The sequence below is a fragment of the Streptomyces sp. NPDC055749 genome (genome assembly GCF_053617235.1).
In genome coordinates this window covers 1-57671 of record NZ_JBSHFH010000022.1, presented here as the reverse complement: position 1 = coordinate 57671, position 57671 = coordinate 1, and the positions used below count along the sequence as shown (strand labels likewise).

The 57671-nt window shown below is 70.2% G+C and carries 50 protein-coding genes and 1 riboswitch (1 of these 51 running past the window's edge); of the genes, 35 read left to right on the top strand and 15 right to left on the bottom strand.

Annotated features, from left to right (window positions below; genetic code table 11):
- The 3 genes from ACWGO0_RS18605 to galE all read right to left on the bottom strand — a co-directional run.
- On the bottom strand, positions 1-1104 hold the 5' portion of the coding sequence (locus ACWGO0_RS18605) for a GNAT family N-acetyltransferase (protein ID WP_453535565.1). It extends 165 nt beyond the left edge of the window; the window shows 1104 of its 1269 coding nt (coding positions 1-1104); the start codon lies at positions 1102-1104; its stop codon lies off the left edge, out of view.
- A 216-nt stretch (positions 1105-1320) separates the two neighbouring features.
- Positions 1321-2262: a cation diffusion facilitator family transporter gene (locus tag ACWGO0_RS18600; RefSeq protein ID WP_453535562.1), complete on the bottom strand. Its 942-nt coding sequence runs from the start codon at positions 2260-2262 to the stop codon at positions 1321-1323.
- Positions 2263-2428: 166 nt separating this feature from the next.
- Positions 2429-3412 (bottom strand): UDP-glucose 4-epimerase GalE, encoded by a 984-nt coding sequence (gene galE, locus ACWGO0_RS18595; protein WP_453535559.1) that lies wholly within the window; start codon positions 3410-3412, stop codon positions 2429-2431.
- A 284-nt stretch (positions 3413-3696) separates the two neighbouring features.
- Here galE and ACWGO0_RS18590 point away from each other — a divergent pair, with 284 nt between their 5' ends.
- From ACWGO0_RS18590 to ACWGO0_RS18505, 18 genes are all read left to right on the top strand, one after another.
- Complete coding sequence (locus ACWGO0_RS18590; RefSeq protein ID WP_453535750.1) at positions 3697-5472, top strand: DUF5941 domain-containing protein; 1776 nt, start codon at positions 3697-3699, stop codon at positions 5470-5472.
- On the top strand, positions 5469-6206 hold the full coding sequence (locus tag ACWGO0_RS18585) for a phosphocholine cytidylyltransferase family protein (RefSeq protein ID WP_453535556.1): 738 nt from the start codon (positions 5469-5471) through the stop codon (positions 6204-6206). The genes ACWGO0_RS18590 and ACWGO0_RS18585 overlap by 4 nt, the downstream gene beginning before the upstream one ends.
- The gene (locus ACWGO0_RS18580; protein ID WP_453535553.1) at positions 6194-7255 is read left to right on the top strand and encodes an iron-containing alcohol dehydrogenase family protein; all 1062 of its coding nucleotides are present in this window, start codon (positions 6194-6196) and stop codon (positions 7253-7255) included. Before ACWGO0_RS18585 ends, ACWGO0_RS18580 begins: the two co-directional genes overlap by 13 nt.
- Positions 7233-8012 (top strand): CDP-alcohol phosphatidyltransferase family protein, encoded by a 780-nt coding sequence (locus ACWGO0_RS18575; protein WP_453535550.1) that lies wholly within the window; start codon positions 7233-7235, stop codon positions 8010-8012. The genes ACWGO0_RS18580 and ACWGO0_RS18575 overlap by 23 nt, the downstream gene beginning before the upstream one ends.
- Before the next feature lie 20 nt (positions 8013-8032).
- The gene (locus tag ACWGO0_RS18570; protein WP_453535747.1) at positions 8033-8905 is read left to right on the top strand and encodes a glycosyltransferase family 2 protein; all 873 of its coding nucleotides are present in this window, start codon (positions 8033-8035) and stop codon (positions 8903-8905) included.
- A 104-nt stretch (positions 8906-9009) separates the two neighbouring features.
- Complete coding sequence (locus tag ACWGO0_RS18565) at positions 9010-9939, top strand: ABC transporter permease (RefSeq protein WP_453535547.1); 930 nt, start codon at positions 9010-9012, stop codon at positions 9937-9939.
- Positions 9932-10717, top strand: coding sequence for an ABC transporter ATP-binding protein (locus ACWGO0_RS18560; protein WP_453535545.1), 786 nt, complete (start codon positions 9932-9934; stop codon positions 10715-10717). The genes ACWGO0_RS18565 and ACWGO0_RS18560 overlap by 8 nt, the downstream gene beginning before the upstream one ends.
- Positions 10718-11104: 387 nt before the next feature.
- A complete protein-coding gene (gene hpnC / locus ACWGO0_RS18555) occupies positions 11105-12025 on the top strand; it encodes a squalene synthase HpnC (protein ID WP_453535543.1) in 921 nt (306 codons plus the stop codon).
- Positions 12022-12975, top strand: a complete 954-nt coding sequence (gene hpnD, locus ACWGO0_RS18550; protein ID WP_453535540.1) for a presqualene diphosphate synthase HpnD — start codon at positions 12022-12024, stop codon at positions 12973-12975. Before hpnC ends, hpnD begins: the two co-directional genes overlap by 4 nt.
- A 127-nt stretch (positions 12976-13102) precedes the next feature.
- Positions 13103-14491: a hydroxysqualene dehydroxylase HpnE gene (gene hpnE, locus ACWGO0_RS18545; protein WP_453535537.1), complete on the top strand. Its 1389-nt coding sequence runs from the start codon at positions 13103-13105 to the stop codon at positions 14489-14491.
- A complete protein-coding gene (locus ACWGO0_RS18540; protein WP_453535534.1) occupies positions 14488-15591 on the top strand; it encodes a polyprenyl synthetase family protein in 1104 nt (367 codons plus the stop codon). Before hpnE ends, ACWGO0_RS18540 begins: the two co-directional genes overlap by 4 nt.
- 107 nt (positions 15592-15698) lie before the next feature.
- On the top strand, positions 15699-17699 hold the full coding sequence (gene shc / locus ACWGO0_RS18535; protein ID WP_453535531.1) for a squalene--hopene cyclase: 2001 nt from the start codon (positions 15699-15701) through the stop codon (positions 17697-17699).
- A complete protein-coding gene (locus ACWGO0_RS18530; RefSeq protein ID WP_453535528.1) occupies positions 17699-18352 on the top strand; it encodes a phosphorylase family protein in 654 nt (217 codons plus the stop codon). The genes shc and ACWGO0_RS18530 overlap by 1 nt, the downstream gene beginning before the upstream one ends.
- 6 nt (positions 18353-18358) lie before the next feature.
- Positions 18359-19378: an adenosyl-hopene transferase HpnH gene (hpnH, locus tag ACWGO0_RS18525; protein WP_453535525.1), complete on the top strand. Its 1020-nt coding sequence runs from the start codon at positions 18359-18361 to the stop codon at positions 19376-19378.
- A 57-nt stretch (positions 19379-19435) separates the two neighbouring features.
- Positions 19436-21346, top strand: a complete 1911-nt coding sequence (gene dxs, locus ACWGO0_RS18520; RefSeq protein WP_453535522.1) for a 1-deoxy-D-xylulose-5-phosphate synthase — start codon at positions 19436-19438, stop codon at positions 21344-21346.
- Positions 21343-22740 (top strand): aspartate aminotransferase family protein, encoded by a 1398-nt coding sequence (locus ACWGO0_RS18515; protein WP_453535519.1) that lies wholly within the window; start codon positions 21343-21345, stop codon positions 22738-22740. Before dxs ends, ACWGO0_RS18515 begins: the two co-directional genes overlap by 4 nt.
- A 76-nt stretch (positions 22741-22816) precedes the next feature.
- Positions 22817-23425, top strand: a complete 609-nt coding sequence (locus ACWGO0_RS18510; protein ID WP_453535516.1) for a helix-turn-helix domain-containing protein — start codon at positions 22817-22819, stop codon at positions 23423-23425.
- 67 nt (positions 23426-23492) lie between these two features.
- Positions 23493-23666: a DUF6126 family protein gene (locus tag ACWGO0_RS18505; protein WP_453535513.1), complete on the top strand. Its 174-nt coding sequence runs from the start codon at positions 23493-23495 to the stop codon at positions 23664-23666.
- A 14-nt stretch (positions 23667-23680) separates the two neighbouring features.
- Here the strand turns inward: ACWGO0_RS18505 and ACWGO0_RS18500 are convergent, their stop codons facing one another.
- A complete protein-coding gene (locus tag ACWGO0_RS18500; protein ID WP_453535510.1) occupies positions 23681-24493 on the bottom strand; it encodes a tyrosine-protein phosphatase in 813 nt (270 codons plus the stop codon).
- Positions 24494-24928: 435 nt separating this feature from the next.
- Positions 24929-25084: riboswitch (cyclic di-AMP (ydaO/yuaA leader) on the top strand.
- Between the two features lie 5 nt (positions 25085-25089).
- Between ACWGO0_RS18500 and ACWGO0_RS18495 the strand changes: the two genes are divergently transcribed.
- Together ACWGO0_RS18495 and ACWGO0_RS18490 are read left to right on the top strand one after the other, a co-directional pair.
- Entirely contained in the window at positions 25090-26064 is a 975-nt protein-coding gene (locus tag ACWGO0_RS18495) for a M23 family metallopeptidase (protein WP_453535507.1), read from the top strand.
- Between the two features lie 164 nt (positions 26065-26228).
- Positions 26229-27050, top strand: coding sequence for an SGNH/GDSL hydrolase family protein (locus ACWGO0_RS18490; protein ID WP_453535504.1), 822 nt, complete (start codon positions 26229-26231; stop codon positions 27048-27050).
- Here the strand turns inward: ACWGO0_RS18490 and ACWGO0_RS18485 are convergent.
- The 5 genes from ACWGO0_RS18485 to ACWGO0_RS18465 are packed head-to-tail and all read right to left on the bottom strand — an operon-like array spanning position 27047 to position 32266.
- On the bottom strand, positions 27047-27919 hold the full coding sequence (locus tag ACWGO0_RS18485; RefSeq protein WP_453535501.1) for an STM4011 family radical SAM protein: 873 nt from the start codon (positions 27917-27919) through the stop codon (positions 27047-27049). The genes ACWGO0_RS18490 and ACWGO0_RS18485 overlap by 4 nt on opposite strands.
- An 8-nt stretch (positions 27920-27927) precedes the next feature.
- Positions 27928-29301 carry an STM4012 family radical SAM protein gene (locus tag ACWGO0_RS18480; protein ID WP_453535498.1) on the bottom strand — a complete coding sequence of 458 codons (1374 nt, stop codon included), beginning with the start codon at positions 29299-29301 and terminating at the stop codon, positions 27928-27930.
- Complete coding sequence (locus ACWGO0_RS18475) at positions 29298-30110, bottom strand: STM4013/SEN3800 family hydrolase (RefSeq protein ID WP_453535744.1); 813 nt, start codon at positions 30108-30110, stop codon at positions 29298-29300. The genes ACWGO0_RS18480 and ACWGO0_RS18475 overlap by 4 nt, the downstream gene beginning before the upstream one ends.
- 34 nt (positions 30111-30144) lie before the next feature.
- The gene (locus ACWGO0_RS18470) at positions 30145-31290 is read right to left on the bottom strand and encodes an STM4014 family protein (protein ID WP_453535495.1); all 1146 of its coding nucleotides are present in this window, start codon (positions 31288-31290) and stop codon (positions 30145-30147) included.
- 25 nt (positions 31291-31315) lie between these two features.
- On the bottom strand, positions 31316-32266 hold the full coding sequence (locus tag ACWGO0_RS18465) for an STM4015 family protein (protein WP_453535492.1): 951 nt from the start codon (positions 32264-32266) through the stop codon (positions 31316-31318).
- A gap of 176 nt (positions 32267-32442) precedes the next feature.
- On the opposite strand from ACWGO0_RS18465, the gene ACWGO0_RS18460 reads away from it, so the two are divergent.
- Positions 32443-32769 (top strand): hypothetical protein, encoded by a 327-nt coding sequence (locus ACWGO0_RS18460; RefSeq protein WP_453535489.1) that lies wholly within the window; start codon positions 32443-32445, stop codon positions 32767-32769.
- A 74-nt stretch (positions 32770-32843) separates the two neighbouring features.
- Entirely contained in the window at positions 32844-33845 is a 1002-nt protein-coding gene (locus ACWGO0_RS18455) for a DUF6745 domain-containing protein (protein WP_453535486.1), read from the top strand.
- Between the two features lie 68 nt (positions 33846-33913).
- Here the strand turns inward: ACWGO0_RS18455 and ACWGO0_RS18450 are convergent, their stop codons facing one another.
- Positions 33914-34525 carry a TetR/AcrR family transcriptional regulator gene (locus ACWGO0_RS18450; protein ID WP_453535483.1) on the bottom strand — a complete coding sequence of 204 codons (612 nt, stop codon included), beginning with the start codon at positions 34523-34525 and terminating at the stop codon, positions 33914-33916.
- 140 nt (positions 34526-34665) lie between these two features.
- Between ACWGO0_RS18450 and ACWGO0_RS18445 the strand changes: the two genes are divergently transcribed.
- From ACWGO0_RS18445 to ACWGO0_RS18415, 7 genes are all read left to right on the top strand, one after another.
- Positions 34666-35106, top strand: coding sequence for a PPOX class F420-dependent oxidoreductase (locus ACWGO0_RS18445; RefSeq protein ID WP_453535480.1), 441 nt, complete (start codon positions 34666-34668; stop codon positions 35104-35106).
- Positions 35107-35232: 126 nt separating this feature from the next.
- On the top strand, positions 35233-36474 hold the full coding sequence (locus tag ACWGO0_RS18440; protein ID WP_453535477.1) for an MBL fold metallo-hydrolase: 1242 nt from the start codon (positions 35233-35235) through the stop codon (positions 36472-36474).
- 303 nt (positions 36475-36777) lie between these two features.
- Entirely contained in the window at positions 36778-38724 is a 1947-nt protein-coding gene (locus ACWGO0_RS18435; protein ID WP_453535474.1) for an ATP-binding protein, read from the top strand.
- Between the two features lie 7 nt (positions 38725-38731).
- Positions 38732-39166: a roadblock/LC7 domain-containing protein gene (locus tag ACWGO0_RS18430; protein WP_453535471.1), complete on the top strand. Its 435-nt coding sequence runs from the start codon at positions 38732-38734 to the stop codon at positions 39164-39166.
- A 2-nt stretch (positions 39167-39168) separates the two neighbouring features.
- Positions 39169-39540, top strand: a complete 372-nt coding sequence (locus ACWGO0_RS18425) for a DUF742 domain-containing protein (RefSeq protein ID WP_453535741.1) — start codon at positions 39169-39171, stop codon at positions 39538-39540.
- On the top strand, positions 39518-40150 hold the full coding sequence (locus tag ACWGO0_RS18420; RefSeq protein WP_453535467.1) for a GTP-binding protein: 633 nt from the start codon (positions 39518-39520) through the stop codon (positions 40148-40150). The genes ACWGO0_RS18425 and ACWGO0_RS18420 overlap by 23 nt, the downstream gene beginning before the upstream one ends.
- A complete protein-coding gene (locus ACWGO0_RS18415) occupies positions 40147-40728 on the top strand; it encodes a GAF domain-containing protein (RefSeq protein WP_453535464.1) in 582 nt (193 codons plus the stop codon). The genes ACWGO0_RS18420 and ACWGO0_RS18415 overlap by 4 nt, the downstream gene beginning before the upstream one ends.
- 6 nt (positions 40729-40734) lie before the next feature.
- Here the strand turns inward: ACWGO0_RS18415 and ACWGO0_RS18410 are convergent, their stop codons facing one another.
- The 5 genes from ACWGO0_RS18410 to ACWGO0_RS18390 form a co-directional block, all read right to left on the bottom strand.
- Positions 40735-42660 (bottom strand): DUF2264 domain-containing protein, encoded by a 1926-nt coding sequence (locus ACWGO0_RS18410; RefSeq protein ID WP_453535461.1) that lies wholly within the window; start codon positions 42658-42660, stop codon positions 40735-40737.
- Positions 42661-42682: 22 nt separating this feature from the next.
- The gene (locus ACWGO0_RS18405; protein WP_453535458.1) at positions 42683-45085 is read right to left on the bottom strand and encodes a polysaccharide lyase 8 family protein; all 2403 of its coding nucleotides are present in this window, start codon (positions 45083-45085) and stop codon (positions 42683-42685) included.
- 19 nt (positions 45086-45104) lie between these two features.
- A complete protein-coding gene (locus ACWGO0_RS18400; protein WP_453535456.1) occupies positions 45105-46463 on the bottom strand; it encodes a M60 family metallopeptidase in 1359 nt (452 codons plus the stop codon).
- A 168-nt stretch (positions 46464-46631) separates the two neighbouring features.
- Positions 46632-47723, bottom strand: coding sequence for a LacI family DNA-binding transcriptional regulator (locus tag ACWGO0_RS18395; protein ID WP_453535453.1), 1092 nt, complete (start codon positions 47721-47723; stop codon positions 46632-46634).
- A gap of 62 nt (positions 47724-47785) precedes the next feature.
- Positions 47786-48772 (bottom strand): hydroxyacid dehydrogenase, encoded by a 987-nt coding sequence (locus ACWGO0_RS18390; RefSeq protein ID WP_453535450.1) that lies wholly within the window; start codon positions 48770-48772, stop codon positions 47786-47788.
- Positions 48773-49180: 408 nt separating this feature from the next.
- Here ACWGO0_RS18390 and ACWGO0_RS18385 point away from each other — a divergent pair, with 408 nt between their 5' ends.
- The 6 genes from ACWGO0_RS18385 to ACWGO0_RS18360 all read left to right on the top strand — a co-directional run bounded on the left by ACWGO0_RS18385 (position 49181) and on the right by ACWGO0_RS18360 (position 57631).
- Positions 49181-50059, top strand: coding sequence for an ABC transporter permease (locus ACWGO0_RS18385; protein ID WP_453535738.1), 879 nt, complete (start codon positions 49181-49183; stop codon positions 50057-50059).
- Between the two features lie 106 nt (positions 50060-50165).
- Positions 50166-51026 carry a carbohydrate ABC transporter permease gene (locus ACWGO0_RS18380; protein ID WP_453535735.1) on the top strand — a complete coding sequence of 287 codons (861 nt, stop codon included), beginning with the start codon at positions 50166-50168 and terminating at the stop codon, positions 51024-51026.
- Between the two features lie 47 nt (positions 51027-51073).
- A complete protein-coding gene (locus tag ACWGO0_RS18375; protein WP_453535447.1) occupies positions 51074-52747 on the top strand; it encodes an extracellular solute-binding protein in 1674 nt (557 codons plus the stop codon).
- The gene (locus ACWGO0_RS18370) at positions 52744-54210 is read left to right on the top strand and encodes a M1 family metallopeptidase (RefSeq protein ID WP_453535444.1); all 1467 of its coding nucleotides are present in this window, start codon (positions 52744-52746) and stop codon (positions 54208-54210) included. The genes ACWGO0_RS18375 and ACWGO0_RS18370 overlap by 4 nt, the downstream gene beginning before the upstream one ends.
- The gene (locus ACWGO0_RS18365; RefSeq protein WP_453535441.1) at positions 54207-56417 is read left to right on the top strand and encodes a right-handed parallel beta-helix repeat-containing protein; all 2211 of its coding nucleotides are present in this window, start codon (positions 54207-54209) and stop codon (positions 56415-56417) included. The genes ACWGO0_RS18370 and ACWGO0_RS18365 overlap by 4 nt, the downstream gene beginning before the upstream one ends.
- Positions 56418-56443: 26 nt before the next feature.
- Entirely contained in the window at positions 56444-57631 is a 1188-nt protein-coding gene (locus tag ACWGO0_RS18360; RefSeq protein WP_453535438.1) for a Gfo/Idh/MocA family protein, read from the top strand.
- The last annotated feature ends 40 nt before the right edge of the window (positions 57632-57671 follow it).

Below are 57671 nucleotides of genomic sequence, written 5' to 3'. Positions count from 1 at the left end.
GAGCACCAGGACCAACGGCTCACCCCGCAGCCGGGCCGCGTCCAGCACGGCCCGCACCACCGCCCGGCCCGCGCCCTGCCGCTGGTGGGCGGGGGCGGTTGCCACCGGGGCCAGCGCGAGCGCCGGGGCGCCCCCGACCAGGCACCGGGTCAGCAGGGCGTACGCGGCCACGGAACCGTCCGGCGCCTCCGCGACGTACGAGAGACCCGGCAGCCACGCCCCCGGATCCTCGCGCAGCGCGTCGACGAGACCGGCCTCGTCGGGCGTCGGGAACGCCGCCGCGTTCACGGCGTGCACGGCGGCCCGGTCGTCCGCCGTCTCCGGCCGGGTCGGCCAGCGCGGATCGGCGGGGCGCAGCACGTAGCCGGCATAGCCGTACTCCGCGCCGTGCTCGCGCCGCATGGCCAGCTCCTCACGGGTGGACGCGAGCGCCCACTCCATACCCGGAGCCGAGGGATCGGCGGCGGCCACGTGCTCGGCGAGAGGGACGTAGTACTCGTCCCAGTCGCTCTCGGGCTGCACCAGCACCCCGAGCACCCGGTAGTCCGCCGCGACGGCCGCGGCCGTGTTCGCGGCCACCGGGCGCAGCGAACCGTGCCGCTCCCAGAAGGCGCGGGCCTCGTCGGTGGGTGAGTCCGTCGTCCAGACGCACTCGGTGATCACCAGCGAGCCGCCAGGGGCGAGCAGCCGCTGCCAGTCGCGCAGAGCGGTGTCGAAGCCGATGTTGTACGCGGATCCCTCGGCCCAGACCAGATCGAACGATCCGGCCGGGAAGTCGGGACCGGTGAGGTCGGCCATATCGGCCTTGACCGTGCGGATGCGGTCGCCGAGACCCCGGGACTCGGCGGCCTCGCGCAGTTCGTCGAGGAACGGCTCGTGCAGATCGACGGCGGTCACCTCGGCGCCCGCCTCCGCAGCGAGCAGCAGAGCGGCCCGGCCGGGGCCGCAGCCCAGGTCGAGGACGCGCGGACGGACCGGCTGCGGTCCCGCGAGGGCGAGCAGCTGCCGGGTGGTGGCATCGGAGCCGGGGTTCTGCCGGGGAAGGTGGTGGTGCAGGGAGAAGAACGCCTCGTAACGCGACGAGGCGTCGGAGTGGTCGGTCAACGTGGGAAACCCTTGGGTGAGAGGGCTCCGGCCAACGCCGCGACGGCGAGTCGGGCTACTGGCCGAGAACCCGGGAGATGAGGAGGGACCGATTGCTGCGCCGGGCAGCCGTCGCCGTAACCGTCATCAATCTCAGCTCCTCTTTCGCACAGGGTGTCGCACCACAGGAAGACCCGCAGAACTCGGGAAACCCTAACACCGGGCCGCCCGCAGCCGTCAGAGACAGAGCTTCGCCTCGTGCTCGGCATGCCCGGCCGGCTCCAGCTGGAACGTGCAGTGCTCCACGTCGAAGTGATCGCCGAGGCAGCCCTGGAGCTCGTGGAGCAGCTTCTCGTGCCCTATCGAGTCCAGCACCTCCTGGCGCACCACCACGTGCGCGGAGAGGACGGGCATCCCCGAGGTGATCGTCCACGCGTGCAGATCGTGGACGTCCAGCACCCCCGGCAGCGCCGTGATGTGCGCCCGGACCTCGCCCATGTCGACACCCTTGGGCGCCGCCTCCAGCAGCACGTTGAGGGTCTCCCGCAGCAGTTTCACCGTACGGGGGACGATCATGAGGCCGATCACCAGTGAGGCGATCGGGTCGGCCGCCTGCCAGCCGGTGGTCATGATGATGCCCGCCGACACCAGCACGGTGACGGAGCCGAGGGTGTCCGCCAGGACCTCCAGATAGGCGCCCCGCACATTGAGGCTGTCCTTCTGCCCGCGCATCAGCAGGGACAGGGAGACCAGATTGGCGACCATGCCCACGGCGGCGAAGGCGATGGCGAGTCCGCCCTTGGTCTCGGCCGGAGTGATGAAACGGTCGACCGCCTCGAAGACCAGATAGCCGCCGACGCCCAGCAGCAGCAGACAGTTGGCCAGCGCGGCGAGGATCTCGGCGCGGGCGAAGCCGAAGGTCCGGTTGAGCCCGGCCGGCTTGTTTGCGAAATGGATGGCGAGCAGGGCCATGCCGAGCCCCAGCGCGTCGGTCGCCATATGGGCCGCGTCCGCGATCAGGGCCAGCGAGTCGGAGAGCAGACCGCCGACGATCTCCATGACCATGACGCCGAGCGTGATGCCCAGGGCGATCCGCAGCCGTCCCTTGTACGCGGCAGCCGCCGTGCCCGTCGGGGGCGGCCCGCCGTGCGTATGCCCGTGATCGTGGCCAGCCCCCATGAAAAACGCCTCCGGTCCGGTGGAACGACGCGGGCGCGGTCCGCCCGATGAGGTCAGTCAACTACGGGTGGGGGGTATAGGGCAACACGGCACTGAACACCGTTGTCATATGCTCTGACCTGCGGAAACGTTCGCAGGTCAGAGCCGTGCGGTGATCGCGTACGGATCAGAGCGCGCGCGCCTCGGGATGGCGCAGGCACCAGCCCTCCCAGGCGGACTCGACCATCTCGCGCACCCCGCGACGGGCGCTCCACCCCAGCTCCTGCGACATCCGGGCGGCCGAGGCCACGGCCTTCGCCGCGTCACCGGCCCGGCGCGGTTCGACGACGGGGTTCAGCGGCCGGCCGGTTACCTCGCCCACCAGATCGGCCAGCTCGCGCACCGAGACGCCTTCGCCCCGGCCCACGTTCACCGTCAGATCACCCGCGCCGGTCCGCCCGTCCAGCTTCCTGGCCACGGCGAGGTGCGCGTCGGCGAGGTCGGCGACATGGATGTAGTCCCGCACACAGGTGCCGTCCGGCGTCGGATAGTCGTCGCCGAAGATCCGGGGGGCCTCACCGCGTGTGAGCCGGTCGAAGAACATCGGAATGACATTGAAGACACCGGTGTCCGCCAGCTCCGGCTGTGCGGCGCCCGCCACGTTGAAGTAGCGCAGACAGGCGGTCGAGAGGTTGTGCGCCCGTCCCGTCGCGCGCACCAGCCACTCGCCGGTGAGCTTTGTCTCGCCGTAGGGGTTGATGGGCGCGCACGGGGTGTCCTCGGTGATGAGCTCCACATCGGGCACGCCGTAGACGGCGGCCGACGAGGAGAAGAGGAAGCGCCGCACACCGGCGGCGACGACGGCTTCGAGCAGCACCGTCAGCCCGGCGACGTTCTCCCGGTAGTAGAGCAGCGGCTGCTCCACGGACTCACCGACCTGCTTCTTCGCCGCGAGATGCACCACACCGGTCACGGCGTGCTCGGCGAGCACCCGGTCGAGCAGCGCACGGTCCGATGCCGAGCCCCGCACCAGCGGAATGTCCTCGGGCAGCCGCCCCGGCATGCCCGTGGAGATGTCGTCGAGTACGACGACCCGCTCCCCGGCCGAGGCCATGGCCTTCGCCACATGCGCCCCGATGTAACCCGCTCCGCCTGTAATCAGCCACGTCATGGCGTCAGCTTAGGCGGTGCCTCCACCACGGTTTGTGGGCCGAGGTGTTGATCGACGATGATGATCGCGAACGGCGCCGGATAGTGCCCGACCGTCCCGAACGGAGCATAAACGGGCGGTGAACTCGGCCTTCCGTTCATCCGATAGCCTCAGCCGACGTGCCGCGGGCCCACCTCCGGGCCGCACTGTCGCGCGCCGTTTCCGCCAGCGCCAAGGAGTGAGTTCGTCTGTCGACCGCCATCCTCACCGGTGCACCGGTACCCGGATCGTCGCTCGAGGACGATCTGCGGTCCCTGGGCTTTGACGTACGGGCGGCCAACGACGCCACCGAGGCCGCCGAACTGCTCGCCGCGGTGCCCGCCGGCGGGCGCGTCGCACTGGTCGACCCCCGCTTCGTCGGCCACGTCCACGCACTGCGGCTCGGACTGACCGACCCCCGATTCCCAGCCGCCACCGTCCCCGGCGCGCTCACCGCGCAGCCCGAGGCCCGGGCGGCACTGGTGCGCGCCCTGGACAGGGCCGTGGCCGCGGTCGGCGCGGGAAGCCCCGTCGGGCCCCTGCCCGCCGACCCGGGCGCCGAGGACCGTACGGTCCCTGGCCGCCTCGCCGTCGCACTGGAAACCGAAGGCACCCCGGTGCAGCGCCCCGAGCTGGGTTCGCTCACCGCCACCGTCCCCACAGGACCCGAAGCACGCGCCGCCGCCCGGACGGCCGTCGCCGCCGTCGACGACGAGGCGGTACGGCTGCGCAATGCGGTGAAGGCCCACGACGGCTTCACCACCACCTACTTCATCAGCCCGTACTCCCGCTACATCGCCCGCTGGTGCGCACGGCGCGGGTTCACCCCGAACCAGGTCACCACCGCCTCGCTGATCACCGCGCTCATCGCGGCCGGCAGCGCGGCGACCGGCACCCGCGGCGGCTATGTCGCCGCCGGAGTGCTGTTGCTCCTCTCCTTCGTCCTGGACTGCACCGACGGGCAGCTCGCCCGCTACTCGCTGCAGTACTCGACGATGGGCGCCTGGCTGGACGCCACGTTCGACCGGGCCAAGGAGTACGCGTACTACGCGGGCCTCGCCCTCGGCGCGGCCCGCGGCGGCGACGACGTATGGGTACTGGCGCTCGGCGCGATGGTGCTCCAGGCGTGCCGCCACATCGTCGACTTCTCGTTCAACGAGGCCAACCACGACGCGGTCTCCAACACGAGTCCGACAGCGGCCCTCTCCGACCGGCTCGACAGCGTCGGCTGGACGGTCTGGCTGCGGCGGATGATAGTGCTGCCGATCGGCGAGCGCTGGGCCATGATCGCCGTACTGACCGCGGTGACCAGCCCCCGGATCGTCTTCTACGCCCTGCTCGTCGGCTGCTCCCTGGCCGCCTGCTACACCACGGCGGGCCGCCTCCTGCGCTCGCTGACCCGCAAGGCGCGGCGCACCGACCGTGCCGCCCAGGCCCTCGCGGACCTCGCCGACTCGGGACCGCTCGCCCGGGCCGTCGCCGCCGTCGGCCCACGGCTGCGCGGCGGATTCACCGCCCCGCTCGTGGCGCTCACGGGCACTCTGGCGGTCATCGCGGCGGCCCTCTTCCTGCCCTACGGCAGCTGGCTGACCGTGGCCGCCGCCGCGCTCTACGCGGTCCTCTCCGGCTTCGCCGTATCGCGCCCGCTCAAGGGCGCCCTCGACTGGCTCGTACCCCCGCTCTTCAGGGCGGCGGAGTACTGCACGGTCCTCGTTCTGGCCGCCCGCAGTGACGTGCCGCACGCCGTTCCCGCGGCTTTCGGGCTGGTCTCGGCCGTCGCCTACCATCACTACGACACGGTGTACCGCATTCGCGGCGGCACCGGCGCGCCGCCCCAGTGGCTGGTGCGGACGATCGGTGGACACGAGGGCCGGACCGTTGTGGTGGCCGTGTTCGCCGCCGTACTGACTCAATCCTCAGATTTCACCACGGCTCTCACCGCGCTCGCGGTGGCCGTGGCTCTGGTGGTGCTCGTGGAGTCCATCCGCTTCTGGGTGTCCTCCTCGGCCCCCGCCGTACACGACGAAGGAGAACTCGCATGATCGGCCTCGTACTGGCAGCCGGTGCAGGACGACGTCTGCGCCCGTACACGGACACGCTGCCCAAGGCGCTCGTCCCTGTCGACGGTGACAAGACGGTCCTCGACCTCACGCTCGCCAACTTCGCCGAGGTCGGACTCACCGAGGTCGCGATCGTGGTCGGCTACCGCAAGGAAGCCGTCTACGCCCGCCAGGCGGAGCTCGAGGCGAAGTACGGCGTGAAGCTCACCCTGATCGACAACGACAAGGCCGAGGAGTGGAACAACGCCTACTCCCTGTGGTGCGCGCGTGAGGTCCTGAAGCGGGGCGTCATCCTCGCCAACGGCGACACCGTGCACCCGGTCTCCGTCGAGAAGACCCTTCTGGACGCCCGCGGCAAGGGCCAGAAGATCATCCTCGCCCTCGACACGGTGAAGAACCTCGCCGACGAGGAGATGAAGGTCATCACCGAGGAGGGCAAGGGTGTTCAGCGCATCACCAAGCTGATGGACCCGGCCACCGCCACCGGCGAGTACATCGGTGTCACCCTCATCGAGCCCGAGGCCGCCGAGGACCTCGCCGACGCGCTGAAGGTCACCTTCGAGCGCGACCCGGACCTCTACTACGAGGACGGCTACCAGGAGCTCGTGAACCGCGGCTTCCAGATCGACGTGGCCCCGATCGGCGAAGTGACGTGGGTCGAGATCGACAACCACGACGACCTCGCGAAGGGCCGTGAGATCGCGTGCCAGTACTGACCCGGCTCATTCCGTCCCCGGTCGTCGTCGACATCAGGCGCGGCGCCATGGACGATCTGGCGGGCCTGCTGGCCGATCAGCGGATCTCCAACTCGGGCAAGCTCGCGATCGCGATCAGCGACGGCTCGGGCCGCGCCCTGCGCGAGAGGCTCGCTCCGCTGCTCCCGGGTGCCGACTGGTACCCGGTGACCGACGGCACGATCGACTCGGCGGTGAAGCTCGCCGACGGCATCAAGGGCAACCGCTACGACGCCGTCGTCGGCCTCGGCGGCGGGAAGATCATCGACGTGGCGAAGTACGCCGCGGCGCGTGTCGGCCTGCCGCTGGTCGCGGTCGCGACGAACCTGTCGCACGACGGGCTCTGCTCGCCGGTCGCCACCCTCGACAACGACAACGGGCGCGGTTCCTACGGGGTCCCCACCCCGATCGCCGTGGTCATCGACCTCGACATCATCCGTGAGGCGCCCGCCAGGTACGTACGTTCCGGCATCGGCGACGCGATCTCGAACATCTCCTGCGTCGCCGACTGGGAACTCGCCCACGAGGTCAACGGCGAGGAGATCGACGGTCTCGCGGCGGCCATGGCACGCCAGGCCGGCGAGGCCGTGCTGCGCCACCCCGGCGGTGTCGGGGACGACGCCTTCCTCAAGGTGCTGGCCGAGGGACTCGTCCTGACGGGCATCTCCATGTCGGTCGCCGGGGACTCCCGGCCGGCCTCCGGTGCCTGCCACGAGATCAACCACGCCTTCGACCTGCTGTATCCCCAGCGCGCGGCCAGCCACGGCGAGCAGGTCGGCCTCGGCGCCTGCTTCGCCATGCACCTGCGCGGGGCGCACGACGAAGCGCTGCTCATGGCGTCGATACTCCGGCGCCACGGCCTGCCGGTGCGGCCAGAGGAGATCGGCTTCACGGTCGAAGAGTTCGTGACAGCCGTCGACTACGCGCCGCAGACGCGCCCGGGACGCTTCACGATCCTGGAACACCTGAACCTGTCCACCGATCAGATCAAGGACGCATACGCCGACTATGCAAAAGCCATCAGTAGCTGAGCTCCGACCGGTTGTTCACCCCCCTGGTGTGAAGGACCGGCGGAGCGGCGAGCACTGGGCCGGCCGGCTCTACATGCGCGAGGTATCGCTGCGCATCGACCGGCATCTGGTCAACACACGGGTCACGCCCAACCAGCTGACCTATGTGATGACCGTCGCGGGCGCCCTCGCCGCTCCGGCACTCCTCGTGCCGGGCATCACGGGCGCACTGCTCGGCGTGCTGATGGTCCAGCTCTATCTGCTGCTCGACTGCGTCGACGGCGAGATCGCCCGCTGGAAGAAGCAGTACTCGCTCGCCGGGGTCTATCTGGACCGGGTCGCCGCCTACCTCTGCGACGCCGCGGTCCTCGTCGGCTTCGGCCTGCGCGCCTCCGACCTCTGGGGCGAGGGCCGGATCGACTGGCTGTGGGCCTTCCTCGGCACCCTGGCCGCGCTCGGCGCGATCCTGATCAAGGCCGAGACCGACCTCGTCGGCGTCGCCCGTCACCAGGGCGGCATGCCGCCGGTGAAGGAGTCGGCGTCCGAGCCGCGCTCGTCCGGAATGGCGCTGGCCCGCAAGGCCGCCGCGGCGCTGAAGTTCCACCGGCTGGTCCTCGGGGTCGAGGCGTCCCTGCTGATCCTCGCCGCGGCGATCGCGGACAGCATCAGGGACGACCTGTTCTTCTCGCGTCTCGGCGTCGCCGTCCTGGCGGGGATCGCTCTCCTGCAGACCCTCCTCCACCTCGTGTCGGTCCTCGCTTCGAGCAGGCTGAAGTGAGCACGGGAACACGTGCCGGCATGAAACTGGGCGCCGTCGTCATCACCATGGGTAACCGGCCCGCCGAGTTGCGTGCCCTGCTCGATTCGGTCGCCGGACAGGTGGGCGACCGGATCGAGGTGGTCGTCGTCGGCAACGGCGCCCCGGTGCCGGACGTGCCCGCAGGTGTACGCACGGTGGAGCTGCCCGAGAATCTGGGTATCCCCGGTGGCCGCAATGTCGGCATCGAGGCGTTCGGTCCGTCCGGCGCCGACGTCGACGCCCTGCTCTTCCTGGACGACGACGGGCTCCTCCCGAACGCCGACACCGCCGAGCTCTGCCGGCAGGCGTTCGCCGCGGACGAGAAGCTGGGCATCATCACGTTCCGTATCGCGGACCCGGACACCGGGGTCACCCAGCGCCGGCACGTGCCCAGGCTCCGGGCGTCCGATCCGATGCGCTCGTCCCGCGTGACGACCTTCCTCGGCGGCGCCAACGCCGTACGCACCCAGGTCCTCGCCGAGGTCGGCGGGCTGCCGGACGACTTCTTCTACGCCCACGAGGAGACCGATCTGGCCTGGCGGGCGCTGAACGCCGGCTGGATGATCGACTACCGCGCGGACATGGTGCTCAACCACCCGACAACCGCTCCTTCGCGGCATGCCGTCTACCACCGTATGGTGGCCCGGAACAGGGTCTGGCTCGCACGTCGCAACCTTCCCGCGCCCCTGGTTCCCGTCTATGTCGGTGTCTGGCTGCTGCTGACCCTGGTCCGCAGGCCGTCCGCTCCGGCGCTCAAGGCATGGTTCGGTGGTTTCCGGGAAGGCTGGGCAACGCCCTGCGGACCTCGACGTCCGATGAAGTGGCGTACGGTGTGGCGGCTGACCAGACTGGGCCGCCCTCCCGTGATCTGAGAAGCTCGCCTCTGAGAGCATGAGGCGTATTTTCTTTCCGGGACCTGTCCGCCTGAGCCGCGCCCGCGACTGGCTGCGCATCTTGAAGACGAGAGTTTCAACTTGTGAGTGACACAACCCATGACGGCTCGGTCGCGCTGAGCGACCTGCCGTCCGCCGACAAGGGCCTGAGCGCGGCCCAGGTGGCCGACAAGTACGGCCTGACGGTGAGCGGCGCCCGGCCGGGGCTTACCCAGTACATCCGGCAGCTCTGGGGCCGGCGCCACTTCATCATGGCGTTCTCCCGGGCGAAGCTGACGGCGCAGTACAGCCAGGCCAAGCTCGGCCAGCTGTGGCAGGTGGTGACGCCGCTGCTCAACGCGCTGGTCTACTACCTGATCTTCGGGCTGATCCTGGGGACCAGGAAGGGTATGAGCCAGGAGGTCTTCATCCCGTTCCTGGTGACCGGCGTCTTCGTGTTCACCTTCACGCAGAGCTCGGTCATGGCGGGCGTCCGCTCCATCTCGGGCAACCTGGGGCTGGTCCGGGCGCTGCACTTCCCGCGCGCCTCGCTGCCCATCTCCTTCTCGCTCCAGCAGCTCCAGCAGCTGATGTTCTCGATGATCGTGCTGGTGGCCGTGGCCGTGGGCTTCGGCAGCTACCCGTCGCTCTCCTGGCTGCTGGTCCTGCCCGCGCTGGTCATGCAGTTCTGCTTCAACACGGGTCTGGCGCTCGTCATGGCCAGGATGGGCAGCAAGACGCCCGACCTGGCGCAGCTGATGCCCTTCGTGATGCGGACGTGGATGTACGCGTCGGGTGTGATGTTCTCCATCCCGGTGATGCTCGCGGACAAGCCGCAGTGGATCGCCGACGTGCTGCAGTACAACCCGGCGGCCATCTACATGGACCTGGTGCGCTTCGCGCTCATCGACGGCTACGGCTCCGAGAACCTGCCGCAGCACGTCTGGGCCGTCGGGCTCGCCTGGGCGCTCTTCGTGGGCGTCGCGGGCTTTGTGTACTTCTGGAAGGCAGAGGAACGGTACGGCCGTGGCTGAGGACAAGATCCAGGGGAAGATCCCCACCGTCATCGCCGACGACGTACACATCGTGTACCGCGTCAACGGTGCGGCCGGGGGCAAGGGCAGCGCCACCGCGGCGCTCAGCCGGATGGTGCGCCGCGGCAAGGGCGAGTCGCGCGGTGTCCGTACGGTGCACGCCGTGCGCGGTGTCACCTTCACCGCGTACCGCGGCGAGGCCATCGGCCTCATCGGGACCAACGGCTCGGGCAAGTCGACCCTGCTCCGGGCCATCGCCGGACTCCTGCCGACCGAGCAGGGCAAGGTGTACACGGACGGTCAGCCCTCGCTGCTCGGTGTGAACGCCGCCCTGATGAGCGATCTGACCGGTGAGCGCAACGTCGTACTCGGCGGCCTTGCCATGGGGATGAGCCGCGAGGAGATCCGCTCGCGCTACGACGAGATCGTCGAGTTCTCCGGGATCAACGAGAAGGGCGACTTCATCACGCTGCCGATGCGGACGTACTCCTCCGGTATGGCCGCCCGCCTGCGCTTCTCGATCGCCGCCGCGAAGAACCACGACGTCCTCATGATCGACGAGGCGCTGGCCACCGGTGACCGCAAGTTCCGCATCCGCTCCGAGGAGCGGATCCGTGAGCTCCGCAAGGAGGCGGGCACCGTCTTCCTGGTGAGTCACAACAACAAGTCGATCAGGGACACCTGCGACCGCGTGCTGTGGCTGGAGAAGGGCGAGCTCCTGATGGACGGCCCCACCGAAGAGGTCCTCAAGGCTTACGAGCGGGAGACCAGCAAGTAGCAGCTGCCGTTCCTGTGGCCTTCGCCCGAGTGTGACCGGGCGGAGGCCACAGTGGTGTACGGACTGATCTCCTCCCGGCGGATGACGTCAATCTCCTTGGCGCCGGGGAAGGTTGGCTGAGATCGCCACGTGGTTGTAACGCGCGCATCACCCCGCCGGGGATTTGTGAGCTGTACAACGTAAGCTGTACCGGTGCTGATTCGTGGCAAGTGAGGCGATACGCCCCAGGGCAAGTGCCCCTGCTGCTCCACTGCACTCGGGGAAGCGAGCGGCGTGTCCGAAAAGGGTTGTTTTAGATCAGCAGTGTAGAACGGGAGATGTGACGGCAATGACGGAAAATCTCCAGCTCCGACGTGGTCTCGCCGTCCCCGCGCCGGGCGGTACGCAGTGACCCGTACCCCTCAGACGCGCCCGGACGCGGCGGTGACCGGCACGCTCGGCAAGGCCGCGGACGAGAACTTCCCCGTGGCCCCGTTCTTCCTGCCCCGCGCCTGGCGCGACGATCTGATGGCCGTCTACGGATTCGCCCGCCTCGTCGACGACATCGGTGACGGCGACCTCGCCCCCGGCGGCGCCGACGCCCGCCACCTGGGCCTGGAGTCGGCGCAGGTGGACGACCGGCTGGCCATGCTCGACGCCTTCGAGGCCGACCTGCACCGTGTCTTCGCCACCACCGGCGACGGCCCGCGCCACCCCCTGCTGCGTGCACTGCGCCCCACCGTGCGGCGCTGCGCGCTCACCCCCGAGCCCTTCCTCGGACTCGTCGAGGCCAACCGGCAGGACCAGAAGGTCCGGCGCTACGGGACGTACGGGGAACTCCTCGCCTACTGCGAGCTCTCCGCCAACCCCGTCGGCCGCCTGGTCCTCCAGATCACCGGCACAGCCAGCCCCGAACGGATCCGCCGCTCCGACGCCGTCTGTACGGCCCTGCAGATCGTCGAGCACCTCCAGGACGTCACCGAGGACCTCGGGCGCGACCGGATCTATCTGCCGGCCGAGGACATGGCCCGCTTCCACGTCGGCGAATCCGATCTGGCCGCACCCTCCGGGAGCGCATCGGTGCGCAGTCTCGTGGCCTACGAAGCCGAACGCGCCGCTGAGCTGTTGAATGAAGGCACCCCGCTGGTGGGTAGCGTCCACGGCAGACTCAAGCTGCTGCTCGCCGGATTCGTCGCCGGAGGGCGAGCAGCCCTCACCGCGATCGGAGCCGCCGGGTTCGATGTACTGCCCGGACCGCCCAAGCCCACTAAGCCCAGCTTGCTGCGCGAAGTGGGAGTTGTCTTGCGAAGAGCGCGTAGAGAGGGATGAGCCGGACCGTGGAGGGACAGACGACGTACATGTCGGCACCGGTACAGGCCGCATACAGTTACTGCGAGGCCGTCACCGGACAGCAGGCCCGTAACTTCGCGTACGGCATCAGACTGCTGCCGTACGAGAAGCGTCAGGCCATGTCGGCGCTGTACGCCTTCTCCCGTCGGGTCGACGACATCGGCGACGGTGAGCTGGCCCCGGAGATCAAGCGGACGCGGCTGGAAAGCACCCGCGACCTGCTCGACCGGATCAGGGACGGCGCCGTCGACGAGGACGACACCGATCCGGTCGCCGTCGCGCTCGCCGATGCTTTCCGGCGCTTCCCCCTGCCGCTCGGTGGGCTCGACGAGCTCATCGACGGCGTGCTGATGGACGTGCGCGGCGCGACGTACGAGACCTGGGACGACCTCAAGACGTACTGCCGGTGTGTCGCGGGCGCCATCGGGCGGCTCAGCCTGGGCGTTTTCGGTACGGAACCGGGCACACCCGACGCCGACCGTGCCGCCGACTACGCCGACACCCTCGGCCTCGCCCTCCAGCTCACCAACATCCTGCGGGACGTCCGGGAGGACGCCGCCAACGGACGCACGTATCTGCCGGCCGAGGACCTGGCCAAATTCGGCTGCTCCGCCGGATTCCACCGGGCCACCCCGCCGGCCGGCTCCGACTTCGCGGGCCTCGTGCACTTCGAGGTCCGGCGCGCCAGGGCCCTGTTCGCCGAGGGCTACCGGCTGCTGCCGATGCTCGACCGCCGCAGCGGAGCGTGCGTGGCCGCGATGGCCGGAATCTACCGCCGCCTCCTCGACCGGATCGAGCGCGACCCCGAGGCCGTACTGCGCGGCCGGGTCTCGCTGCCGGGCCACGAGAAGGCGTACGTGGCGGTGCGCGGCCTGTCCGGTCTCGACGCGCGGCACATCTCGCGCCTCACGACGAGGGGACGGGCCTGATGCGCACCACGGACACCTGCCGCACCCCGAGGTGCGGAGACCGGGAACCGCGGGCAACCCTCCGGTGGCCTGACGCGTCCCTGACTGCGACGATCTGGGTGGCGGAGAACCGGCGAGAGGGGGACGCATGAGCGACGAGAGCCTGCGCTCCTCCCGTGCGGTGGTGGTCGGCGGCGGCCTCGCCGGGGTCACCACGGCCCTGCGTCTCGCGGACGCCGGGGTTGACGTGACCCTGCTCGAAGGACGGCCCCGGCTCGGCGGCCTCGCCTTCTCCTTCCGCCGCGGAGAGCTCAGCGTCGACAACGGCCAGCACGTCTACCTGCGCTGCTGCACGGGCTACCGATGGTTCCTCGACCGGATCGACGGCGCGCACCTGGCCCCGCTCCAGGACCGCCTCGACGTACCCGTGCTCGATGTCGGACGCGCCGCGGGGCCCCGCCTCGGCAGGCTGCGCCGCACCGGCCTCCCCGTACCCCTGCACCTCGCGGCGGGGCTCGCCGCCTACCCGCACCTCTCCCTTGCCGAGAAGGCGAGCGTCGGGCGGGCCGCGCTCGCGCTCGGCCGTCTCGACCCGGCCGACCCCGCGCTCGACGGCATCTCCTTCGCCACCTGGCTCGGCCGGCACGGGCAGTCGCCGCGCACCATCGATGCCCTCTGGGACCTCGTCGGCGTGGCCACACTCAACGCCACCGCCGAGAACGCCTCCATGGCGCTGGCCGCCATGGTCTTCAAGACAGGGCTGCTGTCCGAGCCCGGCGCGGCCGACATCGGCTGGGCGGCCGTGCCGCTCGGCGAGCTCCACGACACCCTGGCCCGCAAGGCGCTCGACTCGGCCGGTGTCCGCACGGAGCTGCGCACCCGGGTCGGTTCCGTCTCCCGTACGGAGGACGGCCGCTGGGCCGTCGAGACGGACAGCGAGCGGATCGAGGCGGAGACCGTCGTCCTCGCCGTCCCCCAGGACGAGACCCACGAACTGCTGCCCGAAGGCGCCCTGCACGACCCTGACAGGCTGCTCGACATCGGCACGGCGCCCATCCTGAACGTGCATGTCGTCTACGACCGCAAGGTGCTGCGCAGGCCGTTCTTCGCGGCGCTCGGCTCGCCGGTCCAGTGGGTCTTCGACCGCACCGAATCCTCCGGGCTCCAGGGCGAGGGGCAGTACCTCGCGGTCTCCCAGTCGGCGGCCCAGGACGAGATCGACCTGCCCGTCGCCGAACTGCGCAGGCGGTATCTGCCCGAGCTGGAGCGGCTTCTTCCGGCCGCCCGCGGGGCAGGTATCCGCGACTTCTTCGTCACCCGGGAGCGCACCGCGACGTTCGCGCCCGCACCCGGGGTCGGCCGGCTCAGGCCGGGCACCCTCACCCGCGCACCCGGCCTGCACCTGGCGGGGGCGTGGACCGCAACAGGCTGGCCCGCGACGATGGAGGGCGCGGTGCGCAGCGGCATGAGCGCCGCCGACGCCGCGCTCGGCGCTCTCGGGCGCCCCCGTGAACATCCGCTGCAGGAGGCGGCATGAGCAGTACCACCGGAACAAGAGGAGAGTCAGTGACCCCGGCGAATCCGGCTTTCGACACCGTGGCAGACACCGCGGACGTCACCGCGCTTCTGGAGCGCGGACGGGCCATGTCCACGCCGGTGCTGCGGGCTGCCGTGGACCGGCTCGCGCCGCCCATGGACACCGTCGCCGCCTACCACTTCGGCTGGATCGACGCCCAGGGCAGGCCGGCCGACGGCGACGGGGGCAAGGCGGTGCGTCCCGCGCTCGCCCTGCTGTCCGCCGAGGTGGCGGGTGCCCCGGCCGAGGTCGGGCTCCCCGGCGCCGTGGCCGTCGAGCTCGTACACAACTTCTCGCTGCTGCACGACGACCTGATGGACGGTGACGAGCAGCGCCGCCACCGGGACACGGTGTGGAAGGTGCACGGTCCGGCCCAGGCGATCCTCGTCGGCGACGCGCTGTTCGCGCTTGCCAACGAGATCCTGCTGGAGCTCGGGACCGTCGAGGCGGGCCGGGCGGCCCGCCGCCTGACCACCGCGACCCGCAAGCTGATCGACGGCCAGGCCCAGGACATCTCGTACGAGCACCGCGAGCGGGTCACCGTCGAGGAGTGCCTGGAGATGGAGGGCAACAAGACGGGCGCCCTGCTCGCCTGCGCCGTCTCCATCGGCGCCGTGCTCGGCGGGGCCGACGACCGCACCGCCGACACCCTGGAGGCGTACGGCTATCACCTCGGCCTCGCCTTCCAGGCCGTCGACGACCTGCTCGGCATCTGGGGCGACCCGGAGGCCACCGGCAAGCAGACCTGGAGCGATCTGCGCCAGCGCAAGAAGTCCCTGCCGGTCGTCGCCGCGCTCGCCGCGGGCGGACCGGCCTCCGAGCGCCTCGGCGAACTGCTCGCCGCCGACGCCAAGAGCGCCGACTTCGACAGCTTTTCCGAAGAGGAGTTCGCCGCCCGCGCGGCACTCATCGAGGAGGCGGGCGGCCGGGAGTGGACCGCCCAGGAAGCCCGTCGCCAGCACGCGGTCGCCATCGAGGCGCTGCACGGTGTCGACATGCCTGAGCAGGTGCGGGCGCAGCTCACCGCGCTCGCCGACTTCGTTGTCGTACGAAAGAGATGATGACCATCCGTTCCATATGACTCGCAGTCGCCGGCCGGTGCCTCTAAGGGGTACCGGCCGACGGAGCCCCCAGCACAGCAGAGGACCAACTGCACGAAGGGGAAGCCATGACAGCGACGACCGACGGAAGCACCGGAGCCGCGAACCTCCGCGCAGCCTCGGCCAGCGATCCGACCGAGACAACCATCGCCGCGGACGACGTTCTCGCCGCCGCGCGGCGGGCCGCGGAACGCTCGGTGGAGCATCTGCTCGGCAGGCAGGACGAGCAGGGATGGTGGAAGGGGGACCTCGCCACCAACGTCACCATGGACGCCGAGGACCTGCTGCTGCGCCAGTTCCTCGGGATTCAGGATCCTGAGACGGTCGAGGCCACCGCCCGCTTCATCCGGGGCGAGCAGCTCGGCGACGGCACCTGGGCGACCTTCTACGAGGGACCCGCCGACCTCTCCGCCACCATCGAGGCGTACGTGGCGCTGCGGCTCGCCGGGGACAGCCCGCAGGACCCGCACATGGCCCGGGCGGCCTGCTGGGTCCGGGAACAGGGCGGAATCGCCGGCGCCCGGGTCTTCACCAGGATCTGGCTCGCCCTCTTCGGCTGGTGGAAGTGGGACGATCTGCCGGAGCTGCCGCCCGAGTTGATGTTCTTCCCCAAGTGGGTTCCGCTCAATATCTATGACTTCGGCTGCTGGGCCCGGCAGACCATCGTTCCGCTCACCATCGTCTCGGCGAAGCGGCCGGTGCGGCCGGCCCCGTTCGCGCTCGACGAGCTGCACACCGACCCGGCCTGCCCGAACCCGCCCAAGCGCATGGCGCCGACGGCGAGTTGGGACGGAATCTTCCAGCGGCTCGACAGGGCGATGCACGTCTACCACAAGGTCGCACCGCGAAGACTGCGGCGCATCGCCATGAACGCGGCGGCCCGGTGGATCATCGAGCGTCAGGAGAACGACGGCTGCTGGGGCGGAATCCAGCCGCCCGCCGTGTACTCCGTGATCGCCCTGCATCTGCTCGGCTACGACCTCGACCACCCGGTCATGCGGGCCGGACTCGCCTCGCTCGACCGATTCGTCGTCAGGCGCGAGGACGGCGCCCGCATGATCGAGGCGTGCCAGTCCCCGGTCTGGGACACCTGTCTCGCGACCATCGCGCTCGCCGACGCCGGGCTCCGCCCCGACCACCCGGCCCTCGTGAAGGCCGCCGACTGGATGCTCGCCGAGGAGATCGACCGGCCCGGCGACTGGTCGGTGCGCAAGCCCGAACTCGCCCCTGGCGGGTGGGCGTTCGAGTTCCACAACGACAACTACCCCGATATCGACGACACCGCCGAGGTCGTCCTCGCACTGCGCCGGGTCCGTCATCCCGACCCCGTACGGCTCGAAGCGGCCATCGAGCGCGGAGTGCGCTGGAATCTGGGCATGCAGTCGCGCAACGGGGCCTGGGGCGCCTTCGACGCGGACAACACCAGCCCCTTCCCCAACCGGCTGCCGTTCTGCGACTTCGGCGAGGTCATCGACCCGCCGTCCGCCGATGTCACCGGGCACGTGGTGGAGATGCTGGCCATCGAGGGAATGTCCCGGCACCCCCGTACCCGGCGGGGAATCGAGTGGCTGCTCGCCGAACAGGAGGCGTGCGGGGCCTGGTTCGGGCGCTGGGGCGTCAACTACATCTACGGAACCGGGTCCGTGGTGCCCGCCCTGGTCGCCGCGGGCCTGCCCACCGGGCATCCGTCGGTCCGCCGCGCCGTGAGCTGGCTGGAGTCCGTCCAGAACGACGACGGCGGCTGGGGCGAGGACCTGCGCTCCTACCAGGAGGAGAAGTGGATCGGGCACGGCTCGTCGACCGCTTCCCAGACGGCCTGGGCGCTCCTCGCGCTCCTCGCCGCCGGAGAGCGTGACGGCAGGTCCGTGCAGCGGGGCGTGACCTGGCTGGCCGAGGCCCAGCAGCCGGACGGCTCCTGGGACGAGCCGTACTTCACCGGGACCGGGTTCCCCTGGGACTTCTCCATCAACTACCACCTGTACCGGCAGGTCTTCCCGCTCACCGCGCTCGGCAGGTACGTCTACGGCGACCCGTTCGCCGACCGCGCCCCCGTCCGTAAGGGGGCCTGATGGGCCGAACGCAGGGGCCGCCCGGCCCCGCGACCCCGCTCCTGATCGCCTGCGCGCTCTCCATCGAGCACCTCGCACTGCGCAGCGGCAGGGGTGGCGGGGCCCCCGGCCCGGTGAGCGTCATCAGGACCGGGATGGGCCCGAGGGCCGCCGAGGCGGCCGTGGGGCGCGCACTGGACCGGGAGGGCGCGGCAGGCGCCGCGGTCATCGCCTCCGGCTTCTGTGCGGGCCTGGCCCCCGGTATGCACCCCGGCGACCTGGTCGTGGCGGAGGAGACCCGTGACGCCGGTGGAGCGTCCGTCTGCACCGGCTCGGACGTCCTCGTCGACGCCCTGGCCAGGGCGGTGCCGGGCCGCACCGTACACACCGGTCCGCTGACCGGCTCCGACCATGTCGTACGCGGACCCGAGCGGGCCGAGCTGAGGGCGACCGGAGCCATCGCGGTGGACATGGAGTCCGCCGCCACGCTGCGTACTGCCCTGCGCGGCGGGCCGCGCCCGGTTGCGGCCGTACGGGTGGTCGTGGACGCTCCAGAGCATGAGCTCGTCCGCATCGGCACTGTTCGCGGTGGAATATCGGCTTTCCGTGTTCTCCGCGCTGTCCTTCCGGCTTTCCATGAATGGCACCGTTCTTTGCTGCTCCCCAGGAGGTGAGCCCAGATGGCCATGCCGCTCCGTCAGTCCATCAAGGTTGCGACGTATCTCATCGAACAAAAGCTCCGCAAGCGGGAGAAGTTCCCGCTGATCGTCGAGCTGGAGCCCCTGTTCGCCTGCAATCTGGCGTGCGAGGGCTGCGGGAAGATCCAGCACCCGGCGGGTGTGCTCAAGCAGCGCATGCCGGTGGCCCAGGCCGTCGGGGCGGTGCTCGAATCGGGTGCCCCGATGGTGTCCATCGCCGGTGGCGAACCACTGATGCACCCTCAGATCGATGAGATCGTGCGGCAGTTGGTGGCGAAGAAGAAGTACGTCTTCCTCTGCACCAACGCGATGCTGATGCGCAAGAAGCTCGACAAGTTCACGCCGTCGCCGTACTTCGCCTTCGCCGTGCACATCGACGGGCTGCGCGAGCGGCACGACGAATCAGTCGCCAAGGAAGGCGTCTTCGACGAAGCGGTGGAGGCGATGAAGGAGGCCAAGAAGCGCGGCTTCCGGGTCACCACAAACTCCACCTTCTTCAACACCGACACCCCGCAGACCATCATCGAGGTCCTCAACTACCTCAATGACGATCTGAAGGTCGACGAGATGATGATCTCGCCCGCCTACGCCTACGAGAAGGCCCCCGACCAGGAGCACTTCCTCGGGGTCGAGCAGACCCGGGAACTGTTCAAGAAGGCCTTCGCGGGCGGCAACCGGGCCCGCTGGCGCCTCAACCACTCGCCGCTCTTCCTGGACTTCCTGGAGGGCAAGGCCGACTTCCCCTGCACGGCGTGGGCGATCCCCAACTACTCGCTCTTCGGCTGGCAGCGCCCCTGCTATCTGATGAGCGACGGGTACGTACCGACGTACCGGGAACTCGTCGACGAGACCGACTGGGACAAGTACGGACGCGGCAAGGACCCGCGCTGCGCCAACTGCATGGCGCACTGCGGCTACGAGCCGACCGCCGTCCTCGCGACGATGGGATCGCTGAAGGAGTCCCTGCGTGCCGCACGGGAGACCATCGGCGGAAACAGGTGACGTCATGCGTCCGGCCGTGACCGTGAGCTGAAATCCGGACCAGAGAGGGGCCCGAGCGTGACGCTTCTGGAATCCATCAAGGGGCCGCAGGACCTCAAGGAACTGAGCGGACCGGAACTCGACGAACTCGCCGGTGACATCAGGACGTTCCTGGTCCAGGCGGTATCCAGGACCGGTGGTCACCTCGGGCCCAACCTGGGGGTGGTGGAACTCTCCATCGCCCTGCACCGGGCCTTCGACTCGCCGGTGGACCGCATCCTGTGGGACACCGGGCACCAGAGCTATGTGCACAAGCTCCTCACCGGGCGGCAGGACTTCTCCAAGCTGCGGGGGAAGGGTGGTCTCTCCGGCTACCCGTCCCGCGAGGAGTCCGAACACGACGTCATCGAGAACTCCCACGCCTCCACCGTGCTCGGCTGGGCCGACGGCCTGGCCAAGGCCAACCAGGTGCTGGGGCGCCGCCACCACGTCGTCGCGGTCACCGGGGACGGCGCTCTCACCGGCGGTATGGCCTGGGAGGCACTGAACAACATCGCGGCGGCCGGGGACCGGCCGCTGATCATCGTGGTGAACGACAACGAGCGCTCCTACGCCCCGACCATCGGCGGCGTGGCCGACCACCTCGCCACCCTCCGTACGACCGACGGCTACGAGCGCTTCCTGGCGTGGGGCAAGGACGTGCTCCAGCAGACCCCCGTCATCGGACAGCCGCTCTACGGTTCGCTCCACGGGGCCAAGAAGGGGTTCAAGGACACCTTCGCCCCGCAGGGCATGTTCGAGGACCTGGGGCTCAAGTACGTCGGTCCGGTCGACGGACACGACATCGCCGCCGTCGAATCAGCGCTGACCCGCGCGAAACGGTTCCACGGCCCGGTGCTCGTGCACTGCATCACGGAGAAGGGGCGCGGCTACCCGCCGGCGCTCCGCGACGACGCCGACCGCTTCCACACCGTCGGTGTGATGGACCCGCTGACCTGCGAACCCCTCGTGGTGCCCACGGGCCCTTCCTGGACCTCCGTCTTCGGCGACGAGATCGCCGCGATCGGCGCCGAACGCCCGGACGTCGTCGCCGTCACCGCGGCCATGCTGCACCCTGTCGGGCTCACCAGGTTTGCCGAGCTGTTCCCCGGCCGCATCTGGGACGTGGGCATCGCCGAGCAGCACGCGGCCGTTTCGGCGGCGGGGCTGGCCACCGGCGGGCTCCACCCCGTCGTCGCCGTCTACGCCACCTTCCTCAACCGGGCCTTCGACCAGTTGCTGATGGATGTCGCCCTGCACCGGTGCGGCGTGACCTTCGTCCTGGACCGGGCCGGGGTCACCGGCGTCGACGGCGCCTCGCACAACGGCATGTGGGACATGTCGGTGCTCCAGGTCGTCCCCGGGCTGCGGATCGCCGCCCCGCGCGACGCCGACCAGCTCCGCGCGCAACTGCGCGAGGCCGTGGACGTGGACGACGCGCCGACCGTTCTCCGCTTCCCCAAGGAGTCGGTGGGGGAGGTGATTCCGGCCGTCGGAAGGATCGGCGGCATGGACGTGCTGCACAGCGCCGACGATCCCGACGTGCTGCTGGTGGCGGTGGGCGTGCTCGCCGATGTCTGTCTTAAGGCCGCCGATCTGCTCGCCGGAGCCGGCATCCGCTGCACGGTGGTCGACCCCCGCTGGGTGAAGCCGGTCGACGAACAGCTCGCCCCGCTCGCCGCGGGGCACCGGCTGGTCGCGGTCGTGGAGGACAACAGCCGTACCGGTGGCGTTGGTTGGGCGGTGAGTCAGGCGCTGCGGGATGCCGCGGTCGACGTACCGCTGCGGACGTTCGGCATTCCCGAGCAGTTCCTCGCGCACGCCAAGCGCGGTGAGGTGCTGGCCGACATCGGACTCACCCCGGTGGAGATCGCCGGACAGATCAGTGCCTTCTTCGCCACGAAGCGGGCGAAGGCGCAGCAGCCGGCCCTTAAGGAGAGCGGGGCATGAAGGACGACGGGCCCAAGGGCTTCGATCTGGCGCGGCTCCTCGCCGAACGGGGCGCCGAACGCTACGAGTTGCACGACAAGTACCTCAATCACCAATTGCCGCGCATGCTCCGCACGATCGGCTTCGACAAGGTGTACGAGCGCGCCGAGGGCGCGTACTTCTGGGACGCGGAGGGCAACGACTACCTCGACATGCTCGCCGGCTTCGGGGTGATGGGGCTCGGCCGGCACCACCCTGTCGTACGCAAGGCGGTGCACGACGTCCTCGACGCCTCGCTCGCCGACCTCACCCGCTTCGACTGCCAGCCGCTGCCCGGTCTGCTGGCCGAGAAGCTGCTCACCCACAGCCCGCACCTGGACCGGGTGTTCTTCGGCAACAGTGGTACGGAAGCCGTCGAGACAGCCCTGAAGTTCGCCCGGTACGCCACCGGGAAGCCAAGGATCCTGTACTGCACGCACGCCTTCCACGGGCTGACCACCGGCTCGCTCTCGGTCAACGGGGAGGCGGGCTTCCGGGACGGTTTCGCCCCGCTGCTGCCGGACACCGCGATCGAGCTCGGCGACCTGGACGCACTGCGGCGCGAGCTGAAGCGCGGCGATGTCGCGGCGCTCGTCGTCGAGCCCATTCAGGGCAAGGGGGTGCACGCCTCACCGCCCGGCTTCCTGCGCGCCGCGCAGGAGCTGCTGCACAAGCACAAGGCGCTGCTCATCGCTGACGAAGTGCAGACGGGCCTCGGCAGGACCGGTGACTTCTACGCGTACCAGCACGAGGAGGGTGTCGAGCCCGACCTCGTCTGTGTCGCCAAGGCGCTCTCCGGCGGCTATGTGCCGGTCGGGGCGACCCTCGGCAAGGACTGGATCTTCAAGCGCGTCTACTCGTCCATGGACCGGGTCCTCGTCCACTCGGCGAGCTTCGGCTCCAACGCGCAGGCCATGGCCGCCGGTCTCGCCGTACTCGCGGTGATGGAGGACGAGGAGACGGTGGCGAACGCCCGCCGCACCGGTGATCTGCTGCGCGAGCGGCTGGCCGCGCTCGTGGACCGCTACGAGCTGCTGTACGAGGTGCGCGGGCGCGGACTGATGATCGGCATCGAATTCGGCCGGCCGTCCTCGCTGAAGCTCCGCAGCCGCTGGACCATGCTCCAGGCGGCCCGCAAGGGGCTCTTCTCGCAGATGGTCGTGGTGCCGCTGCTCCAGAAGCACCGGATTCTCACCCAGGTGTCCGGGGACCATCTGGAAGTCATCAAGCTGATTCCGCCGCTGGTCATCGGCGAGCCGGAGGTGGACCGGTTCGTGAGCGCCTTCACGGCCGTGATGGACGACGCGCACAGCGGGGGCGGGCTGATGTGGGACTTCGGCAGGACCCTGGTGAAACAGGCCGTCGCCAACCGTTGAAGCGCGAGGGTTTGCCTGGGTTTGCCTCAGAGGCAAAAAGTTTGCCTCTGAGGAAAGATCCTGGCCCAATGGAGGCATGAATCCTCCCGACGGAGCGGCGGCCGACGAACTGCCCGGGATCGCTCCCCGCCTGCGCGAGCTGCGCCGCGGCCGTGGCCTCACCCTGGAGACCGCCGCTCAGCGGGCGGGGCTCTCCCCCGCACATCTCTCCCGGCTGGAAACGGGCCGACGGCAACCCTCGCTGCCCATGCTGCTGGGCCTCGCACGTGTCTACGGTACGACGGTCTCCGAGCTTCTGGGGGAGTCCTCGGCCCAACGTGACGCGATCGTCCGCGGCGGCCCGTACTCGGGCGCCGAGGCCGACGGCTGGATGTACCGCCAGGCAGGCGGCTCCGGCCGGGCCATGCAGGCGCTCCGCGTCCGGGTTCCGTACGGCGCCCAGGGCGACCTGGTGCGCGTCCACCCCGGTGAGGAATGGCTGTACGTCCTGGAGGGGCGGCTGAGGGTCGGCCTCGGCGAGACCGTGCACGACCTCGGCCCGGGGGACAGCGCGCACTTCGACTCGCTCACCCCGCACCGGATCGCCGCCGCCGACCGCGGCGGCGCCGAGCTGCTGTTCGTCCACACACTGCTGCAGAGTCCGGCGGCCGAACTGTGTCTGGGCAGCGGACTCCACAACCGCTGAGACCCGCGACGCCGAGCGCTGTTCCCTGACGCCGAGCGCTGTTCCTGACACCGAGAGAAGGACTGTTATGTCCGATTCAGAGCACTACGACCCGCTCAGCCCGAGGTCCCGGAAGAACTACGAGTCGCAGGAGCGGAAGTTCCCGCGCGGTGTCGTGATCCGGCTGGTCGCCTACCTGGTCGCCGGGCACGTCTTCGCGGCCTTCCTCTACCTGCTGTTCGAGGTGGCGGGCAAGGGCTGAGACGGGCGGGCGGGTCACGCCTCGTCGACGAGGCGCTCCCGCAGCCGGTCACGGGTCTCGGCGGAGAGCTTCAGACCCTCGGTGAGGTAGCGCTCGGTGCCGCCCCAGGTCTCCTCGATGGTGCTGAAGGCCGCCGCCAGATAGTCGGCGCGCGCACCGAAGAGCGGGTTGAGCAGCTCCATGACCTCGTCGGACATACCGACCGGCGAGGTGTCGCTGCGCTTCACCTTGTACCGGCGGTGCGCGTCGTTGGACATGAGGTAGTCGGCCTCGATGGCCTCGCGCTCCACGCCGACGGCGAGCAGCGACACCGCTATGGAGAGCCCCGCGCGGTCCTTGCCCGCGGCGCAGTGCATCAGGGCGGGGACGCTGTCCTCGGCCAGTGCGTGCAGCACCCGGCTGTGCTCGCCGGTGCGGTCCTTGATGATCGAGCGGTACGAGGCGATCATGCGGTCCGCGCCCTTGCCGTCGGCGAGGATCGAGCGCAGCTGCGCGATGTCTCCGTCGCGGACCAGCCGCCAGAACTCGGCGCCGTCGGCCGGGTCGGAGAGCGGAATGCTGACGTTGCGCACGCCCGGCAGCTCCACGTCGTACCCGTCGAGCTTGTGGTCGGCGGCGTTGCGGAAGTCGAAGATCGTGTGCAGCCCGAGCCCGCCGAGGAACGCCGCGTCCTGCTCGGTCGCGTTCGCCAGGTGACCGCTGCGGTAGAGCCGCCCGAACCGCACCCGGCGGCCGTCCGTGGTCGGAAGGCCCCCGACGTCACGGAAGTTGCGGACACCGGTCAGCTCAGTGTGCGTCGGGGGGACCTGCGGCAGCTGCTGCGTCACGGTGACTCCTGGAGTGTCTGGCGCCGGCGCTGCTCGCCGACGAGGGCACGGTCGTGACGATACGACATTGATTCCCCAGGCAATCATCTTGCCCCGGAGGCCGCCATTCCGTGCCGGATCGCGACCCGTGATCGCGACCCGTACCCCCTCATGTCCGTATTGGTGCATTTAGCAGAACATGCCCTGCTTATGGGGGAGATGGCGGTCGGCTGGTGAGCGGGATCATATCCGTGACGGTGTGTGGCGGACCCGCCGAGGGGCATTCCGCGCACCGTACGGAATGCCAAGATCCGTAATCCACGGAGTGTGACCGGAAATCCGGACGGAAATTGAATCGCGCATTCCGGTGCGCCGGGGGCGGCTTGTTCCGGCCGTCGTTACTCGCCTACGGTCACCGTCAATCCGGACGGACCGCCTAATCCTGCCGCCGCCCGGAATCCGCATCCACTCACGCGTGGCAGGAGCGGGGGACCCAGGTAAGCCGCCGGTCCGGAGAAATCCGGAACGACTCGGGGTGAAGTCGCGCTCAGCGCGACCGGGCATCTCCAGCCCGAACCCGACAGCTCACCTCGTAGGCGCCGGAGAGGAATTCCCCCATGCCCGCAAAGGGTAAGCACCGTCGTAAGAAGTCCGGCCCGATCACCCGTGGCGTCCTTGCCGCCGGTACGGGTGGAGCCGTCCTCGCCCTTCCGCTGATCGGCGCCACCGGTGCGAACGCCGCGGAGCAGGCCGCGCCCTCCGCCAAGTCCGCAGCCGTCTCGGTCGCCGCGGCGCACACCGCTCCCGCCACCGCCGCCAAGACCGCCCCGAAGACCTACTCCGTGGTCTCCGGCGACTATCTGTCGAAGATCGCCGCCGAGCAGAAGATCAAGGGCGGCTGGCAGAAGCTGTACGAGGACAACCGCAAGGTCGTCGGCGAGGACCCGAGCCTGATCTTCCCCGGCACCGAACTGACGCTCGGCGCCAAGGCGTCCGGCTCCGCGAAGGCCGCTCCGTCGAAGGCCGCCGCTCCCAAGGCTGCCGCCCCGAAGGCCGCTGCCCCCGAGGCCGCCCCGGTGAAGGCCGCCGAGCCGAAGGCCGACACGTCCTCCGACTCCGCGCCCGCCGAGTCCACCGCCTCGACGGACGCCGGCGCCTCCACCGGCGCTTCGGAGGGCAACAGCTCCGGCTGGTCGGCCCCCCTGGACAGCCCCAGCGTCACCACGCCGTACCGCGCCTCCGGCTCCATGTGGTCCAGTGGCTACCACACCGGTGCGGACTTCCAGGCCGCCTCCGGCACCAGCGTCCGCGCCATCGGCCCGGGCACCGTGGTCTCGGCCGGCTGGAGCGGTTCGTACGGCAACGAGGTCGTCATCAAGCACGACGACGGCATGTACTCCCAGTACGCCCACCAGACCTCGCTCGACGTGTCGGTCGGCGAGACCGTCACCGGCGGTCAGCAGATCGGCCTCTCCGGTTCCACCGGCAACTCGAGCGGCCCGCACCTCCACTTCGAGGTCCGCACCGGCCCGAGCTACGGCTCGGACGTCGACCCGGTTTCGTACCTGCGTCAGCACGGCGTCTCCATCTGAGACGTCTGAGACGGGCAGCAGTGAAGAAGGGCGGTGCGCGGCGGCGCACCGCCCTTCCACTTATTCCGGCTTTACCAAAAACTGACCGGGTGGTCTATGTCACCACCCGTCAACCCCTTATTACGGTCGCGTAGGTCACATTCGCAGGTGCAGGATAAGCGCTTGTGGCAGACGATTCGAAACTCACAAACGTCATAGGGTCGTACGCGGCGATTGGCGACAGCTTCACCGAAGGCGTCGGAGACCCCGGCCCCGGCGGGACCTTCGTCGGATGGGCCGACCGATTCGCGGTGCTGCTCGCAGATCAGCTCCCGCCCTCCGAAGAGGGAGCGGGCGTCACCGCATCACTGCACGGCAATTTCCGGTACGCCAATCTCGCCGTACGAGGACGACTCCTCGACCAGATCGTCGAGGAACAGGTCCCGCGGGCCAAGGAACTCGCCCCCGACCTGGTGAGCTTCTGCGCGGGCGGCAACGACATCATCCGGCCGGGGAGCGACCCCGACGACGTGGCCGAGCGCTTCGAGCGCGCCGTCGCCGAACTGTCCGGGGCGGTCGGCACCGTCATGGTCACCACCGGCTTCGACACCCGCCACGTGCCGGTCCTGCGGCACCTCCGCGGCAAGATCGCCACCTACACCGCCCATGTGCGCTCCATCGCCGACCGCTACGACTGCCCGGTCCTCGACCTGTGGTCGCTGCGGTCCGTGCAGGACCGCCGCGCCTGGGACGACGACCGGCTGCATCTGTCGCCCGAGGGGCACACCAGGGTCGCGCTCCGCGCTGCTCAGGTCCTCGGTCTCGACGTGCCGGCCGACCCCGACCAGGCGTGGCCGCCGCAGGTCCTGCGCCGTCCGCTCGACGTCCGGCGCGACGACATCCTCTGGGCACGCGAGTATCTGGTCCCGTGGATCGGGCGGCGGCTGCGCGGCGAATCCTCCGGGGACCACGTCGAGGCCAAGCGGCCGGATCTGCTGCCGCTCTAGGAGACGTGCTGCCGCACAGGGAGCGGGCGCCGGGACGGTATCCGCTCCAGCACGCCGCCCGCGAAGACGTCGTACAGCGGCAGCGTCTCCAGATGCACATAGCCGATATGGCAGTCGCAGACGGCGAGGGGACAGCCGCGCGGGCCGAGCGCCCGGCGGTAGCTCCCGTCGTAGAGGTTGCCGAGCTCCGCACGGACGAAGTGGCACCGCCGCACCGTGCCGTCGCCGTCCACGGAGATGACCGACTCACCGGTCCGGCAGGGCAGCCCGGCCGAGGTGTGCGGATGCCGGCTGTACGGGAACAGGGGGTCCAGGGCCGTCCAGCGGCCCGCCTCCTCGTCCGTGTAGGTGTGCCCCTCCGCGGCGTTGACCCAGAGATAGACCTCGTCGGGCAGCGCGGCCCGCAGCCGCCGCGCCTCGTCGAGGTGCTCGTCCAGGCCGACGATCCCGACGCTGTGGCGGACGCCGAGCTCCGCCAGCTCACGGCACTTGCCGAGGAACCGGTCGTACGGAGTCTGGCCCGGGTGGTACGTGCACCACAGGGCCACCTTGTCGAGATCGGCGTCCGCCAGCCAGCCGGTGCGACAGCTGAGGTTGGTCTGTATGGCGACCCGCTTGATGTGCGGCAACCGGGAGAGCTCCACCAGTGCATTGCGGTACCAGGACCGCACCAGCCCCTCGCCCCACGGCGTGAACAGCACCGACAGCCGGTCGCCGGTCTGCGCCGCCGCCCAGGCGTTGAAGCGCTCCAGCGCGGCGCGGTCGGCGCGCAGTTGCTCAGGGCTGTCGCGCCGCTTGGCGAACGGGCAGTACGGACAGGCGTAGTCGCACGAGGCCAGAGGGCCCCGGTAGAGGATCGTCAGGTCCATGGAGGCGCTCACTTCGTTTCGTACGCGGCCATCGCGGCCCGTACAGCGGGGGAGAACAGCTCGGGCCCCAGCGCGTCGGAGTGGGCCAGCCCCTCCGGGGAGAGACGGAGCAGGCCGTCGCCCACCGGGCCCGCCAGCCAGCCGCGCTCCTCGAACCGGTCCAGTTCGGAGGCGAAGTCCTCGTACGGGTCCGTGCCGTACCGCGCGCGGTACTCCGCGCGCTCCAGCCCCTCGGCCTGGAGAAGGGACTGCAACAGATGCCGCCTGCGGGCCTCGTCGCCGTCGACGTACCGTCCCACCTCGGCCCGGGAGAAGTCCTCCGTCGTCGTGAAGCCGTCGATGATGCCGCGGACCTTCCGCATCTCCACCGCGTAGTCGAAGGAGTAGTGCAGGGACGAGGTGTACGAGCGGGCGCCGCAGCCGAGACCGATCATTCCGTCGGTCTGGCAGGCGTAGTCGTCGGGGCCCTCGTGCGGGGCGTCGGCACGGCGGAACATCCGCATCGACACCTGCTCGTAGCCATGGGCGATGAGATGGTCGCGTCCCGCCCGGTAGAGCCGCAGCCGCTGCTCGTCCCAGTCCGCGTCGGCCGCGGCACCGGAAGCGGGCGGTGTCGCGTCACCGAGGCGGCCTAGGCCGGTGAGTGGGCGTACGTACAGCGGGTAGAGGTACAGCTCCTCGGGACGCCAGGCCAGCGCGGCGTCCAGCGAAGTGCGCCAGGTGTCCTCGGTCTGGCCGTCGATGCCGTAGATCAGATCGATGTTGAGGACCGGGATGCGGGCATCGCGGATGCGGCCGAGTGCGGCCTCCACATCGGACCGGCGCTGCGGGCGGACCGCGGCGCGGGCCTCTTCGTCCACGAAGCTCTGCACGCCGATGCTCACGCGGGTGGTACCCCGGTCGGCGAGGACGGCCAGCCGGTCGGCCGTCGCCGTGGACGGCGAGGTCTCGACCGACAGCGGGACGGAACGGAGATCGGCGCCCATCCGCTTCTCCGCGATATCGCAGAGCCGCTCCAGCTCGGCCGCGGTCAGGAAGGTCGGCGTACCGCCGCCGAACGCCGCCGAGGCGAACCGGACCGGCCCCTCGTCGCCCAGTGCGTCGCGGACCGCCGTGGCCTGACGGTCCAGCGCGTCGAGATAGCGCGCGGTCAGCTCCTCGGGCGCGCCGATCCGGGTGAACAGATTGCAGAAACCGCAGCGGACCTCGCAGAACGGTATGTGGATGTACAGCGAGAGCGCGTCCTTGCGTTCCGCAGCCCAGAGTTCGCTGAGCAGGGGCCGCCCGGCGGGGTGTTCGCCGAGCGGGCGGTACGCCGTCTTGTGCGGGTAGGCGTAGACGTAACTCTGGTACGGCCTGACGGCGGATACGGGAATGGTCATCGGGTGGCCCCAGGATCGAGGAAGAAGTGGGCGTACGGCACGGTCCAGACGGCTTCGTGGCCGAGGCGATGACCGGTGTACCCGTCGTCGCCGTAGGCCGTGCCGTGGTCCGAGCAGACGATCGCGAAGCACCGGCGGCGGCTGCTCGCCGCGGCGAAGAGCCGGCCGATGTGCCGGTCGACGTACTCCAGCGCGGCGGCGTGGGTCTCGCGGGAGTCTCCCGCGTCGGCGGTGGCGCCGTCCCGGTGGAACCAGTTGGGCTGGTGCAGGGCGGACACATTGACGAACAGGAACAGCCGCTGCTCCTCGGGGAGTTCGGCGACCACCTGCTCGGCGCGGGCCACCTGTGCCTCGAAGGAGGTGGGGGACGCGACACCGAAACCGGGCTCCCAGTGGCTCTCCTGGAACAGGTCCGGAAGGACCGAGCCGAGCGCGCCCCGCTTGTTGAAGAAACCGACCCCACCGATGCACACCGTGCGGTAGCCGGCACCGGCGAGTCCGGAGACCAGATCGGGGGTGTCGAAGACATACGTCCCGTCCGCCGTGGTCTCACTGCCCGCGAAGCGTGCCGCGAACAGCCGCGGATGGGGCCCCGGAGCGGCGGGCGTCGGAAGGAACCCCGCGAAGATCGCCTGGTGGGAGGCGTAGGTGAAGCTGCCAGGGGCATGCCGCTTCTCCCACACGCCACCGGGCAGATGACGGGCCAGATGCGGGATCCGCCCGGCCGCCGCCAGTTCCGCTGCGACGTCGTGGCGCAGGGTGTCCAGGGTCACGAGCAGCAGATCGTGACTGCCCACGATCCGGCTCATGTCGGGTTCGGCTCCCGCCTGGTGCGGGGCGGGGTCAGTGGGCAGCGTCGGCACAGTGGTTCCTTGTTCGGTTCGCTGCGGCGGCGACCTGCGCCGCATAGGTGTCCAGGTTCTCGGCGCCGCTGCCGGGCAGACCGGTCAGGCGGGGCAGCAGGTCGCCGAAGGCGTTGACCTCGCAGACGGCGAAGTGCCGCCAGCCGGTGGAGGGCAGCAGATCGACGCCCACGCACAGCGTGCCGGGGAAGCAGGCGGCGGCCCGCTCGCACACGGCCAGGGCGGCGTCCCAGCTGCCGCCCGCCGTCTCGACGGCGGCCCTGACCGCGTCGAGGTCGCCGCGCTCCCCGCCCAGATGAAGATTGGTCATGGGGGACCGGCTCGTCCGTACGACCGCGTGCGTAGCCCGGCCGCCGACCACCACGACCCGCAGGTCAGCGGCCCGGCCGCGCTGCGATGCCTTCGGCAGCCAGCGCTCGACGTGCAGTCCGTCCGGCGCGAGGGCGTCGACCAACGCCGCGACCTCCGCCTCCGTCGTACAGTGGCGCACCCTCAGTGAGTTGAAGAGGTGCCCCACCCCGTCCCGTTCGACCGAAGTGGCCGCCCGCACCCGGCCGGCGCCGGCGGACTCCACGGCCAGCACCCCGGAGGCGGACGAACCATGGGCGAGCTTCACGAAGGCCCTCGGCATACCGTGCTCGCGCATCAGCGCGCGCACATCGGCCCAGCCCCGGACGGCGGGCGCCCCGGGCCCGGACGTCGGCGACTCGGGCACCGGCACCCCGGCGCCGCTCAGCACGGCGTGACACAGCCGCTTGTCGAACATCACCGCGACGTCCTCGGGGTCGTCGAGCAGCACTGCACCCGCCGCGCGGCCCGCCCGGCCCACGTCCCGTACGGCAGCGGTGAACGCCGCATACCACCGGGCGGAACCCTCCACCCTGGTCGGATCGTCGACACCGCGCAGCAGCCGTTCGACCTCGGCGTCCTCACCGGGCGAGTCGATCCGGACGGTCTCGCCCGGCAGGAACACCGCCTCACCACCCAGCACCGCCCGCCAGGGCACCACACGCGCCTCGGGCACCCCGGCGGCGCGCACGGCGTCCTGGAAGAGCGCCACGCGGCGATTGCACGGAATCCCGACGACCGCGAAGCGCGGCTCCCGGCTACTCGCCGACGGCGACACGGTGCTCTCCGTCGCTCATGTCAGATCACTCCGCCACGGTCGTGTAGCGGCCCTCGGCACCCCGGTTGTCCCACGGCGTGTTGCGATCCGACAGATCGACCCGCACACCGTGGGGCTCCAGTGCCTCGCGGACACGGTGTTCCATCGGCTCGGTGAGGAAGTGGTGATGCAGGTCGAGTGCTTCGAGGTGCGTGAGCGGCTGACCTTCGAGGAGCGCGGCGGCGCCCTCGTCCCCCATCGTGCCGGAGGACAGGTCGAGCGTCCGGAGCTGCGCGACGACCGGGGCCGATGCGATCGCCGTCGCGATCTCGTTCTGCAACTCGCTGTTGCGCAGACCGAGATGGCGCAGGCCCGGGAATCGCGTACCGGACAGCAGGGGCTGGAGATCCGCCACCGTGGCATCGCCCCCGTACGCCGATACGCCCAGCCACAGCTCCAGCCGGTCCAGCGCGGGCAGTTCGCTGTCCTGCACACCGCGGACCACCTCCGACGGCAGCCCGCCGCTCTCGATGACCAGCCCGCGCAGGCTTTCGTGCTTGAGCGGGGGGAAACGCAGGCCCGTCCCACCACGCACCCCCAGGGCCACCAGGCGCGGGAAGGCGGTGAGCAGCGCGGTGACGTCGCCGTGCTCGATCCAGGAGATCTCCGCCTCCTCCTGCACCAGATCCCCGACGAAGACCGCTTCCAGCGAGGTCAGCCGGTCGGCGGCGGCGACGACGAGACCGATCGGGTACGAGGAGTCCTCTTCGTACGACTCGCCCCACTGCCCGATGATCAGAGCGCGGACCCCGGCCGGATCGACCGCGCCGAGGAAGTCGTTGAACTCTTCCTCCCACGTCTGGTCCTCGTCCTCGTACGGCTCGACCCCGACGCGCCACGCCACGGCATCGGCCGCGGGCAGGGCGGCGGCGGTCCCGCGCTCGAAGTCGACGGCGGGCAGACCGATCAACTCTTGCAGATGGTCGACATCGGACATGGCGCTGAGCTCCTGTCGCTGGGGACGGCTGATGTCCGCAAGGTCTATCAAGTCCCACTGACAGCCCGCCGGGCGGGGACCTGGCGCGGGTGCTCCGCCGGTCGATTGTCAGACCCTCGCCGTAGCGTTTTCCACGTGGCCGGCACAGGGGGTGCCGAGCCGGAGGGGAGACTTCTGTGTACCGGCAGGGCGATGTGCTGATCGTGGCGTTGGAGGAATCGGCGGTGCCCGCGCACCTGGTCGCGGCGCCGGGTGAACTGCGTGACGGGCGCGGGCGTCTGGTGCTCGCGCTCGGGGAGGTGACGGGCCACGCGCACGCGGTCCTTGGCCCCGGACGGTTGATGCGGGAGGCGGGGGCGTTCGGCCCGATGCTGCTCCATCTGCCCGAGGGGGGACGCGTGGTGCACGAGGAGCACGCGGCGATATCGCTGCCGAAGGGCTGGTTCCGCGTCGTGCGCCAGCGGGAGTACGCACCGGGCGCGATCCGCATCGTCGCGGACTGACCGGCGCTCAGGAGCGAGCAGGAACCAGGGATCAGAGAACCAGGGATCAGAGAAACAGGGGACGGGGACGACCGATGCAGTACGTGAACTCTTGGCGGGCCGTGGCAGCGGCGACGGGCGCGGCGGACAGGGCGGCGGCCGAGGACGGGGTGCGGCTCGCCTACCGCAGTGCCGGGCTCGCCGAACCGGAGACGATCGTCTGGGCCGATTCGCCCAGGGCGGCCGTCGAGGCGGTGGAGAAGCTCGCCGGCGCGGGCCGCTCGGTGCGTGACGAGGTCCGCACCCGGCCGTGGGCGGACGAGCGGCGCAGGATGTACGACGAACTGGGCCCGGCGGGCTGGTCGGCGCTCTGGTCCGCCACCGGGGCACAGCTCTGGGAGACCACCGCCGCGCTGGCCGAACGGATACGGGCAGGAGTGGTCGAGGACCTCTCCGAGCACGCGGACGACGAGTCCGATGTGCGGCTCGTGCTGCTCGACGCGGTCCTCGGACAGCACGACGCGGCCTGGCTCGCCGCGTTCGACGGCCGGGGCGACCGGCTGACCGGGCTTGCGGAGGTCGCCAGGAACGCCGGCTGGTGGTGGCCGTACGAGCACGCGGTCGTGATCAGTGAGCGGCCCGTGGCCCTCCACCGTGACGAGGCGGGACGGCTCGATCACGGGGACGGCCCGGCGCTCTCCTACCCGGATGGTTTCGCGCTCCACGCCTGGCGGGGCATGCCGGTGCCCGCCGAGTTCCTCGCGGGTCTGGCGACCCTGACTCCCGACCGGATACGTGGTGAGGAGAACGCGGAACTCCGCCGCGTGATGCTGGAGTACTACGGCTACGACCGCTACCTCACGGAGTCGGGTGCCGAGCCCGTGCACCGGGACGAGACGGGAATCCTCTGGCGGATCGCGCTCGAAGGTGACGAGGACGTGGTGATGGTCGAGGTGGTGAACTCCACCCCGGAACCGGACGGCACCCACCGGACGTACTGGCTCCGTGTGCCGCCCAGGACCAGGACCGCGAAGGAGGGAGTCGCCTGGACCTTCGGTCTCGACGGCCAGGCGTACGCACCGGTCCGGCAGACCTGAGCCGGCCGCCCGGGGGAGAGGAGGAGGCGGAGGAGAGGAGGGAGCTGGGGAGAGGGAGAGGAGCCCGTTCAGGCGGTCAGTGCCGTGTGCTCGATGCCCAGCTCGCGGGCGAGCGCCTCATCGGTCCACTGGAGCATCGTGGCCCGCGACAGCGGACCCGCGTACGAGGTCATCTGGACGGCCAGGCCGTCCAGGAGCGCGGTCAGCCGCCAGGCCGCGGACATCGGGTCGTCGCAGTGGAACTCGCCGGCAGCGGCGCCCTCCTCGATGACCTCGGCCAGCTCCGCCTTCCACTGCTGGTCGAGATCACCGGCGACATCGCGCAGCGCGGGATCGCGCAACGAAGCCGCCCAGCCCTCGATCCACAGGCGCCAGCCCTTTGCCTGCCCCGTCGGCGCGTACCACCGGATGGCAGCCCTGAGGCGCCGTACCGCGCTGGTGCGGCGCGTGAGCAGCTTGCGCAGCTGGGCGAGGTCGGCCTCGGCTGCGTACGCGAACGCGGCGGCGACCAGCTTCTCCTTGGTCGAGAAGTGGTAGAGCACGAGCGCGTTGCTCACCCCGAGGACGGACGCCACATCGGCGATCCGCACCGCGGACACACCGCGTACCTCGATCTGTTCGACGGCAGCACGCAACAGATCCTCGCGCCGCTCCGCCACGCCCAACCGCACTCTCGCCACGCGGTCAGCCTAACGAACCGACCGCGCACGTCCAGGGCGGGGCGGCCCGGGGACCGAAGTGGGACCCGGACCGTAGCCGAATGTGACATCCACCCGCCCGCACACGGAATCCCTTGGCGCACCTCGACGTTGGAGTCGACATGACAGAACTCGAATCCGGGCGCGAGCCGCTGCTGCGACTCCTCGGTGAACACGATGGCGGGGTGCTGGTGACGCTCAGGCGGGACGGCAGGCCGCAGCTGTCGAACGTGAATCACGCCTACTACCCCGAGCAGGGGCTGATCCGCGTCTCCATCACGGAAGGCCGGGCGAAGACCCGCAATCTCCGCAGGGACCCGCGGGCGAGCTACCACGTCACCAGCGCGGACCGCTGGGCCTGGACGGTCGCGGACGCGCGTGCCGAGCTGACCCCGGCCGCCGCCGATCCCCATGACGCGACCGTCGAAGCGCTGATCACGCTCTACCGGGACGTCAAGGGGGAGCACCCCGACTGGGACGACTACCGGGAGGCCATGGTCCGTGACCGGAGAGTGCTCCTGACCCTGCATATCGAACATGTATACGGTCAACCGCATCCCTGATGCCGTACCGCTGATGACGCACGGGTTCGCTGGGCACCGTTCGTATTGCTCCGTTCACCGTGCCGATCTGGCCCCGTCGGGCAACCCGCACATAATGAGATGACACCGACTCCCTCAGGAGATGTTGTGACCGGCGCCGATAATCAGCCCTCGCTCCGTACGAGACTCCGTTCGATGCGCTCCAAGGCATTCGGGGCCGATCCGGCCGGGGCCCGTATGGAGCGCATCCTTCGCTCGCCCAATTTCGCCGACGGAGTGTTCCAGAACCCTGCGGGGGTCCGCACCCCCACCTCCGGTTCGAAGCTGGAATTCGCGAAGGGCTACTTCCGCAAGGAGGAGCGGGTCCGCAGGTCGCCTGCCGGCGCCGTGCCCGTACACACCAGCACCGCCGCCGATCTCTCGAAGCCGCCCGTCACAGGGCTCCGGCTCACCTGGATGGGGCATTCGAGCGTGCTCGCCGAGATCGACGGCCGGCGGGTGCTCTTCGACCCGGTCTGGGGCGAGCGCTGTTCCCCGTACTCCTTCGCCGGGCCCAAGCGGCTGCATCCGGTGCCGCTGCCGCTGGCCGCGCTGGGGCCCGTCGACGTCGTCGTGATCTCCCACGACCACTACGACCACCTCGACCTGCCGACGATCCGCGCGCTGGCCGGAACGGACACGGTCTTCGCGGTCCCGCTCGGTGTCGGTGCCCACCTGGAGCGGTGGGGCGTCTCCGTCGACCGGATGCGCGAGCTGGACTGGAACGAGACCACCGAGGTTGCCGGGATCAGCCTCACTGCCACACCCGCGCGGCACTTCTGCGGTCGCGGCCTGCGGAACCAGCAGCACACGCTCTGGGCGTCCTGGGCGGTCGCGGGTCCCGAGCACCGGATCTATCACAGCGGTGACACGGGCTACTTCCCCGGCTTCGCGGACATCGGCGCCGAGCACGGCCCCTTCGACGCCACGATGATCCAGATCGGTGCCTACTCGCAGTACTGGCCCAAGGACCGCACTGCTCTCACCCCTCTTCCCGGCCCGTGGCCCGATATCCACATGACGCCGGCGCAGGGGGTCCAGGCCCACCTCGACCTTCAGGGGCAGACGCCGCACGGCGTACTGATGCCGATCCACTGGGGCACGTTCAACCTTGCCCCGCACGCGTGGGCGGAGCCGGGCGAGTGGACGAAGGACGCCGCCGAGGCGGCCGGTCAGGCGGCGGCGTTCCCCAGGCCGGGCGAGTCGTTCGAGCCCGGCGGGACCCTGCCTGTCACCCCCTGGTGGCGGGCCGTGTCCACCCCCCTCGCCCATCCGTGGCGCGGTCCCGAGCCCGTGGAGGTGACCGCGGCGCCCCCGCGCGGCGACCTCGACCTCGCGGGTGGCCGCTGACCGTCCGGACCGGCCCCGGCCGATTGGCCGGCCGGGGCAGGCTCATCGTGGCCCTTCCGGCCCGGTGTCAATCAAGCGTATTCGGTTGCGTGTACGAGAGGTCATACCAGAGCGGGACGCATGGCGGGCAAGTTCGACAACTGCACGCCGCACATGCGCGGTTGACGACTACCGTGTGTGCTCGGCGATCAACGGTGGGCTCATATCTGTCGAGCCTGCCCAGCCGTTGACCCGAGCCTGACCACTGCCGTAGGTGTCACCACTGAACGCCGATTCCTGGTGCCCCACGTACCGAGGACGCTGATGTCTCAACTTCGCGCACCCACCGCGCGACCGGAACGCCGAGAGGGTGGGCGGCACGGCCGCCCGGGTGCCCGCTCCCACTCGGCCACGGCCAGGACGCGTGTCGTTCAGCCGCCGCCCGATGCCCGCATACGCCCCCAACTGCTCCGGACCGCGCTCCTGCCGACGATCGCTGCCGTGCTGAGCGGCGCCGCAGCCGTCATCTTCACCATCCGGGCCTCCGGCGAACGCCCGTCCGCCAGTCTCTGGGCCGCGCTCGGCGGATCGGGCGCGCTGGCCGTCGCCGCCATGGCAGCGGCCTTTCTCGGCGCGGGCCGGGTCGCCACCGGTGTCCTCGACCGCTGCCAGGCACTGCGCAGGTCCAGCGCCCAGGCCCAGGCCGACCTGCAGCACGTGGTGGAACAGCTCCGCAACGGCGAGCCCGTGCCCGCCCGCCGGCCACCGCAGCCCACCGAGCCGGGCGCCGACGCCTTCGACCTGCTCGCCCAGGAGATGGGGCGCGCGCAGGACGGAGCCGTGGCGGCCGTCGTGCAGGCTGCGCGGCTCTTCAGCAACAACGGCAACGAGCAGAAGGTCGAGGTCTTCGTCAACCTCGCCCGGCGCCTCCAGTCGCTGGTCCACCGTGAGATCCAGATCCTCGACGAGCTGGAACACGAGGTCGAGGACCCCGACCTGCTCAAGGGCCTCTTCCACGTCGACCACCTGGCCACCCGCATCCGCAGGCACGCCGAGAACCTCGCCGTGCTGGGCGGTGCCGTCTCCCGGCGGCAGTGGAGCAACCCGGTCACGATGACGGAGGTGCTGCGCTCGGCGATCGCCGAGGTCGAGCAGTACCCACGGGTCAAGCTCGTGCCGCCGATCGACGGCACCCTGCGCGGTCACGCCGTCGCCGACGTGATCCACCTGCTGGCCGAACTCGTCGAGAACGCCACGGTGTTCTCCGCCCCGCACACCCAGGTGCTGCTGCGCGCCCAGCACGTCACGGCGGGCCTCGCGCTTGAGGTCGAGGACCGGGGGCTCGGCATGCCGGGCCCCGAGCAGAAACGTATGAACGCCCTGCTCGCCGACCCCGATCAGGTCAATGTCGGCCACCTTTTGCAGGACGGCAGGATCGGTCTCTTCGTCGTCTCCGCACTGGCCAGGCGGCACGGCATCGCCGTACGGCTGCAGAGCAATATCTACGGCGGTACGCAAGCCGTACTCATCCTGCCGCAGGCCCTGCTCGGCGTCGAAGGCGACGCCGACGGAGCGGTGCACCCCGACGCCGCGCCGGTACCGCCGCCTGGAGCCGCGCACCGCCCGCCCGCCGATGACATCACCGGCCGGGCGCGGACACCGCAGCCGCACACTCCGCAGGAACAGTCGCCCCCGCCGCAGCCGCTCCGCGCCGAGCGCGTCGACCGTCCCGGACAGACCGTGAACCCCCTGGGCATCCGGACCACCGACGAGACCCGCGGAGGGCTCGGCGCCGCCACCGGAACACCGTCCGGAACCGGCGGCGACACGGGGCGTCCCCAACTGCCCCGGCGCAGCAACCAGGAGCATCTCGTCCCGCAGCTGCGGGAGGCCCCCGTACCCCGGGTCGAGGACGAACACGCCTTGCACGACCCCGGTCTCATGGCGGCGTTCCGGCGGGGCGTCGACCTCGCCGAGGCCCGGTCGGACGAGGACTCGGTACCCGACACCCCCTACGACGCGAGCCACGAGGCCCCCGTGGCCGTGGCGGCGGACCCCTCGCGGGACACGGCGCCGAACGGGTCGTCGGCCCTCGGCAGGCAACGGGACGAAGGCCCCGCGCCGCTCCCGGTCCGCGGTCCCGGACCCCGCAGCGCACCCGAGCCGCACCTGCTCGACCCGCACTTGTCCGACCCGTTTCCGGCCGACCCGTACGTGCCCGCTTACGCGCCCGAACCGGGCAGCTTCACAGAGAACACCCCCAAGGAGTAGATGCACCATGGCGAGCGAAATGCCGTCCGGTCAGGTCGCCGACCTCGACTGGCTGTTGAGCGGGCTGGTCCAGCGCGTGCCCTATACGCGCAGCGCGGTCCTGCTCTCGGCCGACGGGCTCGTGAAATCCGTCCATGGCATGGACCCGGACAGCGCCGACCACATGGCGGCCCTGGCCGCCGGTCTGTACTCCCTCGGCCGCAGCGCCGGAGCCCGCTTCGGTGACAACGGCGACGTACGCCAGGTGGTCGTCGAACTCGACGCGACACTGCTGTTCGTCTCCACCGCCGGGTCGGGCACCTGTCTCGCCGTACTGGCGGGCCGCGAGGCGGACGCCGCGGTCCTCGGCTACGAGATGGCCATGCTGATCAAGAGCGTCCGGCCCTACCTGATGACCCCGGTGCGGCAAGCGGCCGGGGCACCGTACACCCCGGGGCTGTGAGGGTGCCGGCCCCGCAGGACGGGCCACTGCTCGACGACGCGGCCGGCCGGCTCATCCGCCCGTACACCGTCAGCAACGGCCGTACGCGGCCGACCACCGTGCTCGACCTGCTTTCGCTGGTGATGGCCACCGGGAGCGAGCCCCAGATCCATCTGGGGCCCGAACACGCCGTGGCTCTGGGGCTGTGCGAAGGCCCCACGTCCGTGGCCGAGATCGCCGCACACCTCCGGCTGCCCGCAGTCGTCACCAAGGTGCTCCTCTCCGACCTGGTCGACTGCGGTGCGGTCACCGCGCACGCCCCCGCATTCCATGACACGCCCACCGACCGATCCCTGCTGGAGGCAGTGCTCGATGGTCTACGACGACAGCTCTGACAGCACCGGAAGCTCCGAATTCTTTCCCGTGGCCCTCAAAGTCCTGGTCGCGGGCGGGTTCGGCGTCGGCAAGACGACGTTCGTGGGCGCGGTCAGTGAAATCGCACCGCTGAGCACCGAGGAACTGCTGACCCAGGTCAGCGTGGCGACCGACAGCCTCGAAGGCATCGAGTCCAAGACGGCCACCACCGTGGCCATGGACTTCGGCCGCATCACGCTCTCCGAACAGCACGTGCTCTATCTCTTCGGCACCCCCGGCCAGGAACGGTTCTGGTTCATGTGGGACGAGCTCTCCAAGGGAGCGCTGGGAGCCGTCGTGCTGGCCGACACCCGGCGGCTCGCCGAGTGCTTCGCCGCCGTCGACTTCTTCGAGAGACGCGGCATCGGATTCATCGTCGCGGTCAACGAGTTCGACGGTGCCTATCGGTACGAGCCCGACGAGGTACGGGCCGCACTCGACCTCGGACCCGAGGTGCCCGTGGTCCTCTGCGACGCCCGGATCGCCAGTTCCGGTACCGGAGCCCTGGTCACCCTGGTCCAGCACCTCATCAACGCCACCGCCGCCCCCGCGGCGCCGGCCCCCGTCGCCGGCTTCGGAGCCCATCCATGACCCGCTACGCCACCGGCCGCCTCCTGCTCACACCGGTCGACCCGGACGGCTCCGTCCGGGCCAGGCGGCTGCGCAGGCTGGACCTGGGGGAGCGCCCCGACTCCTCGTTCGACAGCTTCGACGCCTTCGCCGACAGGGTGGCCGAAGTGACCGCGACCCCGTTCTCGATGGTCAACTTCATCGACGAGAACAGGCAGTTCTTCGCGGGGCTGCACACCCCGGCGGGCACGCAGAGCGGCTCCGACCTGGGTGCCGCAGCCGCGGGCAGCGGCCGGAGCGGACGCCATATGGCCCGCGACCACGGCTACTGCCCGCACGTGCTCGTGCGCCGCAAGGCCCTCGTCCTGGAGGACGTCTGCGACTATCCGCGATTCGCCGGCAATCCCGTCGTGGACGAAATAGGCATCCGTTCGTATCTCGGGGCGCCGCTCATCGACCGTACGGGCATCGCCCTCGGCACGGTGTGTGCCGTCGACACCGTGCCTCGCCCCTGGGGCCGGGCCGGGCTCGACACGATCAAGTCCCTGGCCCAGGAACTCGTCGGCCAGATCGACCGCAGGGAGCACTGCCGCAGCTGACCCCGGTCATACCTCGACCGTTCTTCCGTCCAGGAACGTGAGCGAAACCGACGCGCCGCCCGCACCGGTGCGCACGGTCACCGCGTCACGCAGCGCCTGCGGATGGATCGTGTCGCGGGACAGCGCCAGCAAGGAGACATGCGTGCTGAGGCCCCCCGGGTGGCGGTCGAGCCGCAGATACGGGACGGCGGAGCGCGGTCCGAACGCGTTGGACTGCACGTCCCGGGCCACCTCCGCGGTAGCCCCCGGGCCCCAGCCGTACAGCGCGATCACGGCGCTGCTCAGCCCGTCGGCCGTACGGGACAGTGCCCAGCCCGGTCCGCTCCAGGCGTCCGGACTCTCCACGTGCGCCACCGCGTGACCGCCCTCCCGCACCGACACCCCTTCCGGGGCCTCGATCCGGTGGACGCGGATCTCCCACGGACCGTGCAGCACACTCGTCGTCTCGACCCGGTACGCACGGTCGTCGTCCGGGAAGCGGGCCGCGTACCAGGAAGCCGCGATCCGGTCCTCGCAGCGCAGGGGATGGATGCGGGCACGCCGCGACGGAGTCCCGTCGGAGGCCAGGAGCGCCAGATGGTTGTCGACGGCGCGCGCCACCGCGTGCGGAGCGGACTCCGGCGCCGTGGCGGTCGAGTAGGCGAACTTCGCGTAATGCGGGTCCTCCGCGCCCTCGTCCGTCCCCTCCTGCGTACCGGACGCCGGGTCGTGGGGCGGCTGGTGGTCGCTGCCGTGGTTGATCAGCCGGACGATGCCGTCGTGCCGGGTGCCGTGCAGCAGCCAGCCGGGTGCGGGGAGCGCCGTGTACGTATCGGACTCCTCGACAGGGAGCGGCAGTTCCCGCTCCGTCCAGACCGGATGCTCCGCAGGCAGCAGCAGCCCGAGGAAGCCCTTGCTCGCCCAGTACGGAGAGGCGGGTCCCGAGTACGGCTGGGTGGCCGGGAGGAACGTGTCGTACCAGCCGAGAGGCAGCAGCCCTCGTTCGTCCGGCACTCCGCGCTCGACGAAGTGCCGGAGCGTGCCCGAGGCGAGGCGGCGGGTCAGCCCGGGTGCGAGGGGAGTGCAGTCGGCGAGTGCGCCCATCCACACCGGAGCGAGGGCGGCGAACCGGTACGTCAGGGAGCGTCCCTGGTGCACGGGCGCACCGTCCCCGCCGAAGAAGTTCGGGTAGTCGACGAGGAACCTGCTCAGACGCTCGCGGTACACGGCCGTGCGTCCGCCGTCGTCCTCGCCCGCGATCCGCGACCACAGCAGCGGGTACAGATGCATCGCCCAGCCGATGTAGTAGTCGAAGTTCCGGCCGTCCCCGTCGGTGTACCAGCCGTCACCGACGTACCAGTCCTCGATCCTGTCGAGACCGGACTCGATGTCCTGACGGCTGTACGGAGCACCCACCGAGGCCAGGAACTGTTCCGACACCACCTGGAAGAGCCGCCAGTTGTTGTCCCACGTACGCCCGCCGACGAAGCCGGAGAACCAGTCGACGACCCGCTCCTGCACCCCCGCGTCCAGACGGTCCCAGATCCACGGACGGGTCTCGTGCAGCGCGACGGCGATCGAGGCCGCTTCGACCATCTGCTGCGAACAGTCGGTCAGTTCGGGCCAGGGTTCCTTGCCGTTCCGGTCCGTGCCGGCGGCCAGCCCCGCCGCGTACCGCTCGATGAGAGCGGGGTCGACCGCGCCCCCCGCGCCCGCGATCCGGCAGGCCGCCAGCAGGAACGACCTGGCGAACCCTTCGAGCCCGTCCGACACGACACCCGACCAGCTGTTCCGGCCGGGCAGCCGGTACTGGGCGAAGCCGGGTGTCGCGTACGGCACGAGCGCGTCCAGCATCCGATCGGCCGTCGCCTCCCAGTGGGCACGGGTCCAGCCGGTACGTGACGACAGGACCCGGTCGGGCGGCGGCAGGTGCAGATGCGGGGGCACGGACATGGTGCTGGCTCCTCGGGAAGGGCTACTGGACGAGTTCGGCGTGATGGGTGTGGCCACGCGACCCACCGACCGCGACGGTGAGAAGGCCTCTGCGGCCGGTGGTGACGGCGACCGTGTCGTCAGCGCTGATCACCGCGCTGACGGGATACGGCAGTTCGACGGAGAGCGTGGTGACGGTACGTCCCGGATCGGACACCGCGACCGAGATCCGGTTGTCGCGCTGCATGACGAGCACGGAGGCCGGGCCGGAGGAGGTGATCCCCGCCGCCGTGCCCGCACGCCAGAAGTTCGCAGCGGTCAGCCCGAGCCGCCGCACCTCCACGGCCTGGGCGGTGGCGTCGTTGGCGACGACGCGCACCGGACGGGAACGCGCCCAGACAGCGGTCGCGGCGGCGGAGGCGCCGGGCAGCAGCACATAGGCGTAGGAGGCCCCGGTGGGGGAGAGACCGTGATCGACCCAGAGCGTGAGATAGCGGCGGGTGAGGGATGTTGTCGAACCACCTGTGTCCGCGCCGGCGTTGATGGAGCGCCAGGTGCCGGTGCGTTCCTCGCGCAGGGCGTGCAGAGTGGTCGCCTCGGGGAAGACGTAGCCGCCGAGGCCCTCGATGTGCGCCCACCCGGCAGAAGCGAACTCCTCTTCCCAGCCCTGGGTGTTGGGCTGTCGGGCGCCGTCGATCACCAGGTGAGGCGTTCCGGCCGGGCCCAGGTTGCGGTTCTCGACAACGGTTTCGACCGTGCGGCCGTCAGTGGCGTTGATGTCCGCGCCGAGCGCTATCACCGCGTTGTCGAGCAGGAACCAGGACTTCTTCGCCCGCAGCGTGCTGCCGGACGCGCTGATCAGCTCCATCGAGGCGGCGCCGTAGCGGTCGTGCAGCACCGAGCCACCCGCGACCGCGTTCGTCGGCCGGTAGGTGGAAGTGCCGCCTCCTGTACCGAGATCGGCCCGCTGCCGGGTGTCGACCGTCGTGCCGGGAAGACGGTACGGATCGACGGTCGGCCAGAAACCGTCGTTGAACTGCCCCAGATCGCCTGCTTCGTAGAGATATCCCATGCCGTCGCCGGTGTACCAGCCGTGCAGATTCTCGCCGTTGCCCGCCTCGTACGCGGAGATGCGCGTGGACGACAGCGACAGGGTGTACGCCCAGTGCGGGCGCCTGTGCACCACCCGGTCCATGTCGGCGAAGACGTGGAGACCTGTGGTGGGGTCATCGCCGGGGATGCCGTCGTCGCTCAGGACATCCTTGGCGAGGGCCAGTTGGGGCAGGGTGACCAGACCCGCGAAGGGAGTGGTGCGGTTGCGGGTGAGCCAGCCCTTGACGACCGCGCGCCAGCGAGCGGCGTACGGGTCCGGTGCACCGGTGGCCAGCAGCAGAATCGCGGCGACGGCCGCAGCCCCGTCGCGGTGGTCGCCCGCCCGCTCGCGGGAGACGGCACGGCCGCGCACGGCGTCCATCATCAGACCTTCGAAGATCACCGGAGTGAAGCTCCGCCCGACGGCCTCGTACATCACCGAGACCTTCGGATCGGCGACCGCCCACTCCGAACCGGCGAGCAGCGCCAGCAGATGGGCGGTGCCGCTCAGGAGGATCGCGCCGTACGTGCCGGTGTACGCGACCACGCCGTGCTGGACGAACGAGCCGTCCTCGTAGAAGCCATCGCCCGAAGCGGCGTACCGGAACAGGCTGTTGCGCCCGGAATCGCGTACGTCGGACAAGGCGTCCCTGGCCGACGCGATCTTCGCCCCGTCACCGCCCAGCAGACCGCGCAGCGCGACGATCACCGCCTTGTCGGTGCGGTTGGCGCCGGTCTCGGAGAGGGTGGGGGAGTTGGTGCGCCGGTCCGCGTTCGGGCAGAACCGGTCGACGGCCGAGAGATAGTCCGCCAGATCGGCGGCAGGGAGCCGGCCGCGCAGCAGGACGGCGCTGTCCATCAGGGCGCGGGGCGCGCCGATCTCCCAGAACCACCAGTTGCCCGTTTCGGGCTTGGTGGGGTTGTACGCGGTGTCGTACGTGAAGCGCAGCGCGGACACCAGCGCGTCGGCCACGGCGGTGTCCGCGCTCAGGGAGGTGCCGGGTGTGGCCCAGGCGGTGGCGAGGGTACGGAGCCTGGTGTAGCTCTGGCCGAAGTTGCCCGGGGCGGTGAGCGGGGCGAGATCGGCCCAGAGGGTGGTGCGTGCGGCGCCACGGTCCAGGGTGTCCCAGAGCCCCTTCGCCGTACTGTCCAGTGCTGTGACGGCAGCCGCGAAGTCGGGGTCCGCGGGGTCGAACTCGCCCCCGGTGAGCAGGGTTTCGGCCCGTTGGAGGAGTGTGGGGATGTCTGCCGTACCGGCTTCTGTTCCGGCGGCCGGAAGGGCCTGCGTCATGATGAACGCGGTCGCTCCCGACGCCGCCGTAGCGGCCAGGAGGGAACGTCTGCTGAGCTGCATCGGGATTCCTTCCGCGTGATCAGTCGGTGAGCGTGCTGGGGTCGACGGGCGGCTGCGGCAGATTCAGCGCGGCCAGCTCCGCCTTGCCGATCGCGTCGATCGGGAACGCCCAGGTGTTCACGAAGAAGTCGGTGAGGTCGTATCCGGCGACGCGGCTGGAGTAGGTGGCCAGCGCCCGGTAGCGCTTGTCGTTCTCCGTGTAGTGGGACTGCGGGTTCTCCTCCCGCACCAGCTTGTGCATCCGGGGCCAGAAGTCCTCGCCGAAGGCGAGCTCCAACTGCCGGAGCGGGACGAGCTTCTCGTACGCGCCGAAGGACTTCTCGTACGTCAGCCCCGCAGTGCCGAACTTGCGCTGCGCGGACTGGAAGTAGGTCAGCCCCGTCGTCGCGTCGACCGTCAGGAGGTTGGACGGCTGGTCGAGGGTGCGCTGCGCGGCGAGCGAGTAGATGTTGACGGTGACCTCCGTGAGGCCGCCGGGCTTGTAGGCCATCTGCTGATGCAGGTGGCCGAGTTCGTGGTAGAAGCCCCAGCCCCGGGTGCGCAGTCCCGCCACTGTGGTGGCGCGGTCCAGGTACGCACGCGGGAAGCCGTTGTAGCCGTGCGTCGCGTAGGCGCCGACACCGGTCGGCACCTTGCTGACCTCGGTGAAGTGGTACGGCCCCGCCTTCCGCCTGTGCACCGCCTTCGATCCGTCGAGGCCGCTGATCCGGGCGTGCGAGTCGATGAGCGTCTCGACCAGCTCCAGCAGTGCGGCGTGGTCCTCGTCGCGGTACAGAAGCGCGCCGTCGCGGGTGAGGGTCATGATCGTGTTGGGGGCGACGAGCTCGACGTACGGTGATGCGGTGAGGGTGTCCAGGCGGTGCTGGTACTCGGCCTCGGTGGTCTCGCCCAGGGTGAAGACGGGCATCTGTACGGCGCCCGAGCGGAACAGCACGCTCGCCTGTTCCCCGGCGCCCGTCAGCGTCAGGTAGACCGGCCCACCGTGCGGGTCGGTCACCGTGTTGGCTCCGGCAGTGAGCGGGTAGCGGCGCGGCTCCTTGATCTCGCCGTAGTAGTCCCAGGCGCCGATCCAGAGCGTGGGCGCGAGGTCGTCGTGCGGCTGGACCGTCAGCGCGAGCGGGGTGCCCGCAGGGACGTACAGCCCCGTGGCGTCGAACTCGCTGCCTCGCAGGGCCTGTCCGAGCCGGAGCCGTTCGGACTCGGAGCCCGGTCGGGCGGTGACGAGGATGTCGGCGAGGGGGCGGCGGGCAGCGGCGGAAGCGGGTCCGGCGGCGGCGCCGAGCGCGGCCAGGGCTCCGGTCCCCGCCGCAGAGGCGAGGACGGCACGACGGCTGACCGAGGAGCGGGCGGGCGAGGCGGAGGACGTCGGATTGCGCATGCGGAACTCTCCCTGCAGACAGTGAGTGCGGGACGGAGGCGTGCGGGACGGCTGAGCTCCGCGCCAGCATGTAAGCGGTTGCTATCGAGCCGCAAGAGGGGTGGGAAAGTTACTGTGATTTTCTATGACCGACTGCGGTCAACCACGGACAATCGACGTAGTAACCGGTCACACCCGGCTGTTCTTCGTGGACCTGGGCGCCACGGAATCGCGTACCACGATGTGCGTGCCGAGCCGCAGCGCGCCGGTCGTCGGCTCGCGCCAGTCGTCCTCGTCGCCGCCCGACACGGCCAGCCGCACGGCCTGCCGCCCCATCTCCTCCAGCGGCACATGCACCGTCGTCAGCCTGGGTCGCATCTCCTGCGCGACCGGGATGTCGTCGTACCCCACCAGCGAGATGTCCTGCGGCACCCGCAGCCCGGCCTCCTCCAGCGCCTGTGAGGCACCGGCGGCCACCATGTCGTTGGCGGCGAACACGGCGGTGAACTCCGGTCCGTCCCTGAGGAGTTCGGCCATCCGGCGATGGCCGAAGCTGCGGCTGAACGCACCGGGCTGCGCCAGCTCCGGGTCGGGTGTCACTCCGCGCAGCTCCAGCGCGCGCCGGTGTCCGGCCAGCCGGTCGCGGGTCGTGGAGAGCTTGGGCGGGCCGCCCAGGTACAGGATGCGCTCGTGGCCCTGCATCAGCAGATGGTCGGTGATGGCGAAGGCGCCGCCCTCGTTGTCGTACTCCACCGACGCCGTCGGCGCGTGCTCGCCCAGCGGCGGCCGGCCGCACAGCACGAGCTTCGATCCGCCCGCGTCCAGCTCCCTTGCCCTGCGGGCCAATTCGGAGGTGTAGGTGCGGTCGGCGATGCTGCCGCCCACGACGATCACCGCGTCGGCCCGCCGCTCGTGCATCAGCTCGATGAAGGCCAGCTCGCGCTGCGGGTCGCCCTGGGTGCAGCAGACCAGACAGAGTCGGCCGCCGAGCGCCGCCTCCCGTTCCACGCCTCGCGCGATGTACGCGTAGAAGGGGTCGATGACCTCGTTGACGATGATGCCGACCGTGCGGTTGGAGACTCCGGCGAGGGCGCGGGCGTGGGCGTTCACCACATAGCCGAGCTCGCGCATCGCGGCCTCGACCCGTTCCCGGGTGGCCTGTGCGACCGGGTAGTTCCGGTTGAGTACGCGCGAGACGGTCGCCGTGGAGACGCTCGCGAGCCGTGCCACATCGGTGACCGTCGCCCGCCGCTGTTCCCCGGCCGTGCTCTGCCGACGCATCCGGCCCACCCCCTGCTGACTGTTGTGTGACGACGAGCCTAGAGCCTGCGGGAGCGTCGGGTTCATGCGATCCTCCCCAGATCGGACCGGTGCACCGGGTGTGCGAAGGACGAGCCGTTCGCGTACCGCTCCAGCTCGCCGACCGCGAGTGCGCCGAGGCGCCCCACCTCGTTGCCCTGGGCGCCCGCCAGGTGCGGGGTGATGAAGACGTTGGGCAGATCCCACAGGGGGTGCCAGTCCGGCAGCGGTTCGGGTGACGTCACGTCGAGTACGGCGTCCAGACGGCCGCTGACCAGGTGTCCGGTCAGGGCCTCGGTGTCCACCAGAGGGCCGCGTGCCGTGTTGACCAGCAGGGTGCCGGGGCGCATCAGGGCGATCCTGCGGGCATCGATCAGGCCGCGGGTCTCCGGGGTGTCCGGGGCGTGGACGGTGACCACGTCGCTCGTCGCCACCAGGGTGTCCAGATCGGTGAGATTGACCCCGAGGCGGGCCGCGTCCGCGGGGGTGACATAGGGGTCGTACAACAGGACTTCGGCGTCCAGTACGCGGAGCAGTTCGATGACCCGCCGGCCGATCCGGGACGCGCCGACTACCCCGATGGTCAGCCCGTGCGTACCGAGCCAGTGCTGGCGGTCCAGGTCGGCGCCGGTGCGGTGGGTGCGCCGGGAGCGGAACAGTTCGGCCAGCGGGAACACCCGTTTCGCCCCCATGATGATGGCCGCCAGCGTGAACTCGGCGACCGGCACGGCGTTGGCCGCCGCCGCCGACGAGACGACGATGCCCCGGTCGAAGGCCACCGGCGACAGAAACGTTTTCACCGTGCCCGCCGCGTGGATCACCGCCCGCAGGGCGGGGGCCCGATCCAGCAGTTCCGTGTCGACGGGCGGGCAGCCCCAGCCGGTCAGCAGAACCTCCGCCCCGGCCAGCGCCGCCACGGCATCCGGTGAGTCGAACTCGCTGATCACGGCAGGGCTGTTCAGGTCGGCGACGTCTTCGAGCCTGGCCCGTACGGGAGGCGGAAAGACGTCGTCGAGGAGTCCGGGGCTCATGACCAGGACCGTGCGAGGCCGCTTGGCCGGCGGTGTCGCTCCCTCGGCCCCGGAACGTGCCGGTGCCTCTTCGGTGGTTCGCACCCTGCCTCCGGACAGTAATCGCGTTCTATGGAATGACCGGCACGCTAAGGAGCCCGGCACCCGACCGTCAAGCGGCTGCCGAGCCCAACTGCCCTTTTTGTGACGTGTTTTATGCATACCAACCCCTGGATCAGTCGGCCGGAGCGCCGCGTAACGCAGCCGTTTTCCCGAATCTCTTGACGCTGGGGTTAACCGCTTACTAACTTGCCGCCGCAGAAGGCTCACCACGCGCCACCCAGCCGAACAGGACGCACCATGGCTGAATCAGCACCCCTGCTGCCGAGGGAACAGTCCCTCTGGCAGCGGATCAAGCGGGACCGGGTGATGCTGCTGCTCACACTTCCCGGCCTGCTCTACTTCATCGTTTTCCACTACGTGCCGCTGCTCGGCTACGTGGTGGCGTTCCAGGACTACGAGCCGTACCTCGGCTACATGCACAGCGTCTGGGTGGGGTTCGCCAACTTCACGGCGGCGTTCGGTGAGCCGGCGTTCTGGACCGCCACGTACAACACCCTGGAGATCGCACTCATCCAGCTGGTGTTCTTCTTCCCGATCCCCGTCGCCCTGGCCCTGCTGCTGAACAGCATCGTCAGCGACCGCATCCGGCGCTTCGTGCAGAGCGTCGTCTATCTGCCGCACTTCATCGGCTGGGTCATCATCGTCTCGATCTTCCAGCAGGTCCTGGGCGGTGCGGGACTCCTGCCCGACGTCCTCGGAGGGCTCGGACTCCCGCGCTACGACATGATGAGCGACCCCGACGCCTTCCCCTGGCTGCTCACTCTCCAGGTGGCCTGGAAGGACGCTGGCTGGGGCACGATCATCATCCTCGCCGCGCTGCTCAACATCGACCGACAGCAGTACGAGGCCGCGGCGATCGACGGCGCGGGACCCCGGCGCAGGCTGTGGCACGTCACCCTGCCGGGCATCGCGCCGGTCCTGATCCTGCTGCTCATCCTCAACCTCGGCCAGATCCTCTCCGTCGGCTTCGAGCAGATCCTGCTCCAACGCGACGCGGTGGGAGCGGACGCCGGTGAGGTCCTGGACACGTACGTCTACTACCACGGCATCAAGGACAACGACTGGGGCGTCGCCGCCGCCGTCGGGCTCGTCAAGGCGGTCATCGGCACCGCGCTCGTCCTGGGCGCGAACAAGCTCGCCCACCGCCTCGGCCACGAAGGGGTGTACCGCGGTGCTGATCGCTGAGAAGACACTGCCCGAATCCGGATCCGGATCGGCAGAGCACGTGAAGCCGGTGAAGCCGGGGAAGCCTGGGAAGCCGAAGAAGAAGTCCGACGGCCGGCCGCCGTGGATGGAGAAACCCACCCGCGCGGGACAGCTTGCCAAGGGCCTGGCCATCGTCGTGGTGGTCGCCGCCGTCGCCTACCCGCTGCTCGGCGTGATCGGCACCAGCTTTGCCTCGCAAACCGACATCATCCGCTCCACGGGCCTCGTCCTGTGGCCCGACCACCCGACCCTCGACGCCTACCGCACCATCTTCACCGGCGGCGTCGTGACCCGGGCACTGATCGTCAGCATCGGCATCACCGTCGTCGGAACGTTCGCCAGCCTCCTCGTCACGGTCGGCATGGCGTACGGCCTGTCGCGCCGCGAGGTCACGGGATCCCGCTTCATCCTGATGACGGCGCTGTTCACGATGCTGTTCAACGCGGGCATCATCCCCAACTTCCTGCTGGTGAAGGGCCTCGGCCTGTACGACACGTACGCCGCGCTCGTCATGCCCACCCTGGTCAGCGCCTTCAACCTGGTCGTCCTGCGCTCCTTCTTCATGAACCTCCCCGAGGAGCTGTACGACGCGGCGAAGGTCGACGGAGCGGGCGACCTGCGCATCCTCGTACGCATCGTACTGCCGCTCTCCAAGGCCGTCCTCGCGGTCATCAGCCTCTTCTACGCCGTGACGTACTGGAACGCCTTCTTCAACTCGCTCCTGTACCTCAACGACTCCGAGAAATGGCCGCTGCCCATGGTGCTGCGCACCTACGTCCTCCAGGGCCAGAGCCTCAACAGCGCCTCCGTCGGCGAGGCGCTCGCCCCGCAGCAGGCCGTGCAGATGGCGGTCCTCGTGATCGCCGTCGTGCCGATCCTCCTCGTCTACCCCTTCCTCCAGCGCTACTTCACCAAGGGCGTGCTCACCGGAGCCATCAAGGGCTGAGTACGAGCAGCACCGGCCTCTTCTTCCCTTCTCTCAAGGAGATTTCAGTGTCGAGCTCCACCCCCATCAACCGCAGAGCGCTGTTCCGCATGGGCGCGGGCGCCGGGCTGGCCGTGGCCGCGGCACCGTTCCTCGCCGCCTGCGGCGACGGCGGCACCACGGCGAAGGCGGAGGCCAAGAGCGCCTCGCTGCTTCCCAACACCGCGGTCCGCAACATCGGACTCAAGCCCGACCTGCCCGGAACCGCCGCAGGCGTCCCGCAAGGCTTCTTCGGCTACCCGGCGAAGCCGCTGCGAGCCACGAAGGGCACCCCGCTCAAGGGCGCGTCCCCGATCAGCGTGACGGCCGAGACGTTCTCCCCGCCGCCGGCCGCCCGCGCGAGGAACGCCGCCTGGCAGGAGATCGAGAAGCTCCTCGGCGCCGAGGTCGACTTCACCGCCGTGCCGGCCGACGACTACGGCACGAAGTTCTCCACGATGGTCGCCAGCGACAGCCTGCCCGACCTCTTCATGTACCCCGAGGTCGGCGGCGTCGACAACAAGGCCGCCTTCCTCGGGGCCAAGTGCGCCGACCTCACCCCGTACCTCGCAGGCGAGAAGGTCAAGGACTACCCGAACCTCGCCGCGATCCCGAAGGCCGCCTGGCAGGCCGCGATCTTCGGCGGAAAGCTCTACGGCATCCCGATCGCCCGCACCGGCACCGGTGGGGCCGGCTTCTACCGCCACGACCTGTTCGAGGAGATCGGCATCACGAGCCTCGACCAGATCACCGGCCTCGACCGGTTCGTCGAGGCGTGCAAGGAGCTGACCCGGCCCAAGAAGGACCAGTACGCGATCATCGCGGGCGTCACCGGCGTGCTCGCCATGTCGGCGGGCGCACCGTACTTCTGGCGGCTCGACGCGGCCACCGGCAAGTTCACCACCGACCTGGAGACCCCGGAGTACCGCAAGGCCGTGGAGACCGCACGGTCGCTCCACGAGGCGGGCTGTTTCTACCCCGGCACGATCCAGATGTCCGGGGCGCAGAAGGCCCAGTACACGGACATGTTCAAGAACGGCAAGGGCGCGTACGTCTACGACGGCATGCCCACGTACCTGGCGCCGGGCGTCGGCTACATCGCCGCGATGAAGGCGATCGACAAGGCGTACGACCCGCGGCCCTTCGTCCCGTTCGGCAAGGACGCCGTCGCCTGGATGGACAACGTCGAGCTCCAGAACACGCACATCAAGAAGGCGTCCGGCGAGCGCGTCCAACAGGTCCTCGCCCTCGCCGACTTCGCCGCGTCGCCCTTCGGCAGCCAGGAGTACACCCTCATCAACTACGGCGTGGAAGGCACCGACTTCACGCGCGACGCCAAGGGGAACCCCACCCTCACCAAGCGGGGCGGCCAGGACGTCACCGTGCCCTGGAAGTTCATGGCGTCCGCCGTCCCCGCGGTCTTCAGCGCCGACTCCGAAGACGGCGTCCGTCATGTGCACCGGACGCTGAGCACCATGATCCCGATGATGGAGCAGGACCCCACCCTCCAGTACTCCTCGCCCACCTGGGACTCCAAGGGCACCGGCAGCCTGCTCACGCTCAAGAACGACGGGCTGAAGGACATCATCGCCGGCCGCAAGCCGATGTCGGCCTATGAGCAGCTGGTCAAGGACTACCTCGCCAAGGGTGCGGAGCAGGCCCGCGGCGAGTTCGAGGAAGCCTTCCAGAAGGGGAAGAAGTGACGACACGACGCTCCGCCCTCAGAATCGGAGGCGCTGCCGTCGCGGCGGCCGTCGCCGTGCCCGTACTCGGTTCGCCCGCCTCCGCACTCCCGTACGGATTCGATCCCACGCCCGGTTCCGACGGTGTAGGCGATCCGCTCTTCCCGACCCTCGGCAACGGCGGTTACCAGGTCGTCCACTACGACCTGACCTTCGACTTCACCCCGGTGACGTACGACTTCGACGCCCTGGTCCGGATGAACGCCAAGGCCACCCAGGACCTGTCCGCGTTCAACCTGGACACCGACGGCCACACCATCGACTCCGTCACGGTCTCCGGCAGCCCCGCCACCTGGGCCCTCTCGGCCGGCAAGAGCGGCCAGGAACTCACCGTCACCCCCGCCGCCCCGCTCCACGACGGTCAGCCCTTCACCATCGAGATCCACTACCGGGGCAACGGCAAAGCACCCCGACTCGGCCTCACCGGATGGAAGTTCGGCACCGACGGCGGCTTCGCGTCGGCCGCCCAGTCCTCCCGCGCCGACACCTTCCTGCCCTGCAACGACACGCCGTCGGACAAGGCGACCTGGACCTTCCACATCAGCGCCCCCGAGGGCTACGTCGCCACCGCCAACGGCGAACTGCTCCACAAGACCCCGGGCGCGAACGGCTCCACCGTCTGGCACTTCGGCCTGCGCGAGCGGATGGCGACCGAGCTCATCGGGATCGCCGTCGTCAAGGGCACCTACCTGTACGGGACGAGCCACCGGGGACTTCCACTGCGCCACATCGTCCCGCAGGGCGAGGAGGCGAAATACGGTCCGATCGTCGCCCGTACCGCCGACCATCTGGCCTGGACCGAGGCGAAGTTCGGGCGCTATCCGTTCTCCGTGTACGGCCTCCACATCTACGGCGGATACACCGACGCCCTGGAGAACCAGACCCTCTCCCTCTTCTCCACCAACTGGTTCAAACTCAACGCCGACGGCAATCCCACGTACGAGAACACCATGGTCCACGAGCTGGTCCACCAGTGGTACGGCGACTCCGTCACCCCCGCCGACTGGCAGCAGGCCTGGCTCAACGAAGGCCCCGCCGTGTACTACGCGGCCCTCTACAGCGAGGAGCGCGGCTGGTCCGTGCTCACCGACAAGATGAAGGCCACCTACGCCAAGCTCGACGCCGTCCGCGCCAAGGACGGCCCGCCCGGACTGCCCAAGGCCCTCGGCGGCACCAACATCTACGACGGCGGCGCGCTCGTCCTCTACGCCCTGCGCCGGCAGATCGGCGACCGCGCCTTCGACCGCGTGATGCGGATCTGGCCCGAACGGTTCAAGGACCGCAACGTCTCCAGCGAGGACTTCATCACCCACACCGTGAACGTCACCGGTGACCGGTCCCTCGACAGCTTCCTGCGCGACTGGCTCTTCGGAGCCGTCAACCCGCCCATGCCAGGCCACCCCGACTGGAAGGCCAACGCGTGAACCACCCACTGAAGTCCGTACGGCTGACCGCCGCCGTCTCCGCCGCCGCACTCGCCGCGCTTCTCGCCGCCCCCCTGGCCCAGGCCGCCCCGGACACCCGCACCCTGTACGCGGCCAAGGACGGCCGGGGCACCTCCTGCACGGCCTCCCGGCCCTGCACGCTGGAAGGCGCCAGGGACGCGGCACGCGCCGAGACCGGCCGCGACGTCCGTGTCCTGCTCAAGGACGGTACGTACGAGCTCGACGAGCCGCTGCGCCTCGGCGCCGCCGACTCGGGCGGGGAGGGCCGCACCGTCACCTGGACCGCGGCCCCCGACGCCGACCCCGTCCTGTCCGGCGGCCGGGCGGTCACCGGCTGGACGCCGAACGCCGACGGCACCTGGACCGCCGAAGCCCCGGCCGGCGTCACACCGCGCCAGCTCTTCGTCAACGGCGAGCGCGCGGTCCTTGCCCGTGGCGAAGCCTGCGCCCCGAGCGTCTGCGACGCGACGAAGACCGGGATGACGGGGGCGAACGCCACCGTAATCGCCCAGTGGCAGCGCCCCACCGACGCCGAGGCCGTCATCCGGGTCCGCTGGCGCAACTACCACTGCCGGATAGCCGCGGTCAGCGGCGACATCCTGACCTTCGCCCAGCCCTGCTGGACCAACTCCGCGAGCGGCACCAACCGCACAGGACCCGCCTGGGACTCCACGACCGTCGACTCCACCCGCTACAGCGGGGTCGCGTTCTTCGAGAACGCCCCGGAACTCCTTGACGAACCGGGCGAGTTCACTTGGAACTCCGAGGCCCGCACCGTGACCTACCTGCCGCGCAAGGGCGAGCACATGGGCAGCGCCAGGACCGTCACCCCGCACACCGAGCAGCTCCTCGTCCTCGACGGCGCCCACGACCTCACCGTCAGCGGCATCGGCTTCGCCTACGCCGCCTACCGCCAGCCCAGCACCGACGAGGGCTACGCGGGCATGCAGGCCGGCCTCACCCTGACGGGCGCCACCGGACCCGTCGACCACGCGGGCCGCTACTACACCAAGCCGTCGGCGGCCGTCACCGTACGCGGCGGACGGCACGTCGTGATCGACCGGGCACGCTTCGGCCGGCTCGGCGGTGCGGGCGCCATCCTCGAAGCCGGCACCAAGGACAGTTCCCTGACCCGGTCAGCGTTCAGCGACCTCTCGTCGGGCGCGGTCTACGTCGGCGACACCGAGCCGATGCCCGGGACGGAACTCGCTGGGGAGCGGAACACGGTCGCGTACAACACCATCAGCCGCGCCGGTGTCGAGTACACCGACTCCGTCGGCATCTGGGCGGGGTACGAGGCCGGACTCGCCGTCGAGCACAACACCCTGAACCACCTCCCGTACTCCGGTATCTCGGTCGGCTGGGGCTGGAACCAGCCCGAGGCCCAGAAGTCCGTCCTGCGTGACAACAAGGTGACCGCCAACCGGATCACCAACGTCATGGAGGTCGCCCACGAGCAGCACGACGGCGGTGCGATCTACACCCAGGGAGCACAGCCGGGCACGGTCATTTCGGGGAACTACATCAACCGCTCCGCCTTCGGCAACACCGAGCGCGACGGCAACGGCATCTACCTCGACGAGCAGTCCTCGCACATCCTGGTCGAGAAGAACGTCATCACCCGCATCGGCTACAAGTGGGTCTCCAACTGGGCGGGTTACGGAATCGAGAACACGGCCCGGTTCAACTGGACCGACACCGCGGCGCCCGTCCTCTCCGGCCGCGGCTCCGTGATGACGGACAACCTGACCGGCCTGGACCGGCTGCCCGCCGATGCCCTCGCCGTAGCCGCGAGGGCGGGCGCGCAAGGCGGCCCTGTCGAGCAACTGCGTACGGACCTCGCCCGCACCGGCACGGCCACCCAGTCCTCGACCGACACGACCGGCACCGCGGACCGGGCCCTGGACGCCGACACCAACACCGACACCCGCACGCTGTCCGAGCCGGGCGCCTGGTGGCAGGTCGATCTCGGTGAGACCCACCGCGTCCGCCAGATCGAGATCTGGAACAACGCCTCGATGACGACGGCCGACTTCGACGTCATCACCCAGGACGGAACGATCCACGTCGACGGAAAGTCCTTGCGTCCGACCGTTCTGAACCTGGACAGCAGCACCCGCACCGTGAAGATCATGGTTTCGGGGACCGGACGCGTGGCCCTCTCCCAGGTCCTCGTCCACTCCTGACCAGCCCACTGAGCGAAGGAAGACCCATGACCGACCTCCGTATCGGCGTGCTCGGCTTCGGCCTGCGCGGCTCACTCGCCCGCACAGCCCACCGGCCCGGCTCCGGAGCCCGCGTCACCGCGCTGGCCGAGCCGGACCCCCGCGCCCGTACGGAGGCGGCCGCGGCCTTCCCCGAAGCCGTGGTCTCCACCGACCACCGCAAGGTCATCGAGGACCCGGACGTCGACGCGGTGCTGGTCCTCACCCCCGACCACACCCACGCCGACCTGGCGTGCGAGGCGCTGCGCGCGGGCAAGCCCGTCTTCGTCGAGAAGCCGCTCGACATCACCATCGAGCGCTGCGACACGATCCTCCGCACGGCGTACGAGACCGGAACCCGGCTCTACATCGGCCACAACATGCGCCACATGCCCGTCGTACGGCTGATGCGCGACCTCATCCGGGGCGGTGCCGTCGGCCAGGTCAAGACCATCTGGGTCCGGCACTTCGTCGGCTACGGCGGCGACTGGTACTTCAAGGACTGGCACGCCGAACGGCAGTACACGACAGGGCTGTTGCTCCAGAAGGCCGCGCACGACATCGACGTCCTGCACTGGCTGGCCGGCGGATACGCGGCCGACGTCCAGGCGCTGGGCGACCTGATGGTGTACGGCGACAGCCCGCACCGCCGCGAGCCCGGCGAGCCGAAGGCCGACGACTGGTACACCAAGGACGGCCATTGGCCGCCGCACACCCAGCGGGCGCTCAACCCCGTCATCGACGTCGAGGACGTCTCGCTGCTCAACATGCGCCTGGACAACGGGGTGCTCGCCGCCTACCAGCAGTGCCACTTCGCCCCCGACTACTGGCGCAACTACACCGTGATCGGTGACGCGGGGCGGCTGGAGAACTTCGGCGACGGCCCCGGCGGCAGCGTCAAGGTGTGGAACACCCGGCGCTCCGGCTACCGCCCGGAGGCGGACGAGATCCACGACATCCCGGCGGCCGAGGACAACGCGGGCCACGGCGGCGCCGACCCGCTGCTGGTCGACGAGTTCCTCCGGTTCGTACGGGAGGGGGGCCGCACCGACACCTCACCGGTGGCGGCCCGGATGGCGGTGGCGGCCGGCGTACGGGCGACGGCGTCCCTGCGCGACGGCGGCACACCGCGCCAGGTGCCCCCGCTAGACGCGGACCTGGCGGCCTACTTCGAACGGGGCCAGACCCGAGGGTGACGGGAGGTGGCCGGGGCGGGCCGGGGAACCAGGCCCGCCC

Excerpts from the sequence above, each read along its gene's own strand:
- ACWGO0_RS18505 (WP_453535513.1), top strand. The coding sequence starts at position 23,493 with ATGTCCGATTCAGAGCACTACGACCCGCTCAGCCCGAGGTCCCGGAAG.
- ACWGO0_RS18485 (WP_453535501.1), bottom strand. The coding sequence starts at position 27,919 with ATGGACCTGACGATCCTCTACCGGGGCCCTCTGGCCTCGTGCGACTAC.
- ACWGO0_RS18575 (WP_453535550.1), top strand. The coding sequence starts at position 7,233 with ATGCAAAAGCCATCAGTAGCTGAGCTCCGACCGGTTGTTCACCCCCCT.
- ACWGO0_RS18390 (WP_453535450.1), bottom strand. The coding sequence starts at position 48,772 with ATGAGCCCCGGACTCCTCGACGACGTCTTTCCGCCTCCCGTACGGGCC.
- shc (WP_453535531.1), top strand. The coding sequence starts at position 15,699 with ATGACAGCGACGACCGACGGAAGCACCGGAGCCGCGAACCTCCGCGCA.
- ACWGO0_RS18400 (WP_453535456.1), bottom strand. The coding sequence starts at position 46,463 with ATGCGCAATCCGACGTCCTCCGCCTCGCCCGCCCGCTCCTCGGTCAGC.
- ACWGO0_RS18395 (WP_453535453.1), bottom strand. The coding sequence starts at position 47,723 with ATGCGTCGGCAGAGCACGGCCGGGGAACAGCGGCGGGCGACGGTCACC.
- ACWGO0_RS18585 (WP_453535556.1), top strand. The coding sequence starts at position 5,469 with ATGATCGGCCTCGTACTGGCAGCCGGTGCAGGACGACGTCTGCGCCCG.
- ACWGO0_RS18420 (WP_453535467.1), top strand. The coding sequence starts at position 39,518 with ATGGTCTACGACGACAGCTCTGACAGCACCGGAAGCTCCGAATTCTTT.
- ACWGO0_RS18515 (WP_453535519.1), top strand. The coding sequence starts at position 21,343 with ATGAAGGACGACGGGCCCAAGGGCTTCGATCTGGCGCGGCTCCTCGCC.
- ACWGO0_RS18465 (WP_453535492.1), bottom strand. The coding sequence starts at position 32,266 with ATGTCCGATGTCGACCATCTGCAAGAGTTGATCGGTCTGCCCGCCGTC.
- ACWGO0_RS18385 (WP_453535738.1), top strand. The coding sequence starts at position 49,181 with ATGCTGCTGCTCACACTTCCCGGCCTGCTCTACTTCATCGTTTTCCAC.
- ACWGO0_RS18445 (WP_453535480.1), top strand. The coding sequence starts at position 34,666 with ATGACAGAACTCGAATCCGGGCGCGAGCCGCTGCTGCGACTCCTCGGT.
- ACWGO0_RS18430 (WP_453535471.1), top strand. The coding sequence starts at position 38,732 with ATGGCGAGCGAAATGCCGTCCGGTCAGGTCGCCGACCTCGACTGGCTG.
- ACWGO0_RS18380 (WP_453535735.1), top strand. The coding sequence starts at position 50,166 with ATGGAGAAACCCACCCGCGCGGGACAGCTTGCCAAGGGCCTGGCCATC.
- hpnH (WP_453535525.1), top strand. The coding sequence starts at position 18,359 with ATGGCCATGCCGCTCCGTCAGTCCATCAAGGTTGCGACGTATCTCATC.
- hpnD (WP_453535540.1), top strand. The coding sequence starts at position 12,022 with ATGAGCCGGACCGTGGAGGGACAGACGACGTACATGTCGGCACCGGTA.
- ACWGO0_RS18510 (WP_453535516.1), top strand. The coding sequence starts at position 22,817 with ATGAATCCTCCCGACGGAGCGGCGGCCGACGAACTGCCCGGGATCGCT.
- ACWGO0_RS18600 (WP_453535562.1), bottom strand. The coding sequence starts at position 2,262 with ATGGGGGCTGGCCACGATCACGGGCATACGCACGGCGGGCCGCCCCCG.
- ACWGO0_RS18360 (WP_453535438.1), top strand. The coding sequence starts at position 56,444 with ATGACCGACCTCCGTATCGGCGTGCTCGGCTTCGGCCTGCGCGGCTCA.
- ACWGO0_RS18405 (WP_453535458.1), bottom strand. The coding sequence starts at position 45,085 with ATGCAGCTCAGCAGACGTTCCCTCCTGGCCGCTACGGCGGCGTCGGGA.
- ACWGO0_RS18475 (WP_453535744.1), bottom strand. The coding sequence starts at position 30,110 with ATGAGCCGGATCGTGGGCAGTCACGATCTGCTGCTCGTGACCCTGGAC.
- hpnE (WP_453535537.1), top strand. The coding sequence starts at position 13,103 with ATGAGCGACGAGAGCCTGCGCTCCTCCCGTGCGGTGGTGGTCGGCGGC.
- ACWGO0_RS18495 (WP_453535507.1), top strand. The coding sequence starts at position 25,090 with ATGCCCGCAAAGGGTAAGCACCGTCGTAAGAAGTCCGGCCCGATCACC.
- ACWGO0_RS18570 (WP_453535747.1), top strand. The coding sequence starts at position 8,033 with ATGAAACTGGGCGCCGTCGTCATCACCATGGGTAACCGGCCCGCCGAG.
- ACWGO0_RS18480 (WP_453535498.1), bottom strand. The coding sequence starts at position 29,301 with ATGACCATTCCCGTATCCGCCGTCAGGCCGTACCAGAGTTACGTCTAC.
- ACWGO0_RS18415 (WP_453535464.1), top strand. The coding sequence starts at position 40,147 with ATGACCCGCTACGCCACCGGCCGCCTCCTGCTCACACCGGTCGACCCG.
- ACWGO0_RS18410 (WP_453535461.1), bottom strand. The coding sequence starts at position 42,660 with ATGTCCGTGCCCCCGCATCTGCACCTGCCGCCGCCCGACCGGGTCCTG.
- ACWGO0_RS18540 (WP_453535534.1), top strand. The coding sequence starts at position 14,488 with ATGAGCAGTACCACCGGAACAAGAGGAGAGTCAGTGACCCCGGCGAAT.
- ACWGO0_RS18435 (WP_453535474.1), top strand. The coding sequence starts at position 36,778 with ATGTCTCAACTTCGCGCACCCACCGCGCGACCGGAACGCCGAGAGGGT.
- ACWGO0_RS18530 (WP_453535528.1), top strand. The coding sequence starts at position 17,699 with ATGGGCCGAACGCAGGGGCCGCCCGGCCCCGCGACCCCGCTCCTGATC.
- galE (WP_453535559.1), bottom strand. The coding sequence starts at position 3,412 with ATGACGTGGCTGATTACAGGCGGAGCGGGTTACATCGGGGCGCATGTG.
- ACWGO0_RS18455 (WP_453535486.1), top strand. The coding sequence starts at position 32,844 with ATGCAGTACGTGAACTCTTGGCGGGCCGTGGCAGCGGCGACGGGCGCG.